The organism is Dehalobacter sp. (assembly GCF_030063005.1).
Lineage (GTDB): Bacteria > Bacillota > Desulfitobacteriia > Desulfitobacteriales > Syntrophobotulaceae > Dehalobacter > Dehalobacter restrictus.
In genome coordinates this window covers 1-56855 of sequence record NZ_JAPDHR010000013.1, presented here as the reverse complement: position 1 = coordinate 56855, position 56855 = coordinate 1, and the positions used below count along the sequence as shown (strand labels likewise).

General features: G+C 45.5%; 65 protein-coding genes and 1 pseudogene (1 of these 66 running past the window's edge). 5 read left to right on the top strand and 61 right to left on the bottom strand.

What is annotated here, in order from left to right:
• Positions 1-259 (bottom strand): annotated as a pseudogene (spoIVB, locus tag OKX56_RS03795) (SpoIVB peptidase) (its annotated part extends 842 nt beyond the left edge of the window); the annotation flags it as partial.
• Positions 260-490: 231 nt separating this feature from the next.
• Here spoIVB and OKX56_RS03790 point away from each other — a divergent pair.
• Positions 491-1510 carry a lysylphosphatidylglycerol synthase transmembrane domain-containing protein gene (locus OKX56_RS03790; protein WP_019225574.1) on the top strand — a complete coding sequence of 340 codons (1020 nt, stop codon included), beginning with the start codon at positions 491-493 and terminating at the stop codon, positions 1508-1510.
• A gap of 80 nt (positions 1511-1590) precedes the next feature.
• Here the strand turns inward: OKX56_RS03790 and recN are convergent, their stop codons facing one another.
• From recN to xseA, 11 genes are all read right to left on the bottom strand, one after another.
• Positions 1591-3261 carry a DNA repair protein RecN gene (gene recN / locus OKX56_RS03785; RefSeq protein WP_019225575.1) on the bottom strand — a complete coding sequence of 557 codons (1671 nt, stop codon included), beginning with the start codon at positions 3259-3261 and terminating at the stop codon, positions 1591-1593.
• Positions 3262-3313: 52 nt separating this feature from the next.
• Positions 3314-3763, bottom strand: a complete 450-nt coding sequence (argR, locus tag OKX56_RS03780; RefSeq protein WP_019225576.1) for an arginine repressor — start codon at positions 3761-3763, stop codon at positions 3314-3316.
• Positions 3760-4398: a tRNA 5-(aminomethyl)-2-thiouridylate-methyltransferase MnmM gene (gene mnmM / locus OKX56_RS03775; protein WP_242871495.1), complete on the bottom strand. Its 639-nt coding sequence runs from the start codon at positions 4396-4398 to the stop codon at positions 3760-3762. The genes argR and mnmM overlap by 4 nt, the downstream gene beginning before the upstream one ends.
• The gene (locus OKX56_RS03770) at positions 4358-5176 is read right to left on the bottom strand and encodes an NAD(+)/NADH kinase (RefSeq protein ID WP_019225578.1); all 819 of its coding nucleotides are present in this window, start codon (positions 5174-5176) and stop codon (positions 4358-4360) included. Before OKX56_RS03770 ends, mnmM begins: the two co-directional genes overlap by 41 nt.
• Before the next feature lie 4 nt (positions 5177-5180).
• Positions 5181-5999, bottom strand: coding sequence for a TlyA family RNA methyltransferase (locus tag OKX56_RS03765; protein WP_025205487.1), 819 nt, complete (start codon positions 5997-5999; stop codon positions 5181-5183).
• A 59-nt stretch (positions 6000-6058) separates the two neighbouring features.
• A complete protein-coding gene (gene dxs / locus OKX56_RS03760; RefSeq protein ID WP_019225580.1) occupies positions 6059-7933 on the bottom strand; it encodes a 1-deoxy-D-xylulose-5-phosphate synthase in 1875 nt (624 codons plus the stop codon).
• Position 7934: 1 nt separating this feature from the next.
• Entirely contained in the window at positions 7935-8513 is a 579-nt protein-coding gene (locus OKX56_RS03755) for a hypothetical protein (protein WP_019225581.1), read from the bottom strand.
• A gap of 76 nt (positions 8514-8589) precedes the next feature.
• Positions 8590-9048, bottom strand: coding sequence for a divergent PAP2 family protein (locus OKX56_RS03750; RefSeq protein WP_015042532.1), 459 nt, complete (start codon positions 9046-9048; stop codon positions 8590-8592).
• 87 nt (positions 9049-9135) lie between these two features.
• Entirely contained in the window at positions 9136-10002 is an 867-nt protein-coding gene (locus OKX56_RS03745; protein ID WP_019225582.1) for a polyprenyl synthetase family protein, read from the bottom strand.
• Positions 10003-10017: 15 nt separating this feature from the next.
• Entirely contained in the window at positions 10018-10254 is a 237-nt protein-coding gene (xseB, locus tag OKX56_RS03740; protein WP_019225583.1) for an exodeoxyribonuclease VII small subunit, read from the bottom strand.
• On the bottom strand, positions 10251-11498 hold the full coding sequence (xseA, locus tag OKX56_RS03735) for an exodeoxyribonuclease VII large subunit (RefSeq protein WP_019225584.1): 1248 nt from the start codon (positions 11496-11498) through the stop codon (positions 10251-10253). The genes xseB and xseA overlap by 4 nt, the downstream gene beginning before the upstream one ends.
• A 179-nt stretch (positions 11499-11677) precedes the next feature.
• Here xseA and OKX56_RS03730 point away from each other — a divergent pair, with 179 nt between their 5' ends.
• On the top strand, positions 11678-12196 hold the full coding sequence (locus OKX56_RS03730; protein WP_019225585.1) for a ferredoxin domain-containing protein: 519 nt from the start codon (positions 11678-11680) through the stop codon (positions 12194-12196).
• A gap of 155 nt (positions 12197-12351) precedes the next feature.
• On the opposite strand, the gene OKX56_RS03725 is transcribed toward OKX56_RS03730, so the two are convergent.
• The 15 genes from OKX56_RS03725 to spoIIIAA form a co-directional block, all read right to left on the bottom strand.
• Positions 12352-13305, bottom strand: a complete 954-nt coding sequence (locus OKX56_RS03725) for a magnesium transporter CorA family protein (protein WP_025205486.1) — start codon at positions 13303-13305, stop codon at positions 12352-12354.
• An 854-nt stretch (positions 13306-14159) separates the two neighbouring features.
• Entirely contained in the window at positions 14160-15548 is a 1389-nt protein-coding gene (gene gltA / locus OKX56_RS03720; RefSeq protein WP_015042524.1) for an NADPH-dependent glutamate synthase, read from the bottom strand.
• Between the two features lie 2 nt (positions 15549-15550).
• Complete coding sequence (locus tag OKX56_RS03715; RefSeq protein WP_015042523.1) at positions 15551-16393, bottom strand: sulfide/dihydroorotate dehydrogenase-like FAD/NAD-binding protein; 843 nt, start codon at positions 16391-16393, stop codon at positions 15551-15553.
• 268 nt (positions 16394-16661) lie between these two features.
• Positions 16662-17615 (bottom strand): Kae1-like domain-containing protein, encoded by a 954-nt coding sequence (locus OKX56_RS03710; protein ID WP_015042522.1) that lies wholly within the window; start codon positions 17613-17615, stop codon positions 16662-16664.
• Positions 17612-18034 carry a transcription antitermination factor NusB gene (nusB, locus tag OKX56_RS03705; RefSeq protein WP_015042521.1) on the bottom strand — a complete coding sequence of 141 codons (423 nt, stop codon included), beginning with the start codon at positions 18032-18034 and terminating at the stop codon, positions 17612-17614. The genes OKX56_RS03710 and nusB overlap by 4 nt, the downstream gene beginning before the upstream one ends.
• Positions 18035-18057: 23 nt before the next feature.
• A complete protein-coding gene (locus OKX56_RS03700) occupies positions 18058-18327 on the bottom strand; it encodes a DUF2273 domain-containing protein (RefSeq protein WP_015045111.1) in 270 nt (89 codons plus the stop codon).
• Positions 18328-18349: 22 nt separating this feature from the next.
• Positions 18350-18787, bottom strand: a complete 438-nt coding sequence (locus OKX56_RS03695; protein WP_034378932.1) for an Asp23/Gls24 family envelope stress response protein — start codon at positions 18785-18787, stop codon at positions 18350-18352.
• 131 nt (positions 18788-18918) lie between these two features.
• A complete protein-coding gene (locus tag OKX56_RS03690; protein WP_015042518.1) occupies positions 18919-19467 on the bottom strand; it encodes a SpoIIIAH-like family protein in 549 nt (182 codons plus the stop codon).
• 6 nt (positions 19468-19473) lie between these two features.
• Positions 19474-20031 (bottom strand): SpoIIIAG-related protein, encoded by a 558-nt coding sequence (locus tag OKX56_RS03685; protein ID WP_015042517.1) that lies wholly within the window; start codon positions 20029-20031, stop codon positions 19474-19476.
• A gap of 16 nt (positions 20032-20047) precedes the next feature.
• Positions 20048-20665, bottom strand: a complete 618-nt coding sequence (gene spoIIIAF / locus OKX56_RS03680; protein WP_015042516.1) for a stage III sporulation protein AF — start codon at positions 20663-20665, stop codon at positions 20048-20050.
• A gap of 17 nt (positions 20666-20682) precedes the next feature.
• A complete protein-coding gene (gene spoIIIAE / locus OKX56_RS03675) occupies positions 20683-21927 on the bottom strand; it encodes a stage III sporulation protein AE (protein ID WP_287895690.1) in 1245 nt (414 codons plus the stop codon).
• 12 nt (positions 21928-21939) lie between these two features.
• Positions 21940-22326, bottom strand: coding sequence for a stage III sporulation protein AD (spoIIIAD, locus tag OKX56_RS03670; protein ID WP_015042514.1), 387 nt, complete (start codon positions 22324-22326; stop codon positions 21940-21942).
• Between the two features lie 12 nt (positions 22327-22338).
• Positions 22339-22536, bottom strand: a complete 198-nt coding sequence (spoIIIAC, locus tag OKX56_RS03665; RefSeq protein ID WP_015042513.1) for a stage III sporulation protein AC — start codon at positions 22534-22536, stop codon at positions 22339-22341.
• A 16-nt stretch (positions 22537-22552) separates the two neighbouring features.
• Complete coding sequence (gene spoIIIAB / locus OKX56_RS03660; protein WP_015042512.1) at positions 22553-23062, bottom strand: stage III sporulation protein AB; 510 nt, start codon at positions 23060-23062, stop codon at positions 22553-22555.
• A gap of 177 nt (positions 23063-23239) precedes the next feature.
• Positions 23240-24298, bottom strand: a complete 1059-nt coding sequence (spoIIIAA, locus tag OKX56_RS03655; RefSeq protein WP_287895689.1) for a stage III sporulation protein AA — start codon at positions 24296-24298, stop codon at positions 23240-23242.
• Positions 24299-24492: 194 nt separating this feature from the next.
• Here spoIIIAA and OKX56_RS03650 point away from each other — a divergent pair, with 194 nt between their 5' ends.
• Positions 24493-25902, top strand: a complete 1410-nt coding sequence (locus OKX56_RS03650) for a glycoside hydrolase family 18 protein (protein ID WP_015042510.1) — start codon at positions 24493-24495, stop codon at positions 25900-25902.
• A gap of 124 nt (positions 25903-26026) precedes the next feature.
• Here OKX56_RS03650 and efp read toward each other — a convergent pair whose 3' ends face one another.
• The 4 genes from efp to OKX56_RS03630 form a co-directional block, all read right to left on the bottom strand.
• Positions 26027-26584, bottom strand: coding sequence for an elongation factor P (gene efp, locus OKX56_RS03645; protein WP_015042509.1), 558 nt, complete (start codon positions 26582-26584; stop codon positions 26027-26029).
• Positions 26585-26649: 65 nt separating this feature from the next.
• A complete protein-coding gene (locus OKX56_RS03640) occupies positions 26650-27708 on the bottom strand; it encodes a M24 family metallopeptidase (protein WP_015042508.1) in 1059 nt (352 codons plus the stop codon).
• Positions 27668-28165: a type II 3-dehydroquinate dehydratase gene (locus tag OKX56_RS03635; protein WP_015042507.1), complete on the bottom strand. Its 498-nt coding sequence runs from the start codon at positions 28163-28165 to the stop codon at positions 27668-27670. Before OKX56_RS03635 ends, OKX56_RS03640 begins: the two co-directional genes overlap by 41 nt.
• A 162-nt stretch (positions 28166-28327) precedes the next feature.
• Positions 28328-28834 (bottom strand): LysM peptidoglycan-binding domain-containing protein, encoded by a 507-nt coding sequence (locus OKX56_RS03630; RefSeq protein ID WP_015042506.1) that lies wholly within the window; start codon positions 28832-28834, stop codon positions 28328-28330.
• A 115-nt stretch (positions 28835-28949) separates the two neighbouring features.
• Here OKX56_RS03630 and OKX56_RS03625 point away from each other — a divergent pair, with 115 nt between their 5' ends.
• Complete coding sequence (locus OKX56_RS03625; RefSeq protein ID WP_081580497.1) at positions 28950-29111, top strand: PDZ domain-containing protein; 162 nt, start codon at positions 28950-28952, stop codon at positions 29109-29111.
• Positions 29112-29158: 47 nt separating this feature from the next.
• On the opposite strand, the gene OKX56_RS03620 is transcribed toward OKX56_RS03625, so the two are convergent.
• The 3 genes from OKX56_RS03620 to OKX56_RS03610 all read right to left on the bottom strand — a co-directional run bounded on the left by OKX56_RS03620 (position 29159) and on the right by OKX56_RS03610 (position 33166).
• A complete protein-coding gene (locus OKX56_RS03620; RefSeq protein ID WP_242824947.1) occupies positions 29159-30874 on the bottom strand; it encodes a bifunctional lysylphosphatidylglycerol flippase/synthetase MprF in 1716 nt (571 codons plus the stop codon).
• 627 nt (positions 30875-31501) lie between these two features.
• Positions 31502-32494, bottom strand: coding sequence for an amidohydrolase family protein (locus tag OKX56_RS03615; RefSeq protein WP_021315743.1), 993 nt, complete (start codon positions 32492-32494; stop codon positions 31502-31504).
• An 18-nt stretch (positions 32495-32512) separates the two neighbouring features.
• Positions 32513-33166 carry an amidohydrolase family protein gene (locus OKX56_RS03610; RefSeq protein ID WP_015042502.1) on the bottom strand — a complete coding sequence of 218 codons (654 nt, stop codon included), beginning with the start codon at positions 33164-33166 and terminating at the stop codon, positions 32513-32515.
• A gap of 205 nt (positions 33167-33371) precedes the next feature.
• On the opposite strand from OKX56_RS03610, the gene OKX56_RS03605 reads away from it, so the two are divergent.
• The gene (locus OKX56_RS03605) at positions 33372-33503 is read left to right on the top strand and encodes a hypothetical protein (RefSeq protein ID WP_015042501.1); all 132 of its coding nucleotides are present in this window, start codon (positions 33372-33374) and stop codon (positions 33501-33503) included.
• A 45-nt stretch (positions 33504-33548) separates the two neighbouring features.
• On the opposite strand, the gene OKX56_RS03600 is transcribed toward OKX56_RS03605, so the two are convergent.
• From OKX56_RS03600 to alaS, 27 genes are all read right to left on the bottom strand, one after another.
• The gene (locus OKX56_RS03600) at positions 33549-33989 is read right to left on the bottom strand and encodes a hypothetical protein (RefSeq protein WP_015042500.1); all 441 of its coding nucleotides are present in this window, start codon (positions 33987-33989) and stop codon (positions 33549-33551) included.
• A gap of 149 nt (positions 33990-34138) precedes the next feature.
• The gene (locus OKX56_RS03595; RefSeq protein WP_015042499.1) at positions 34139-35509 is read right to left on the bottom strand and encodes a type IV pilus biogenesis protein PilM; all 1371 of its coding nucleotides are present in this window, start codon (positions 35507-35509) and stop codon (positions 34139-34141) included.
• An 18-nt stretch (positions 35510-35527) separates the two neighbouring features.
• Entirely contained in the window at positions 35528-35983 is a 456-nt protein-coding gene (locus tag OKX56_RS03590) for a type II secretion system protein (protein WP_015042498.1), read from the bottom strand.
• A 95-nt stretch (positions 35984-36078) separates the two neighbouring features.
• Positions 36079-37242, bottom strand: a complete 1164-nt coding sequence (locus OKX56_RS03585; RefSeq protein WP_019225810.1) for a type II secretion system F family protein — start codon at positions 37240-37242, stop codon at positions 36079-36081.
• 25 nt (positions 37243-37267) lie between these two features.
• On the bottom strand, positions 37268-38959 hold the full coding sequence (locus OKX56_RS03580) for a GspE/PulE family protein (protein WP_502850742.1): 1692 nt from the start codon (positions 38957-38959) through the stop codon (positions 37268-37270).
• Positions 38952-39374 carry a hypothetical protein gene (locus OKX56_RS03575; RefSeq protein ID WP_287895681.1) on the bottom strand — a complete coding sequence of 141 codons (423 nt, stop codon included), beginning with the start codon at positions 39372-39374 and terminating at the stop codon, positions 38952-38954. The genes OKX56_RS03580 and OKX56_RS03575 overlap by 8 nt, the downstream gene beginning before the upstream one ends.
• Complete coding sequence (locus OKX56_RS03570) at positions 39335-39832, bottom strand: type II secretion system protein (RefSeq protein ID WP_019225807.1); 498 nt, start codon at positions 39830-39832, stop codon at positions 39335-39337. Before OKX56_RS03570 ends, OKX56_RS03575 begins: the two co-directional genes overlap by 40 nt.
• A 135-nt stretch (positions 39833-39967) precedes the next feature.
• The gene (locus OKX56_RS03565) at positions 39968-40345 is read right to left on the bottom strand and encodes a type IV pilus modification PilV family protein (protein WP_019225806.1); all 378 of its coding nucleotides are present in this window, start codon (positions 40343-40345) and stop codon (positions 39968-39970) included.
• Positions 40346-40430: 85 nt separating this feature from the next.
• A complete protein-coding gene (locus OKX56_RS03560) occupies positions 40431-40766 on the bottom strand; it encodes a type II secretion system protein GspG (protein ID WP_019225805.1) in 336 nt (111 codons plus the stop codon).
• A 180-nt stretch (positions 40767-40946) separates the two neighbouring features.
• Positions 40947-42026 carry a 3-dehydroquinate synthase gene (aroB, locus tag OKX56_RS03555; protein ID WP_015042491.1) on the bottom strand — a complete coding sequence of 360 codons (1080 nt, stop codon included), beginning with the start codon at positions 42024-42026 and terminating at the stop codon, positions 40947-40949.
• Positions 42023-42562 carry a shikimate kinase gene (locus OKX56_RS03550; RefSeq protein WP_015042490.1) on the bottom strand — a complete coding sequence of 180 codons (540 nt, stop codon included), beginning with the start codon at positions 42560-42562 and terminating at the stop codon, positions 42023-42025. The genes aroB and OKX56_RS03550 overlap by 4 nt, the downstream gene beginning before the upstream one ends.
• A 14-nt stretch (positions 42563-42576) precedes the next feature.
• The gene (locus OKX56_RS03545; protein ID WP_034378940.1) at positions 42577-43002 is read right to left on the bottom strand and encodes a prepilin-type N-terminal cleavage/methylation domain-containing protein; all 426 of its coding nucleotides are present in this window, start codon (positions 43000-43002) and stop codon (positions 42577-42579) included.
• A complete protein-coding gene (gene aroE / locus OKX56_RS03540; RefSeq protein ID WP_287895679.1) occupies positions 42999-43829 on the bottom strand; it encodes a shikimate dehydrogenase in 831 nt (276 codons plus the stop codon). Before aroE ends, OKX56_RS03545 begins: the two co-directional genes overlap by 4 nt.
• 86 nt (positions 43830-43915) lie before the next feature.
• Complete coding sequence (locus OKX56_RS03535) at positions 43916-44419, bottom strand: YqeG family HAD IIIA-type phosphatase (protein WP_034378942.1); 504 nt, start codon at positions 44417-44419, stop codon at positions 43916-43918.
• Positions 44420-44529: 110 nt separating this feature from the next.
• Positions 44530-45273: an RNA polymerase sporulation sigma factor SigK gene (gene sigK, locus OKX56_RS03530; RefSeq protein ID WP_015042486.1), complete on the bottom strand. Its 744-nt coding sequence runs from the start codon at positions 45271-45273 to the stop codon at positions 44530-44532.
• 406 nt (positions 45274-45679) lie between these two features.
• Entirely contained in the window at positions 45680-46204 is a 525-nt protein-coding gene (locus OKX56_RS03525) for a type 4a pilus biogenesis protein PilO (RefSeq protein WP_015042485.1), read from the bottom strand.
• A gap of 14 nt (positions 46205-46218) precedes the next feature.
• Complete coding sequence (locus tag OKX56_RS03520; protein WP_015042484.1) at positions 46219-46764, bottom strand: hypothetical protein; 546 nt, start codon at positions 46762-46764, stop codon at positions 46219-46221.
• Positions 46765-46776: 12 nt separating this feature from the next.
• Positions 46777-48213 (bottom strand): pilus assembly protein PilM, encoded by a 1437-nt coding sequence (pilM, locus tag OKX56_RS03515; RefSeq protein ID WP_015042483.1) that lies wholly within the window; start codon positions 48211-48213, stop codon positions 46777-46779.
• Positions 48214-48303: 90 nt separating this feature from the next.
• Positions 48304-48621, bottom strand: a complete 318-nt coding sequence (locus tag OKX56_RS03510; protein ID WP_015042482.1) for a DUF4911 domain-containing protein — start codon at positions 48619-48621, stop codon at positions 48304-48306.
• A gap of 97 nt (positions 48622-48718) precedes the next feature.
• Positions 48719-49972, bottom strand: coding sequence for a peptidase U32 family protein (locus OKX56_RS03505; RefSeq protein WP_015042481.1), 1254 nt, complete (start codon positions 49970-49972; stop codon positions 48719-48721).
• A 60-nt stretch (positions 49973-50032) separates the two neighbouring features.
• Entirely contained in the window at positions 50033-51067 is a 1035-nt protein-coding gene (gene mltG, locus OKX56_RS03500) for an endolytic transglycosylase MltG (RefSeq protein WP_015042480.1), read from the bottom strand.
• A gap of 163 nt (positions 51068-51230) precedes the next feature.
• A complete protein-coding gene (locus OKX56_RS03495; protein WP_015042479.1) occupies positions 51231-51545 on the bottom strand; it encodes a DUF1292 domain-containing protein in 315 nt (104 codons plus the stop codon).
• Between the two features lie 78 nt (positions 51546-51623).
• On the bottom strand, positions 51624-52031 hold the full coding sequence (gene ruvX, locus OKX56_RS03490) for a Holliday junction resolvase RuvX (protein ID WP_034378937.1): 408 nt from the start codon (positions 52029-52031) through the stop codon (positions 51624-51626).
• Positions 52032-52066: 35 nt separating this feature from the next.
• A complete protein-coding gene (locus OKX56_RS03485; RefSeq protein ID WP_015042477.1) occupies positions 52067-52231 on the bottom strand; it encodes a hypothetical protein in 165 nt (54 codons plus the stop codon).
• Positions 52232-52614: 383 nt separating this feature from the next.
• On the bottom strand, positions 52615-53574 hold the full coding sequence (locus tag OKX56_RS03480; RefSeq protein WP_015042476.1) for an aldo/keto reductase: 960 nt from the start codon (positions 53572-53574) through the stop codon (positions 52615-52617).
• Positions 53575-53732: 158 nt separating this feature from the next.
• On the bottom strand, positions 53733-53975 hold the full coding sequence (locus OKX56_RS03475; protein WP_020491685.1) for an IreB family regulatory phosphoprotein: 243 nt from the start codon (positions 53973-53975) through the stop codon (positions 53733-53735).
• A 115-nt stretch (positions 53976-54090) separates the two neighbouring features.
• On the bottom strand, positions 54091-56724 hold the full coding sequence (alaS, locus tag OKX56_RS03470) for an alanine--tRNA ligase (protein ID WP_015042473.1): 2634 nt from the start codon (positions 56722-56724) through the stop codon (positions 54091-54093).
• Positions 56725-56855 lie beyond the last annotated feature (131 nt).

Sequence of the window (56855 nt, the reverse complement as noted above, 5' to 3'; positions counted from 1 at the left end):
TGTTCGTGATCGGAGCATATCCTACGACCAAGACTCCTTTGGTCTGCAAGGTCACTCCAATGGATTGTCCGCCTGGAACAACGGATGGCCGTGCTTTATTGACTTCCTTGCCTGCTGAAAAAAAATCGAGATAATTAATTACCGGGTAAAAACGACTGGTTTCTGTTTTCTGATAGAATCCTGCAATTTGTTGAATACTAAGGGTAAAAACGAGGAGAATTCCTATTCGGAAAATAATACGGGTTAGTTTTTTATGCAAACCGTTTTTTCCCTTCAGTTTTTCACCCTCCTCACGTATTTTTTTCTCTGCAGAGATACAATAAAATTTTTTATTGCAGTATTAGATTTCCCTTATAAAAAGGTTTCATCCTGTGAAATGTTTTCTAGGATTTCTTAAATTTATGGCGAAATAAACAAATGACAAAAGCTAGCACTCTTGTCATTTGTTGGGTTATAATAGGCTTTACAATGCTTATAAAAGGAAACAAACATGAAAAAAATATTTGTAAATTATTTCTTTACAGCCCTGGTCATTGCAGTGACCGTCTGGATATTGATTTCCAGTTCAAAATTTAGTATTATACCTCACCTGATCGCCATAACTGATGGAGGACTGTTATTCCTGGCATTTGTCTGCATGGTCCTTTTTTGGTTTTTTGATGCGTTAATTATTAAAGTGATTGTTGAGATCTCTGATCAAGGTATCCGTTTTTGGCAGTATATGAAAATAGCGCTGATCGGACAGTATTATAGTTCCATTACTCCTTTTTCTGGAGGAGGACAGCCTGTCGCGCAGGTCTATACGATGAAAAATGACTATAAAATCCCGCTGGGGCTGGCTTCATCCGTCACGATCAATAAATTTACGATCTATCATATTATTGTGACTGCCTTCGCCTTGGTTATGGCTATTTTTAAGTATGATTTTATCTTTGAGCAGGGTGCTGTCAGCAAAACCTTCATTGCTATAGGTTTTATGATCAATATCATATCGACGCTGGCTCTGCTTTTGCTCTGTTACAACAGTTTGATTGTGAAAAAGGTCTTCCTTCTGATCTTAAGACTGCTTCATAAAATCAAACTGGCCAAGAATATGAACGATCAAATCTTTTCCAGACATATTGAGGAATACAGAAGTTCTCTGCGCTTGTTCCTGAGAGACCGCAAAGCTCTGCTTCTAACCTGTCTCTATACGTTGATTCAAGTCATCGTGTACTTTTGCGTAACCTATTTTGTCTATCTGTCATTTGGTTTAAGAGACGCGTCCCTGTTTGATATTCTTGCTGTGCAGTCTTTGCATTACATGGCGATTAATTACATTCCGACGCCTGGAAATGCCGGAGCATCCGAGGGAGGATTTTACCTGATATTCGGGCTGGTTTTCCCTTCCAGTGTTATGATCTATGCGATCATGCTCTGGAGATTCATCATCTATTATTTAAACTTGTTCGTAGGCGGGATTGTCGTACTGATCGATTACCTTTATAAACAAAACTTAAGGAAGTCGTAAAGGAAGCCCGTATTTAAAAAGTACCCTGTTATCGCTTTTGTATGCGAAATAACAGGGCACTTTTTTTATTACATTTTTAACTATTTTTTGGCCTGCTGCCATAATTCCTCCGCAAGGCTTAGCGCGACTCTTTCACCGCCAAGCATTCGGGCCATTTCCTGGACCCTTTCACTTTCGCCAAGCCGATTGACTTTGGTCTGTGTCCGGTCTTCCACAACGACTTTATCAATGCCAAAATGGCTGTCGGCAAATGCCGCGATAGGGGCCGAGTGGGTAATGCAGAGCACTTGTCTGTTCTCAGATATTTTTTCAAGCTTTTCAGCGACCTTCATGATCGTTCTGCCGCCGACTCCGCTGTCCACTTCATCGAAAACAAACGTATCCACAGTTTCCACTTTCGATAATAAGCTTTTGAAAGCCAGCATGATCCTGGCCATTTCTCCGCCTGAAGCCACTTTGGCCAAAGGCTTGGGAGGTTCTCCGACATTCGCGGAAAAATAAAATTCGATCTGTTCCGCACCTTCGGGCGACGGTTCGGTGACTGGTGAGAATATGATTTCAATCCTGGCCTCGTTTAGTCCCAAATCGAGCAATTCGTCTGCCAGGCCCTTTTCAATTCGTTCAGCCTGGATCCCGCGGTTCAGGCTAAGTTCCTCCGCCAGATTATTATACGTTGTCAGCGCTTCTTTCTTTTCGCGCCGGATATTTTCCTTTTCATCCTGAAGATGGGTAATTTCTTCAAGTTCTTCTTCCATTTCAACCCGTCTTTCCAAAACAGCTTCAATCGTATACGCGTATTTTCTGAGCTTCCCGAGATCAATCAGGCGGGTTTCAATTCCGTCAAGCCTTCCCGGTTCAAAATCCAGCTTGTCTTTATACGACCGCAGTTTGGTCACATAATCTTCGAGACTAAAATAGATTTCTTCAAGGTTCTTATGCAGCTCCTCAATCTCAGGATCAAGCGCCGAGAGTTCCCCCATTTTTTCCGTGGCTGACCCAATCATATCAAAAGCAGAATCAGAGGCTTCTTTGGTTCCGGCATATAGTTCATCATAGGCTTCATTGACAAGACTGACGATCTTCTCGGCATTCAGCAGAAACTTTTTCTCCTGTTCCAGAGATTCCTCTTCCCCGGAAACCGGTGCAATCCGGTCAATCTCCTCAATCTGGTAACGCAGTATTTCTTCCCTTTTCTCCCTGTCCCGCTCCGAACGCAGGAGTTCTCTTTCTCTGGACATGGTGTTCCGGTAATTGACAGCCGCGTCCCTGACTTGTTTCAGCAGTTTTAAATGCTCCTCGCCGCCGAAACTGTCTAAGAGCTCCCTTTGGGTTTCGGCCTGCAGCAGTGACTGGTGCTCCATCTGATCGTGAATGTCTACGAGTCCTTCACAGAATGTCCGGTACAGGGATAACGGGACGGTTCTGCCCTGAACACGGCAGACATTCCGGCCGGAATCATTGATTTCCCGATACAGAAATAGCAGATCATCTTCGAGCGGATATCCTTCGTCCTGCAACATTTCAGTCAATTTCAGCGGCAGATTGGAAAAAATCCCTTCCACACACGCTTTGTCCTTGCCATGCCGCAGAAATTCATTGCTGGCTCTTCCGCCCAGAAGCAAACCCAGCGCATCGACCAGCATGGATTTTCCGGCTCCTGTCTCCCCAGTAAAAACAGACAAGCCTTTATCAAAAACCAAATGGACATCTTCCATCAGTGCAAAATCTTTGATGCGAAGTTCTACGAGCATAGGTCTCCTCCTCTTTGCCATACGCAGTCAATCCATGATTTTAAGGCATGGTTCAGCTCAGTTCGGTTAGTCTTTCCAGAATGATTTCTATTTGTTCTTTAGGTTTGATCAGAAGAAAGATGGTATCATCACCGGCTACAGTGCCGATCACTTCTTTCCAGCCAATATTGTCAAGCAGCAACGCCATCGCCTGCGCATTTCCCGGTATGGTCTTGATCACAATGATGTTTTCGCTGCTGTCGAACGAGATCACGACTTCCTTGAACATTCGTTTCAATCTTTCCTGATACCCGGGAGGATGCGCTTCAGCCTGAATGGCATAGCGGTATTCATCGTCCGAGCCGGATATCTTGATCAGACCCATCTCCTTGATATCCCGCGAAACAGTGGCCTGTGTGACATGAAAGCCCTCTTCGAGCAGCCTTTGCGCTAATTCTTCCTGCGTTTTAACCGGTTCATTGGTAATCAGTTCCTGGATTTTTTTCTGACGGCGGCTTTTCATGAATGATCACCTCTGTTCTTCTGAATTGTTAGCCAATATGGAGATGTCTCACCTTGATTTAGATACATTCCCTGCAGGACATGAAAATCCTTCTTGGACAGTTCTGCTGCATAGGCATTCAGTGTATTTGCTTCTTCCAAGCTGCGGCTGTGTCCGCGATAGACGGTCAACATGATGGCCCCTTTGGCAACCAGCAGCTTCAATGTATCATTTACCGCCCGAAGCGTTGTCTCCGGCCCGGTAATGATTGTCTGACTGCTCCCGGGCAAATATCCGAGATTAAAAACGGCAGCTCTGATTCCTTGCGGAACAAGGCGCCCAATCTCTGTGTGACTCTCCTGGAATAAGGCTACCCTGTCGAGCATCTTATGCGCTGCGAGCAGTTCCCGGGTTGATTGGATAGCTTCTTCCTGAATATCAAACGCAAACACCCGGCCTTCAGGACCCACGCATTCCGCCAGAAAAAGGGTGTCCTTGCCGCGTCCTGCCGTAGCATCAATCACCTGATCTCCCGGCTGGATAAGGTGCTGCAGATACATTTTTAACATTGTCTGCGTATTTTCGATTCCCTTCGGATTAAAGACACCGTTCATCTCATGATTCATGCCAGCGGTCCCGGAGTTTCTCCCGGACAACCTTCGGGAAGCTCCTTCCTCCAAGCCGGATAAATCTTGCTTTGATCGGAGCCGTCTCAATCCGGACCGCATCTCCGGAATTCATGGTCGTCAGATACTTCCCGTCGACGGTCACCCGGCATTTATTGCCTCTGGTCAGACTGATATCTATTTTTTCCTTGTTTGATATGACCATTGGCCGGGACGAAAGCGCATGAGCAGCCAGCGGCGTGATCAGCATGGCCTGAACATCCGGACTCACAACAGGTCCGCCGGCTGAAAGTGAATAGGCGGTCGAACCTGTCGGGGTTGCAATAATCAAGCCGTCCGAAGGCGGACTCGCAATCGGTTCACCGGAAAGCTTGACCTGAAGCGTTATCAGCGTCTCTTCACTGTCCCGGATAAAAACGACATCATTCAGAACCATATCCTGCTGTTTCTGACCGTCTTTGAAATATGAAGTAATCATCATGAGTCTCTCATCGACCGTATATTCATTGCGCAGCACCTTTTTTAAGGCAGAATAGATTTCGCCGCGCTCAACCTCGCATAAAAAACCAAGCCGGCCGTAATTCACGCCGAGAACCGGGATGTTGAACCGGGCGGCTTCTCTGGCAGCTTTCAAGACTGTGCCGTCTCCGCCAAGGGAAAGTACAAAATCAACATCTTCCGTAATCTCCTGGTCCCATTCCGGTACAGTTTCCCATCCCTGACTGTTGAACCAATTAATCAGCTGAGGGGTGATGCTCTCTTTCGTAATTTTAGAATGGTTAATCCATATCCCTACCTTATTTCGCATCCGTTCACTCCGTTCCTGCCTGAGCCTTCAGAACAAGCTCATTCAGACAAGGATTCCAGTCGAATACCGCTGCCTCTTGCTCATTTCCCTTGCGGAGCCAGGCTAAAAATTCTATATTTCCTTCGGGACCGCGAATTGGCGAAAAATCTAGTCCCTTGACCAGAAATCCTTGTTTTTGAGCTTCAGACAGGACGTTTTGCAGAACCCCCCGGTGGACTTGCGGGTCTCTGACAACACCGTTTTTGCCGACATTCTCTGGACCGGCCTCAAATTGCGGTTTGATGAGGACCAGCCCCTGTCCGCTTTCTTTCAGAATCGCTGTCATCGAGGGAAAAATCTTGGTCAGGGAAATAAATGAAACATCACATACGATCCAGTCTACTTTTTCCGGGAGACTGTCAGCAGTCAGGTAACGTGCATTGGTTCTTTCCAGGCAGACCACTCTTTCGTCACTGCGCAGCCTCCATGCCAGCTGACCGTAGCCGACATCGACCGCATAGACCCTGGAAGCCCCATTCTGCAGTGCACAATCTGTAAATCCACCGGTAGACGCCCCAATATCGGCAATGACCTTATCCTTCAGATCCAGCTGAAATACGTCCATCGCCTTGGCCAGTTTCAGACCTCCGCGCGAAACGTAAGGATGGATCTCTCCCTTGACAATCAGGCCCGTATCTTCTTCCAGCATGATGCCTGGTTTGTCAAGACGAAGATTGTCCTTATAGACTTTTCCGGCCATAATTAAAGCTTTAGCTTTTTCTCTGCTTTCAACCAATCCTTTTTGGACCAGAAGAAGATCGAGTCTGGATTTATTTTTGGCCACGATATGCCCATCCTTGCTCTATATCTATTTAAAATCATTAATAAATCGTTAATAAATCATTAACATCTATTCTTCATCAGTTCTCTGGAAACACTGACAATATGCTCAATTGTAAGGCCGCAGTCTTGATGGAGAAGCGGAATTGCCCCGTGTTCAACATAATCATCATATCCTATCCGTTCGACTGCTGTACCTTGAATTCCTTCTTCTTCGAGAACTTCCAGTACCGCGCTGCCCATCCCTCCGGCGAGGATATGGTCCTCAACCGTAACCAGCCTCCCTGTTTTTTGGACCTCAGCAGTCACCATTTCCCGATCGATCGGATTGATAAAACGCAAATTAATCACACCGGCCTGAATACCTTCAGACTCCAGCTGCTTAGCAGCCTCCATACAAAAATTGACAACCGGCCCAAAACCGATCAGGGTAATATCCTGGCCCTCTCGCAGCAGTTCCGCTTTGCCTTTCGGCAATGTTTCGAATTCCTTATCAATCTTCACACCGACACCGGCCGACCTCGGGTACCGGACAGCTACCGGGTTGTCCAAGGTGAGCGCTGTATGAATCATATGTTTAAGTTCATTTTCATCTTTCGGTGCCATCAAGGTGAGGTTCGGGATCGTTCTGAAAAAAGAGATATCGAATATACCATGATGCGTCTTCCCGTCCTCGCCGACGACGCCGGCCCTGTCGACCGCAAACACGACCTTGGCGTTTTGCAGGCAGACATCATGCAGGACCTGGTCATACGCTCTCTGATAGAACGTGGAATACATGGAAACAACCGGTTTCAGTCCCTCCAGCGCGAGTGCCGCAGCAAAAGTTACCGCGTGCGGTTCGGCAATTCCGACATCAAAAAATCTTTCGGGGTAATTTTGGCCGAAATTGTTCAGACCTGTCCCCGATCCCATGGCTGCCGTAACTGCAACGATCCTGTTATCCTCTTCCGCCAATTCACAAATGGTCCGTCCAAAGACTTCCGTATAAGTCGGCGGCGCATTCTTTTTAACCATTTCACCCGTTTCTTTGGAAAATGGCCCTACCCCATGGAAGATATCCGGGCTTTGCTTGGCCGGCTCATACCCATTGCCCTTACAGGTCTTAATGTGAACCAGAACCGGACCTTTTTTTTGTTTGGCCTGATGGAGAACCTTTTCCAGTGCCGCAATATCATGTCCATTAATTGGCCCGAGATAGGTCAGACCCAGCTCCTCGAACAACAGACCGGGTACCAAGAAATATTTAATGCCGTCTTTAGCCCTTCCGGCTGCTTTGGCCATGGAGGAACCAATACACGGGATATTTCTTATGAACTTTTGGACATCTTTCTTCCTTCTGTCGTAAGATGGATCTGTCCTGATCTTGTTCAGATACGAGGACATTGCGCCGACATTCTGGGAGATAAACATTTCGTTGTCATTTAAAACAATAATTAAATTGCTGTCGCTGTTACCGGCATGATTCATCGCTTCATAGGCCATCCCGCCGCTCATTGCCCCATCACCAATCACAGCAACAACATGATAATTTTCCTTCTTAATGTCCCTGGCTTTGGCGAAGCCCAGTGCAGCTGAGATGGAAGTGCTGGCATGTCCGGTATCAAAACAGTCGTATTCGCTTTCCTCTCTCTTCGGAAAACCTGCCAAACCGTGAAATTGCCGGATCGTCTTAAAAGCGTCCTTCCTTCCGGTTAGAATCTTATGAACATAGGCCTGATGACCAACATCCCAGATAATCTTGTCGGTTGGGGTGTCAAATACTCTATGCAGCGCCAGGGTCAGTTCCACAACGCCGAGGTTTGATGCCAGATGACCGCCATTCACAGAAATAATATCTATCATCTCCTGACGGAGTTCTTCGGCCAGAACTGTCAGGTCACTTTCGTTTAAGCTTTTCAGGTCGGTCGGAGAATCAATTTTGTCCAGAAGCCGCAAATTATTTTCCTCCTCGTTTATTTTTTGTCATGCTCAGTCCAGTTACCTTTTCCACACTGGCAATCACTCTGCCGGTCATATCAACAATCCGATTTGCTTCGTTAATCGCAATGGTTTTGCCCCAGGCCTTTCCCGTCACAGTAAGCGAAGCAATCAAGGCCAAAATCAACACATTTAAAAGTACCTTCCAGGTACTTAAAACAGAAAATTTAGCGATTAAGCTTAAGATAATGGTCGCGCCCATCGCCCCGCTTAATGTTCCCGTGATATCACCGACAATATCATTGGCAAAATTGGCGACTTTATCGGCGTGTTTGATTAAATAGACAGACTGCTTGGCACCAAAAACTTTTTTGGCTGCCCTGGCATGGTGAGGCGCTTCATCAGCAGCTGTCACCGCAATACCGATGATATCAAACAGGATTCCGACCGTAATCACAACCATGAGCAATATCCAGGTCAGGCTTACCGAAAAAAACCTTAAAAAAGCCTCTGTTCCACTTCCCAGAAGTGAAGCAATAAAAAACGTGGCAATAAATACGGTAATAATATAGCGAACACTTTGTTTCTTGCGAACCAAAAGTCTATCCTGCCTTTCTAATCCTATACCCCGTGCTCAAAATAACGACATGAGAATGCGCTGCATTCTGGCGTCACTAAAAGATCAAACCGACTGCGCAGCCTAGAATTGCGCCGCCAAACACTTCAAAAGGCGTATGACCGATTAGTTCCTTAAACTTTTCCTCTTGAATATTATAACCTAAAAAATCTGTCGGGTGCTGCCGCATCCATTCCACAAGATAGTTGATAATTCTGGCATGATTTCCGGCTGCGCGCCGGACACCGGCAGCATCATACATGACAATAACAGCCAGCGTAACAGCAATCGCAAACAGAGAAGATTCCCAGCCATCGGTTTTGCCAATGCTGATGGCCAAGGCACAGACAATCGCTGTATGAGAACTTGGAAATCCACCGGAACTTGTCAGAAGATCAAAATCCCATTCCTTCTCAATCACAAAATTGATCAGGATCTTTAAAAATTGGGCAAGTATCCAGGCAAAAAGCGAAACCCACATGATATTGTTGTTCAATATCGAAGAGACTGGGTTCATGGAGATGAATCATCCTCTCTCATCCTGATTAATTTTTTCTATCATGATGATGTTTCTGTCATTGTTCCCGTCATTCGTCATTTTTATCTAGTTTGTTCTTTCAGCGGTGTAGTCAGCCAGCGATAATAAAAACGCTGCTTTCGGGCCAAAACAAGATAGGGATTCTTTCGCCAGAAAGATCGTTTTTTCCAGTTGTTCCCTGGCCCCCTCAAGCCCCAGCAGCGACGGATAGGTTGGTTTGCCGGATCTCTGGTCCTTACCGGCGGATTTACCGATAACCGCACTTTCTCCTACAACATCAAGAATATCATCTTTGATTTGAAAGGCTAATCCCAAGTATAAAGCATAGCTTGTCAGGATTTCAATCTCCGGTTCCGATCCTCCGCCTAGAATTGCGCCAAGACGAGCTGAAGCCTTCAGAAGAGCGCCGGTCTTTAAATGATGGACCTGCTCGATATCAGCCAGCGTACTGTTTTCTAGGTTTCCAAGCGTATCCAGGCTCTGCCCGCCGACCATGCCCTGCCAGCCCGCGGCTTGAGCGGTCTCTCTGATGACCCTTAATTTATTCTGAGCCTCTATTGCCGAAGGTCCGGCCAGCAGCTCAAAAGCAAGCGTAAGCAAGGCATCACCCGCCAAAATGGCTCCCGCTTCTCCGAACACTTTATGGTTAGACAGTTTACCTCGGCGATAATCATCATCATCCATGGCCGGAAGATCGTCATGAATCAGGGAATAGGTGTGGATAAGCTCGATCGCAGCTGCTTCTGACACAAGCTCTTCCGGACGGCCGCCGACAAGCTCCGCACAGGCCAGAGCCAATACGGGCCGAATCCTTTTACCTCCGCCGACCAGGGAATAGTTCATACTCCTGGCCAGGATATTCCGATCCAGCGGCAAATGATTGAGATATTGTTCAACCATCTCCAAATAGTCATGATAGCGTTCTTTAAACATTTTCTGTCTGTACTCCTAATCTTGATCGGTTACAACCAGTTCGCCTTTACTATTTTCCAACAACACTTTGACCTTTGCTTCGGCCGAATCCAGAAGGCCGTTACATTGTTTGATCAGCTTAACTCCTTCCCCAAACAAGTCCAGGGACTGCTCGAGCTGCACATTGTTCTGATCCAGATCATTAATGATTTGCTCCAGCCTTTCAATCCCTTTATCGAAGGTGAAGGCTTCTTTATCGCTATTCTTTTTCATGGTAACCCTCTCTTGACGTTTGAATCGTTTGAAGCTTGAAGTTCTTCTATATCTGTAACTTCGCAGATTAATGTCCCGTCACTGAGCCGCACGGATAAAGCGTCCCCTGCTGCGGCCTGTCTTACCGTTTTGATTAATTTCCCCTCGATATCATAGGCTAACGAATATCCTCTTCCCAGTATATTTAAGGGACTTAATAAGTCAATTTTCGCGCTTAACAACCTAAGTATACCATTTTTTTCTGTCAGAAATCCAGTCATTCCCTCGACAAGACGCGTGGAGAGATAATCCAGATTCTGTCTGGACTGTTCGACACGCCAGCCCGGGCGGGCCAAAGCAGAGTTGGACATCAGTTCTTCCACTTTATGCCTTTTGGTTCGCAGAACGCTTTGGATCCTTTGTGTGAGTTTTTCTTCATAATAACGGATACCGTCTTTCAATTCGTTAAGGACCGGAATGACCAATTCTGCAGCAGCTGACGGCGTCGGTGCTCTTAAATCGGCAACAAAATCCGCAATCGTATAATCGACTTCATGACCGACAGCAGAAACCACCGGTATGCTGGAAGCGGCAATGGCTCTTGCCACCTCCTCAGTGTTGAAAGCCCATAGTTCTTCCAGGGAACCGCCTCCCCTGCCGACAATCAGCAGGTCAATCTCTCCGTAATGATTGGCCCGCTGAATAGCTCGGGCGATTTCTCCCGGTGCTGCCTCACCCTGAACCGCAGAAGGAATAATGATTAAAGAAACCAATGGATTGCGTCTTCGGGCAATGTGCAAGATGTCCTTCAGCGCTGCTCCGGTAGAACTGGTCACAATGGCCACCCTCGAAGGAAATCTTGGAATCGGTTTCTTTTTCTCTGCGGCGAACAGTCCTTCGGCAGCCAAGCGGCTCTTTAGCTGTTCAAATGCCAGGTATAAAGCACCGAGGCCGCTCGGGTAGATTTCTTCCGCATACAGCTGGACGCTGCCGTCTTTTTCATAAAGACGGATACTTCCCCGGATCGACACCTTCATTCCGTTTTGAGGCTGAAAACCGGCCGTCAGATTCCTGGTTTTAAACATTACGGTTTTAATGCCGGCTTCTTTATCTTTCAATGTAAAATACCAGTGACCTGATGGAATATGATCTTTAAAATTAGATATCTCGCCTGTCACCCAGCAATTCCATAAACCGTTATGTTTTTTCAGCGCGTCATTGATTTCCCGGTTGACTTCCGATACTGTCAGTATTCTTTCAGTCAAATCAGTTCCACCTCATTTAAATACCCTTTAAATATCCTTGTCAATCTTAAAAATATGGATATAATGGCGTGCAGATTTTTACAAAGTTCTGGTAATTCGTTATAATAATAGTACTATTATACTTACAAAATACCAAAAACACTAGAACAGCGCACAATTTTGAAGGGAGAAGCAGAAATATGGAAATTATGAAAACAGTAGCAGAGCTTATGGCTTTGTCCGCAGTCACTGCTCCGAAAGCAAAAGGACAGGATTACATAAACGTAAAGGTCATTACAGAATCATCTGTACTGACTTATCTGGCCGATGAAATGTCGAAGTGCAGCGAGGAAAACGGGAAGAAATTTTTCAACCGTGATGCTGCCAATATACGTAATTCTCAGGCGCTGGTTTTACTGTCTCTGAAGAATGCCAAACATGCCGGCTTAAACTGCGGCGCCTGCGGCCATCCAAACTGCGCGATGCTCGAAGCTGTCGCGCAAGGGCCGGAATTTAACGGTCCGCTTTGTCCCTGGCGCCTGATTGACCTGGGTATTGCGCTCGGATCAGCCGTAAAGACAGCCGGAACACTCAACGCGGATAACCGCATCATGTATTCCGCAGGCGCCGTTGCGAAAAAAATAGGGTTAATTGAGGGGGATATCGCTGTCGCAATCCCGCTGAATGCGAGCAGCAAAAACATCTATTTTGACCGGTAATGTTCTGTTCTTACTTAGTCATTTTTGTAAAGAATCTTTTGTATTCGTATACTGCTGATAGCTCACAGACTATTGGTGGTATTTTTTTATCATTTTTCCCGAGCAATAGGAAAAGCGCCTCAAATGAAGCGCCATCTTAGACTGAATATCTTTTCTTATAATATCTTCCTCCGAATCAGGATATATACCGCAGTTCCCGTAACCAGCGCAGCAATCGCCACGACGAAGCCAAACCCATATGGATTTGAATCGCGGAAAGGGACATTGACATTCATTCCCCAGAAACTTGCGATCATCGTCGGAATCGCTAAAATAATCGTCATCGACGTTAAGAATTTCATGACCATATTCAAGTTGTTCGAAATAATGGATGCAAACGTATCTGTCAGATTCGTAAAGATCCTGCTGTACATCTCAACCATCTGAACAGCCTGATTATTTTCAATGATGACATCTTCCAGCAAATCCTCATCTTCTTCATGAATCTGAATGAGATGCCGGCACTGATTATTTGAGCGAATACGCAGCAGCCGGTCCATAACAATGCCATTGGAACGAAGCGAGGAAGTAAAGTAGGTTAAACCCTGCTGGAGATCCATCAGTTCGAATAGTTCTTTGTTTTTCATGGTTCTGCGCAGATCCACTTCAATTTGTTCACTTAACCTGCTGATTTGGCGCAGATATCTTAAATAATACGTTGCCGACTTGTAGAGGATCTGAAACAAAAACCTTGTTCGCTTGGCCGTATTGAAAGACCGCCGGTTATACTCATTAAATTCGAGAACAACGGGGTTATTTTCGAGACAGACCGTGATAATGTTTTCAGTCGTTATAACGATACCCAAAGGCAACGTGTCATAACTCGTCTCACTTAACATGACCGGTATATTAATAAGAATAAGCGCAGAATCATCTTCGATTTCAATACGCGGACGTTCTTCTTCATCAAGCGCCGCTTTAAGAAAATCAAGCGGGCAGTTGGTTTTTTCCGCAATCAGAACAAGTTCATCTGACGCGGGATTAACAAGGTTGACCCAGGCATTTCGCGTCAGGCTGTTCAGGTCATATTCCTGGTAATTAATTCCATCATTTTTATAGATTCTGAGCACAGCTTCCCCCCCGTTTTCCGCAGGAAGAAAGTCTCAGAATCCAAATGAAAAAAGCTATCTGCTTGATGACAGAACTATTTTCAATCTTCAAAAAATCGTAAGAAAACTAAGACTTTTTCCTGCTTTATACTATTGTAGATTTCTATTCCTCCGTAGGAACCGTCACCGTCCAGTTTTCTCACCTGCTTTCATTTTTAGAAAACTTGGCTGATGCCAAGCCTTTTGGCAGTCGCCTTCGTTTCACTGAAAAAAGACTCTAATGTTTCAAAAGTCTTTCGAGGCCTATAAAAAATATACTCTCTAATCAGGCATAAGTCAAACATTAATGAAAAATGACCGGCTGAACACGTACCGGCCATTTTTTATAATAATTTTTTGGACACCGAATTGAATAAAATTCCCGTTCATCCTATTGTAACTTGTCAGGTGGTCATACCACCGTCCGACATGTACAATATATCACAAATCACATGGGTATACAAGTACTTTACGTGATAGTTTTTAAATTTTTTACAATTTTTTGGATGGTGCTAAGCAATATATTCATCGTTTTCATGGTCATAGGTGAAATTCTGGGTTTTCGTTATATCCTCTTTTCATTTCTTACTGGCTTCTTTATGGAAGATGTAAGCCCAGAGGTTTTGGAATGTTAGCGTGGCTTCCCGTTTATAGCTGCGATAACGAGTGAACGGTGTATTTTGTGCGAGGCTGCAACTGCCCAAGAAAAATGCACCTCCAAATGTTCGTTTTTTTGTCCAACATTTGGGGTGCACATTAACATTGACGTCTTTTATTTAGGGCTAAGTTGTGTTACAGCCCCATAACCAATACAAGGAACAACTTTAACGGGTCAACTAGTTTGTCATTAAATACGCGTCGATCGAAGCTGCAGCCGTTTTTCCAGCGCCCATTGCGAGAATGACAGTGGCTGCGCCGGTCACGATGTCTCCGCCGGCATACACACCCGGAATCGAGGTCGCCATGGTCGTCTCATCGGCAACGATGTTCCCCCACTTGTTCAGTTCCAAACCTGCTGTCGTGGTGGTCACGAGCGGATTCGGTCCCTGGCCGATCGAGACTACGACGGTCTGCACCGGCAGGTCAAACTCGGAACCTTCAATCGCTACCGGACGGCGGCGTCCGGATGCATCCGGCTCACCCAGCTCATATTTCAGACAGGTCATGCTCTTGACATTACCGTTTTCGTCACCATTGATCGCAATCGGATTGGTCAAGATCTTAAATTGAATTCCTTCTTCTTCAGCATGATGCACTTCCTCAACACGCGCCGGCAGTTCGGTCATGGAACGGCGATAAACGATGTATACGTCTTTGGCGCCGAGACGAAGTGCTGTTCTGGCTGCGTCCATGGCCACGTTGCCGCCGCCAAGTACCGCGACCTGCTCCCCTACTTTGATCGGGGTCGCATGATTCGGGAAATCATAGGCTTTCATCAGGTTCGACCGGGTCAGAAACTCATTGGCGGAATATACGCCGTTGTAATTTTCACCTGGAATCTTCATAAAGTATGGCAGCCCAGCGCCGGTGCCGATAAATACGGCATCATAGCCGTTTGCCAGCAACTCCTGAACAGAAGTGACTTTGCCGACAACCTCGTTAACCAGGATTTCGACGCCCATATCTTTTAAGCTGTTGATTTCTTTCTGAACAATGGCTTTCGGCAGACGGAATTCAGGAATTCCGTACATCAGTACGCCGCCGGCCACATGCAAGGCTTCCAGAACGGTTACGGCATGGCCTTTGCGGGCAAGCTCAGCTGCACAGGTCAGTCCGGCAGGACCAGCACCAATGACGGCTACTTTTTTGCCTGACGGCGTTGCTTTTTCTAATTTGCTTGTGCCGTTGGCCATTTCATAATCCGCTGCAAAGCGCTCCAAACGGCCGATTGCAACCGGTTCGCCCTTTACGCCAAGGATACACTGGGCTTCACACTGGGATTCCTGCGGGCAGACACGTCCGCAAATTGCCGGCAGAGTATTTTTACCTTTTAAGATGGACGCGGCTTCGAGGTGTTCACCCTCGGCTATTTTATTGATAAACTGCGGAATATCTACCCCTACCGGGCAGCCTTCCACACATTTTGGCTTTTTGCACTGAATACAGCGTTCGGCCTCTTCTGCAGCAGTCTCTACCGTGTATCCCAGCGCAACTTCGCTAAAATTTTTCCCTCGGACAATTGGGTCCTGACAGGGCATATCATGTCGTGGTGCTTTTGATGCCATGATTATTTGCCCTCCTTTGCACACTGGCACTTGACTTTACCGTAAGCGACAGCTTCTTCGTTTTTAAAGAAGGCCGAACGTTTCATGGCCAGGTCAAAATCTACCTTGTGGCCGTCAAATTCCGGCCCGTCAACACAGGCAAATTTGGTTTCGCCGCCGACATCGAGTCTGCAGGCACCGCACATTCCTGTTCCGTCGACCATGACAGGATTCATACTGACGATGGTCTTGATGCCAAGAGGTCTGGTGAAATTCGCTACGGATTTCATCATAACGACCGGACCAATCGCCCAGATCGCATCAACTTTGATGCCCTGGTCCAAAACGGACTGAATGCCGTGCGTGACAAAACCTTTCATACCATAAGTCCCGTCATCGGTTGTAATGATGACTTCATCACTTACAGCCCGCATTTCGTCTTCGAGGATCAGCAGGTCTTTGGTTCTTGCTCCGAGAATGGAGATGACCTTGTTGCCTGCTTCTTTCAGGCCGCGCGCAATCGGATGAACCGGCGCGACGCCCACGCCGCCGCCAATGCACAGAACCGTACCGTAATTCTCGATTTCGGTGGCTTGTCCGAGCGGACCTACAAATGTAACAAAAGAATCCCCTTCCTGCATCCGGGTAATCAGATTGGATGAATAGCCTACTTCCTGGATGACGATGGTGATTGTCCCTTTATCCCGATTAAAGTCCATGATGGTCAAAGGGATCCTTTCAGATTCCTCATTTTGTCGAACAATGACAAATTCGCCGGGTTGGGCTTTCTTGGCGACTTCCGGAGCTTCTACTTCCAGCAGTGTAATAATGTCCGCCAACTGCCTTCTTTTGACTACCTTATACACGTTGTCTCCCCCTCAGGATTATTCGTTGTACCGACCAAACGGATGAATGGTCCCCTTTTCTAAACTATACAAGTATATACATCTATGTTTGGCACAGTGACACGTATTTGATACTTTACCTTGTTTATTATAAATGAACTTTTGCCTCGAAATCAAGTCTTTTAATTGTAAAATGTCCTTAGGGCTCGAAAAAACTCATTATATATCATATTTTTAGATTTTTTCTAAATCTCTTTTTTCCTAAATCTCTTTGTAGAAGATAAAACAATTAATGATTGTCCGACAGCACCGCTTCCCGCGTCAGAAGTGCGACCCCAATCGAATTATCCGAACTCCATCCCGGCTTTGCCCAAAATAATCTGGCCTGAGATTCCAGCTTCTTTTCAAGCTGATTCCTTAGATATTGATTTGAGGCTACTCCGCCGACAATCAGAATATCTCTGAGTCCGGTATCATCAACAGCTTTGGTCAAGACCTTATAAATCGTCCGGACAATACAGCCTTCCACCGCCCGGGCCAGATCGGCCGGACGTTTTTCTTCTTCGATCAGACGCTGAACTGCCGACTCGACGCCCGAAAAACTCATCTCATATCCTTTGACCGAGGAAGGCAGCAGGGAAGCAGATCCAGGCGCTGATTTTAAAGCCAGTTTTTCGAGCTCCTTTCCCGCCGGGAAAGATAGTCCCAGACGCACGCCGACCCTGTCTACAAATTGACCGGCATGCAGATCTCTGCTTCCGCCAAGAATCTGCAAACTTAGTTTTCCCGGAGAATCCTTCCGGACTTTCAATACTTCCGTTGTTCCTCCCGAAAGGTGGACAGCCAAAAAATCCGTCAAAGCAAAACCTTCGGCGGATTCCAATCCTGCAGCCAGATGTCCTTCCTGATGACTCGTCGTTACAAGCTTTACATTTAAAGCGCTGGCCAGAGATGAAGCAACCGACCTTCCTGCCAGAAAGACCGGCATATAGGATTGCTCTGCCGGACGAGGCGCCGTACTGACGCCAATGCCGGCAATTTCCGGCCATATCGTTGGCGGAACCAGAGCCAGTAGTTCCGGAAGATTTTTAATATGATTAAAAAGAGCTTCCGACTGGGCCAAGCCTTTCTCTCCCTGAGGAACTTCGAGTAGGCGTCTTTTTTCCCAGACCAGATGCTTTTCTTGATCCACCACGGCAACGGATGTCGTGTATGCGCTTGTATCAAGACCTAAGAACATCATTTTTCACTCTCGTCCATCAGCTTGTCTAAAATACCGTTAATGAATTTTGCTGAATCATCCCCGCCGAACCTTTTGGCAATCTCAATCGCTTCATTTAAAGTGACCCGCTGGGGCGTGCCGGGGCTGTACAGCATTTCATAGGCAGCAAGCCGCATCAGATTACGGTCCACATTGCCCATCCTGTCCAGAGCCCATTCGTGGGAAGTCGAAGCAAGCTTGGCATCAATATCCGTTTTGTTCTGCAGGGTTCCTTCAACCAGTTCCCTAATAAAATCTGCCGTCTTATCAGAGACGGCAAATTCCTGGATCCAATGCTGCAGGACTTGTTCCCGCTTGTCCGTTTCTCCCGTTATATCAATTTGATAAAGTATTTGCAGTGCCGTTTCGCGGGCCTTTCTTCGGCCCATTATTTTACTCATGAATATGCCTCCGGAATTTCATTCTACGTTTTATGTTTGCCCCAAAAAGGTATTCTATGTATTACTTTGCTCAGTCCGGTAGGCCAAACCCCATCATCCCAGCATTTTCCCAAGTAATATCCCCCGCAGGATAAGGCAGCTAAAAGCAGTGTCTGCCAAAATCCCAGCAAAATAAACATCAAAGCCACAAAAAAGCCAATCAAAAAACCAAAAAATTTACCAGGATGATTATCAAGACACCATAGAAAAAAAATATTGAGTTTATCCCCGATACTTCTCCAGAAATTGCTCATCTCTCCACCCTGCTGCACTGTTCTATTTTTCTTTCAAATCTTTTTCTTTATTCGTTTTATCTTTGCTGTCTTTGACGTCCTTGATCTCAGCCGTGTTTTTGAACGCAATGCCTTGAATATGAACGTTGATGACCATGACGGTTAATCCAGTCATCCCTTCAATCGCTTCTTTCACAACGATCTGTACCTTCTGGGCTACATCAGGAATTGACACCCCGTACTGGACGGCAATAAACAAATCGACAGAAGCTTCTTTTTCGTCAATTTCAACTTTGATTCCCCTGGACCCCTTGGATGTATTTTTGCCTCGACCTAAAATATTGGCAATATCCTGGGCAAAGCCTCCGCTTAACTCAGCAACTCCTTCGACTTCCGAAGCAGCCATCCCTGCAATCACTTCGACGACCTCATCAGCAATTTTAACTGAACCGATTGAATGATCTATTTTGTTATTATCCATCATTACACCTCATTTTCCATCTTCAACCTGTTATTAGCCTTATTATAACAGAATCCCCCGTTGCCGCAAATCCCCCTGCCTGCTTAACGTAGATTTACTTCCTGAATAATGAAAATATATTATATTTCCCATCAGACCCGATCATCAAATTTTTCCGGCGTTTCTTTGACGACTACTACTTCGATTTGATCAACTGAAAAACCGGTAATTTCCGATGCCGTGTTTTGAATGATAAACATATCCTGAACCTTCAATTCATTTGTCAGGACTGTAACCGTAGCCTTTTGCGTGTTGACTTCCGAAACAATATCTTTAAAACCTTTCATCTTCAGTGCATTCTCGATCTCGTCTTCCCTGCTGATCTTGTCACTTAAGGCCAGCCATCGCTGCTGGGCCTGACTGCGTGTCTCCGTGATATCGGACGCCAGCAGAGGCTCCAGCATGTTAAGTATTTCCTGTCTGGTCTGTTCCCGTTTGATCCTGTAATTAACAAAGTAGTTTTCTCCCTCATTTTCCGTCAGTTCAATAATTTCCGCTGAAAAACAGACTGAATCCGAGATATTGACCGGTATGCCTTCTTCATCTTGCTTCCCAAAACATGCTTGGCTTAACCAAACAATGCAGCATACCGCGATGGCCGGAACCCCAATGATCCAGATCAAAGATGTATTTATTTTCATGTTAATTCAGATGCCCCCCATTGGAACAACACTGATTTTGGCCGGCTGAATATTCAGCAGCGTCCTGACCGCTTCAAATACTTGTTCCTTTATTTTGGGATCACTTGCTCCCTGCGCGATAACCAGCACTCCCGCGACCTCCGGACGTTCTTCCGTAATGATTAAAGCATTTTCGCCGACGACCACGATCTTGTTATTCTGAGTTACCTCTTCCGTCTCTCTGGTTCCGCCGTCTTTATCCGTTTCCTTTGAAGTTTTTTTCGTAACGCTTTCATCTCTGGCATACTGTTTTTTTACATCGGAGGTCAGGGTAACCAGGACCTTCGTTTTGCCAACGCCCTGGATTTTTTCCAGATTAGCTGCAAGTTTTTCTTCAAGTTGTTTTTCCAGTGCAGTAAAACCCGATTCATTTTCTGGAACGGCTGTTACCGTTTCAGCCGGGGGTTGGACTGATGCAGCGGACTGATCCTCCTGTGAGGTAAAAATAAGAATGGCTGCAACGATTACCAGCAAGATCACGGCCAACGTAATCTTTTCTGTGATCACCTGCTTGAAAAATCCCATACTGACTTCCTTCCTCCTATTTTTCTTCCTGCACAAACACGATTTCTTCCGGCAGCTGCATGAGTGCTGCAACCTGTTTTTTTATTTCCATTGCTTTCGCTGACTCAGCCGTTCCCTGACTCTCGGCCTGGTCGGTGTTGACGCCTCCGATAATGACCGGCTTAACAGGCTCAATGCTGACACTTTGCTGACTGAAATGGATCTCGACTTTTTGGATTTGCGGATAGTCGGCAAATCCTTCTCCACCGTCCTCCAGTTCAACATTCGTATCCGAGCTTTTGACCCCTTCCACCCCGGATACAAGGGCCTGGATCTGGCTAACCAGAATCCTGCGGTATTGTTCGATCACCAGAGCATTTGCTTCCGTGGAAGAATTGTCTTCTCCGTCAGAACTATTTTCCTGTGCCAGAACAGGCAAGTCTCCGGAAGAACTGCCGGCCCAGGCCGGCACGCTATTTTCAAAGTCCCAGTTCAGTAGATCTGCCAACGGATTCAGGATTGCCGCAATCACAAACAGCCCCATGACCATCTGCACAAATCCCCGCATGGATTTATTCGGCAGAAGCATCTCGAGAAAGGAGGCCAGCAATAGAATGAAAGCCAGGTTGCGAATCAGCGTCTTTAATCCTTCCATTTTCCCACACCTCAAAATCAGCGAAGCATTACCGCCAAATTTCCAGTCCCGACAATGATCACAATCGTCATAAAAAACATGATACCGACGGATGTAACGGTTACAAAAATATATAATAAACCTTTGGACATGTCCTGAAGACTATCCGCAAGTTCTTTTTCTCCCAAAGGTTCGACCAGCGCCGCAGCCAGTTTAAAAGTAAACATCATCGCGATAATCTTAATCGCCGGCAGAAAGGTAATGATGATAATTGCAATCATTGCCACGATCCCCAGCGCGTTCTTAAGCAAGAGACCTGAGCTTGCCACGATCTCAACAGCGTCTTTGAAAAATTTGCCGGCAACCGGGATCAAATCTGCTGCATATTTTACCGTCCTCAGCGTGACCCCGTCGGCTACCCCCCCTGTTACGCCTTGTACCGACATAATGCCGATAAAAACCGTCATGACGATACCAATACTGAGTTTACCTCCGAACTCCAGCAGAGAGGCTAATTTACTGAGCTTGAACTGTTCGGAAATGTTATTGAACAGCCTCAGGATAATGCTCAGGAAAAAAAGCGGCAACACAATGTTTTTGATTACCGTAGCCAAAAAGATCAGACTTCCGATGACCATTGGTTTAAACAAGGCTGCACTGGTCAGACTGCCCATGGTCAGCAGGACAGTATACATGGCCGGGAGGATGATCTGCATAAAAGAAACCATATTGTCAATGGACGCATTGCCAACATCCAGTGCAATACGAAAAGATGTCATCGCAAGCGCCAGCAGAACAAGATATACGAGCATTCGGGCTATCCTGCTTACTTCGCCAGTAAAAGCAGACTGCAGTTGATTGATGATTGCGCAGATCACAGCGAGCACCAGCAGCTTTGCAATCAAAGGCGCGTTGGTGACTACCTGTTTTAGCAGAGCCTTGACAATACTGCTGCCGATGCCCTGCAGACTAAAATTAACCTCGCCGTTTTTAATGCTTTCAAAGATCTCTGTTAAAGAAAAATCAGGCAGAGCGTCCTGAACATCGCGGTCCAGTTGATTCAAAAATTCTCTGACTTTAGATAAATCGATCTCCTCTGACAAATCTACTTTTCCGGACACACCCATCTCCCCGGAAGTCTCTGCTTCCGCAAATCGTTTATCCGCCTCCGTCCCTGTGTAACTCGTCTCCTGACTTTCTGCCGCCAGGGTCACCACTGGAAAAGCAAATACCAGGGTCATCCATATGGCAAGCCCCAGCGCAGCCAAGACTTTTTTTGTCATCCGTATCGCTCCTCACGCCAGCAGCTTCATCACGGATTCCATGATCGCTGCAATGATCGGGATAGCCAAAATGACCACGAATACTTTGGCTGCAATTTCAACTTTTGTGGCCAGTGCATTCTCTCCGGCATCCCGGCAGATTTGGCCTCCCAATTCCGCCAAATAGGCTACTCCCACGATTTTAAGAACAATGAACAAGTAGTAGGAACTGATATCTGCCTGATCAGCCAGTTTCTGCAGCAGATCAACCACCAGTCTGATTTTGTCCATGATCAGTAGAAATATGGTTACCCCTGCCAGAATGCTTAGCTGAATTGCAATCTCAGGTTTAATTTGTTTCAGAACAGCTCCGAGAACCGTGACAATGATGGCGAGTCCAATCACTTGTGCTATTTCCATTGCCAGAGCCCCCTAGTATAGATTAAATACGCTTTTCACCAGAACAAACAGATCGGAGATTCCCTGGATAACCAGATACAACACGACCACAACCCCGGCAATGGTAACCATCTGGGCCTGCTCTTTCTTACCGGCCTCATTCAGGATAATTGCACAAATGCCCACCAATAGACCAATACCTGCTACCTTCAAAATGAGGTCAATACTCATCGCGAACCCTACCCCCTCACATGATCATAATGACAACCGCAATTCCGCCCAGGAAACCGAGGTAAGACCACATCTTTGCCCTGCTTTCTGCCTGCTGCCTGGCCTTTTCGTCTACGCCTGCCAAATGCCGCTGAACAAGTTCGAGTTGTTTATGCTGTTCATTCCGGTCCGACCTGCCCAATCCCTGACTGATTCCGCTGATCACCAGCCAATCGTCATCTGTCAGGCAGGTTTTCCGGCGGTGCGTTTCAATACTTTTTTTCCAGGCCTGAGAAGCATTTTCTCCGGCTCTGATCCATTCCTCAAGACTGGCAAAAAACAGCTGCCAGGGAGGACCAGTTCTTTCCTTTAGTACCTGGAAAGCATCCGGCAACGGTGTTGCTCCCCAGTATATCTCCGTATCCAGCAGCGCCAAGGCATTGATCATTTCCCTGATTTCCTGCGGACGTTTCTTAATTTGATTTGCTCTGATAATCCCCAAACAGCCAAATCCAATAATCAGCCCAAGATACCCTGCAACCAACATACTTTTCGCCTCCAACGGCCTAATAAAGCGGACCGATCAACTAGCAAAACATTCTTCATATAAAGACCCTCTTGGTTTAAGACCAACATAAGCAAACTTATCATCAGTCTGTGGGGTACAATACCGCTGTGAGCGGAGCATGATGCGGAGCGCGGCTTTTTGACGGCCACGGATGGCCTAATGTCGCGATGCCATGGAAGGCTTATTGAACAAATTAACGCCGCTCGCCATGTCATAAACGGTCTCCACCGTGCCCGGACCGTTTGCCCTGCTTAACACAACAATCCTTTCAAACGTCTCTCTATTCAGCAATTCCCTGAGATGGGCCCTTTTTTGCAGTTCGTCCAGAGAACCGGCATGGACCGTAGCCAGAATTTTTACGCCGCAGCGAACGGCCTCCCCAAGCGCCGCGGCATCTTCCCGCCCCCCCAGTTCATCAACAGCAACCACCTCAGGCGCCATAGACCTGATCAACATGATCAGCCCCTGGGCCTTGGGACATCTGTCCAGCACATCTGTGCGGCAGCCAAGATCAAAAGAAGGAATGCCTTGCCACATTCCGGCAATCTCACTTCTTTCATCAACCACGCCGACAGTATGACCTTTCAGGTTGAGTTGAGGTACACCGTTGCTGAGATTTTTAACTAAGAATCTCAGCATTGTGGTCTTCCCTGCTCTCGGAGGTGAAACAAGTAACGTATGGCAGACTGTATTTTCCTGATTGATCAGTAAGCCCAGCAATTCCGGAATGATCATTTCCGGCTGTCTCGCTAAACGAATATTCAAAGCGGAAATATGGCGCATAATCCTGATCTTGCCATGTTCAACGACTGTTTCTCCGCTTAATCCCACGCGGTGCCCACCGGGCAAAGTCAGAAAACCCTGCCGTAATTCCTCCTCAGCGGCATATACAGAACTGAAGGTCATTTTTTCCAGCGTTTCCAACAGGTCTTCACGCTTGACAATATATGCTAGATTCTTTGTTCCGGTTTGCCCCGCCGAAGTACAGAAATATTCCCTGGTTCCTGTTCTGAAGAGGACAGGCTGGTTGATTCTGAGACGAATTTCTTCAATATTTTCCGTGTCGGGTAAAGCCCCTGCCGCCTTGCGGATCATTCCGCCCAACCGTTCCCCAAACCAACGGATAATCCCTTCACCCTCTGATTCCGGATTAAAGAGTACATCATTTTTATTCCTAGGAACTTCCGTTAAAGGTGAAGCAAAGCTTACCTTCATGTTTTAACCTCCTCTGTATTAGAAGGTATGTCCTAAAAAACGTTTTTAGAATTACCAGTTTGTTCGGAGAAAATAAAAAACAACCTCAATGGCCGTTTTAAGGAAAATTAAATATGAAAGGCTCCTTGCCAAAGATAAATCACCTTGAGTCTCCTTTCTACATATCCTACATGAAAAGGAGTGGGAGGTGCTCTATGCTTATCCATGTCGTCAAAGCGAATCAAACTTTGGATCAGATTGCAATTACATATCGGATCTCGCCGGCATCAATCATAAGCGTGAATGGACTTGTTGAACCTGTACAACTGCTGACCGGACTAGCATTAGTTATACCGACTGAAGATGTCCTCCATACTGTGAAATCGGGAGAAACATTATGGAGAATTGCCCAGACTTATGGAACGACCGTACAAGTCATTCTCGGAAACAATCAAATTACGAACCCTGCCAATATTTATCCTGGTCAGTTGATCACCATTCCTGCCAGACGGCATCGCGTCCTTGCTGGGGAGACTTTATGGTTTATTGCTCAAAAATATCAAGTCTCTTTACAAAACCTCATTAAAGTCAATAACATCACGAACGCCAATTTGATCTATCCGGGCACTGTACTCATTATCCCGCGTAAACCTCGACCAACCATCGATGTCAATGGCTATATCTATCGCTTCAGTCAGGACGCGGTTGCTACTGTCAATCGGGAAGCTGAACATCTTACATATTTAAGTCCTTTTGCCTACTTGATTAGAGAGGATGGAAGCCTGCAGACAATTGATGATCTTCCGCTCATTCAAGCTGCCATATCAAAAAAGGTGACCCCTATGATGTCTATTACCAACTTTACGTCGACTACGCGTGGAGAAAATCTTGCTCATCTCGTTTTAACCAATACTGAAGCCATTAATCGGTTATTGACAAATGCCATCAATATCATGAAAGAAAAGGGTTATCGGGGACTTAACATTGATTTTGAAAACGTGCTTCCCGAAGACAGGGAAGCTTATAACGCTTTGCTTCAAACAGCCGTAACCCGTCTTCATGCAGAGGGTTTCTTCGTCTCAACGGCTTTAGCGCCAAAATTAAGTGCTGAACAACGGGGACTGCTATATGAGGCGCACGATTATCCAGCCCATGGCCGAATTGTAGATTTCGTTGTTCTCATGACCTATGAATGGGGGTGGCGTGGTGCTTCACCGCAGGCAATTTCTCCCTTGAATCAGATTAAACGGGTTTTGGACTATGCTGCTTCAGTCATTCCAAGAGAAAAAATCTTTTTTGGCTTTCAAATTTATGCCAGAGACTGGCTTTTGCCGCATGTCTCCGGCCAAATTGCCGAAACCTTTGGGATGGATGAAGCAATGTCCAGGGCCCTTCGATACCATGCTGAGATCCAGTACGACACGGTTCCCCAGTCCCCTTTCTACCGGTATACGGATACGCAGGGAAACGGTCACGAAGTGTGGTTTGAGGATGCCCGCAGTGCCCAGGCCAAATTTGATACCGTCAAAGCTTATGGCTTAAGAGGTATTAGTTATTGGGCTTTAGCCTATCCCTTCCCTCAAAACTGGGCTTTGCTGGAAGATAATTTTACGATCCGGAAATGAGGAAATGAGAGATTCCTCAAATAGATTCTTACGTTTCACAAATAATAAAGGGTTGTTGCTCAAGAAATTACTTGCCCAACAACCCTTTTTATTCTAATTATTCTTTTTATGACAGACAAGCTTATTAAGCCCGGGAAACATACGCTCCGCTTCTGGTGTCGATAATCAGGACATCGCCTTCATTCACAAAGAATGGAACCTGAACCGTAGCGCCAGTCTCGACAGTCGCCGCTTTGGTACCGCCTGTGGCCGTATCACCCTTGACTCCGGGCTCACATTCCGTTACTTTAAGCACAACTGTATTGGGAAGGTCTACCCCAATGACTTCACTATTATAGAGCAAGACGCCAAGGTTCATATTTTCTTTGAGCCACTTGACTTCCTGGCCAATTTGAGCCTCGGTCAGCATAATCTGCTCATAGCTTTCATTGTCCATCACAACGAATTGATCACCGTCTTTATACAAATACTGCATCTCACGGCGATCCAGACGGGCTCTGGGAACTTTCTCCCCAGCATTGAATTTCTTTTCGACAACGCCGCCCGTTCTGACATTTTTGACTTTGGCACGCACAAAAGCAGCGCCTTTTCCAGGTTTCACGTGTTGGAATTCGACTATCTGAAATATATCGCCATCCAGTTCAATAGTCACTCCGGTTTTAAAATCGTTTGAAGAAATCATTTTGCTGATCCTCCTATAATATTGTAGATTCTTTTATGTATCAATAACGGATACAAGTCATACCACTAATCAATAATAATGCACTGCTTTGGCGTCTGTGTCAATACTTCCGAACCAGAATTTGTGACTAACGCGACATCTTCAATTCTGACGCCGCCCCAGTCAGGGATATAAATTCCGGGTTCAATCGTAAGCACCATCCCCGGTTCAAGTATCGTTTCATCACGGGTATTTAAATACGGCGTCTCATGGATCTCGATCCCGAGGGAGTGCCCCAGACTGTGACCGAAATATTCACCGTAACCGGCACGTGTAATCACTTCTCTGGCTGCCGCGTCGACATCTTTGGCCTTAACGCCGGGCTTCAGAGCTTTAAGCCCGGCCAGCTGCGCCTCGAGCACGATATCGTAAACTTCCAGGTGCTTGCTCTCAGGCTTTCCCAAAAACAGCGTCCGTGTGAAATCGGAACAATACCTTTGGTAGACCGCTCCAATATCGAGCGTTAAAAATTCCCCTTTTTGCATCTTTTTACTGGAAGCTGTACCGTGCGGTAACGAGGAGCGTATCCCTGAGGCCACAATATAGTCAAACGAACGGCCGCTGGCCCCCATTTTTCTTTGCGAGAATTCTAGTTCCAGAGAAAGCTCTTCTTCCGTCATTCCCGGATAAATCTTGCTAAGCGTCTGGGCAAAGGCATGGTCCGTGATTCCAATCGCTTGGCGAATCAGCGCAATTTCTGTTTCATCCTTAATTTGTCGAAGCTTCTTGAAGAGTGCTGAGGCATTCTCGAATCTGCGCCCGTCAAGAGTTTTCTGCAGTTTCTGGAAATCGCCCAGGGACAAAGCCTCTTCCTCAATCCCTATCACGATCAACCCTTTAAGCATTTCCCCGATGACTGTATAGGGATCTCCGGTCACTTTGACAATTTCAAAACCCGGAGCTTCCGCTGCGGCCTGTTCCATGTACCGGAAGTCTGTGAACAGAATGGAACGTTCTGGTTCGATCAGCAAGGTTGCACTGGTTCCCGTGAAACCGCTCAAATAAAAAATATTGGGCGGTGAGGTCACGATCAGCGCATCAAGTTTATTCTCGGCCAGTCTCCGGCGAATCTTTTCCAGCCTCATGGTTGCTATTCCTTTCTTTCTGACGGTACTTTTGAAATTCCAGCGCATAGGCTAAGGCCAGAAAATAACTGTCTGTCCCGAGTCCGCTGATTTGCCCGACGCAAGCTCCGGCGATCACCGAATGGGAACGGAAACTTTCCCGGGCGTAAATATTCGACAGATGCACTTCGAGAGCGGGTACGCTGACCCCTTTGATCGCATCGTAAAGCGCATAGCTCGTATGGGTCCAGGCCCCGGGGTTAAGGATTAAAAAATCAACCGGCGTTAACTTTGTAATCCAGTCCACAAGCTCTCCTTCATAGTTCGTCTGACGGCACTCGACAGTGAAGCCATGTGTTTGGCCCGTCTCGATCAGTCTGCCGTTCACTTCATCAAGGGTTATTCTGCCGTATATATCCGGTTCTCTCTGCCCGAGAAGATGAAGATTGACACCATGGAAAACATGAATACGGTTCATAGGTCTCTCCTTCTTTATCTATTATTTTCTATAGAAAACAAAATAATGACATAGCCTTTTTCTATCTAAAATAAGGCATATCTCATTATAACGAAAAAATGAAGATTATTAAAATCATTTTAGTGATTTCTTTCAAATCGTTATGAACCGCGTCAGGGACATCTATTTTGGCGCTTCGCTGTTCGTCTTCTCACTGTTCTGGGTCTGAGGATAAATAACCCCAAGTGCGGATTTTTCGCCTTCGATCCGCGGAGAATTGACAATGTTAATATTGCTCAGCATGATGCTGGTTTCAATAACTCCATTTCCGGGACATTCCACTTTCCGGATTTCAGTCCTTGGCAGGATAAAATGCACCTCATGCGGAACTGTCGGTTCGCCGATTCTGGCAACCCGGATTTTTACACCTTCTACTTCAAGGATTACATCATCATACCGTTTTTGGGCACCGGTAAAAGAATTGCCTGGATTGTTGGCGTAAGCTGAACCGGCAGATCCGGAAGCACCATAACCGGAAGCCTGACGATCCGGAATATTGATGAGCTGTCCGATGACCAAAGCGCAGGGATCAATGCCGGGGTTTGCTTTGCTGATATCCTGCCAGCAGCACCCGTTTTGGCTGGCTAAAAGGAAAAATGTATCTCCTGACTTTATTGCATACTTTTTCAACGGCCCTACCCCTTTCTACATTTCCATATTATGGGGATCAAGGTTGTCAGGTTCTTTTTTATCAAGTAGGTCTTTGACAGCTTTAACGATCAACCAGACACAATAGAAAGGAGATATCATCACCAAAATTGACAATATCCCGGTTCAAAGGTCTTCCGACTTGATTCATGAAATTTATAAACATCAAGTCGGCGATAAGATTTCGGTCACTTACCTGAGGAATGGTAAAACATCCACGATATCAGCGATTCTTGGCCAAAGAGGCTCCAACATGTAGAAAGTGCTGTCAATGCGCCTCATGCAAAGGGTTTCTGTCAGCTTTATTTACTTCTTATTCTTGTCCTTCTTCTCCATTGTAATTTGGGAAAGTACGAGTTTGGGTATGTTTTGCGGACATTGAGACTTTACAATGGCATAAGCATATTGCAATGAGAAGGGCTTTGGAAAATAAGCAAGATATCGGTTTTCCCAATGTGTGGGCGCATATTTAGCCTTGGCATGATGCAAAGCCTTAAAATCGTACGCATAATTCAAATTATCATAGATGTAGGCAAAAAACTTTTCATTCAGTGTGGTTTTGTCCCCTGACGCCACATTATAAAGAGGAGAAAGTCCCATATTGCCCCACTGTACACCCTCACCTTTCATGACCATAAATGCTTCATAAATGATTTTCTCTATAACTCCCTGAGGGGCATTTTTTCTTCTTCTTGTTACATCGGCCAGATAGCCTAAACCACTTAAATAAGGCAGGAAAACCACAAATCCAAGCATTTGTTCCTGGGCATTGATTGCATAAAAATATCTCCGGTCAAGCGGATTATCTAGCCCTACCCCGCCAAGCATAAAGGACATTTCCGGAGTACGTTTATTCCGTAACCATTCTTCTGAAATTTGATGGATCTCCTTTTCTATTTCCAGATCCCGTGCTACTTCAGGTTTATACTCTTTGACAGTGATCCCCGCTTTATTCGCATAGTTGACCGCTGCCCTCACTTTGGCCACTTTTCCGCCTGTAAGGGTATATTCTGAAAGATTAAAGCAGGCATCTTCCCCGTATTTCAGCACGCCAAACTGAGCGGCTTTATATAAATCAAGAAAATAATCGGTAACATTAAGCAGTAAAAGGTCAAGGCCATTCTGTTTGCAAAAAAATAATAATTCATTAAGAAAAATAAAACTATCCTTTTCGTCACAGATGATATCGCCACAGCAGACCAAAACGCCCCCGATAGTTGTATAGGAGCACATGCCGTCAACGCTGCTGCTGAAGAAGTAGCGTTTGTCTTTTTCCAGGGACAGATAGGACATCGGGTTTTGTCCATATTTTAACACTAATCTGCGAACCTTTTCCATATCCTGTTTATCATGAATATAATTGTAGACAAGGGGTTTCATCAGAAGCAGCGCCGAAGCAAAAATACAGATCCAGTTAATCATGATTAAAGTATCCGCATAAATACGGCCGTAATTGCTTTTGATTTCTAGCACGGAAGCATCCATAAAGATTAATAATTTGATGGAGCCTGCCAAAGCGCTAAAAACTGAGTGCACGTCGTTGATATGACCCCTCATCATGTATAAACCAATTGAGGCATTGGCAAAGAGTAAAACAAAAGAAATGCCAATAAACACAAAAGCCCACTTTAACGTTACTTTATTAGGCAATCGGCAAAAGTCCTTATATGAAAGAACGAGTACTAACAGAACGAACAATTCAATGATCACGATGGGAATACTAAATTTATGAAAACGTACAATTTGTAAAGCTAATGTTGCTGATAAAAAGATGACTTCGATAATCCAGGCATTACGAATCCTTTGGAATAAGCTGTAAGCAAGAAGAAGCATCAATAAGCCGAGCATAAAGGATAATACGCCATGAACCATGACATAACTCGGATTAATAATATTGCCATAAATATGCTCTACTTGCCTTGTAAACTTAAAAGGCAACGCCGACAATAAGTTTGCAAATCCTGTCAATACCAAAAGAAATATAGAAAAGTTTTGTATTTGCCTTTTTATATATGTACTCATTTTTTAGTTCCTTCTGATATCCTTCTATACTCGTCTATATATTACCTGACGTGACAGGCAAAATCAAATGATTGAAGGTCTCGAAAATGATTGAAGGTCTCAAATAGGCTTCGTAATTGTAACTTGTCCTTTTGAACTAATTCTTGATATTTCCATGACAGAACCACCTTTCTATTCTTTACATCTTTACTTTCTTTACGTCTACCATGCTACTGTTACAGGATATGTGCAAATCATTAACAGTCATCCATTGTTGTTCCCTTTCCCCGCATGACTTGTTGTCAAGTCTTTCGATGTGAATCTTCGATACGGCAAAATTTTTTAATTTAAAGAATTTGTACGCGCCTACAAATTCTTCGGTTAATAAAATAATTCGCTTGCCGCTCTATACGAATTGATTTTCCTCTTTACTTAGTATACCGATTGAACTGTTTCCTTTATGCCATGATGAAAAATAAGACTGAATACCAAGCTCCTAATTTGTGATAAAATGGTAATTACTTGATGAATTTGATATATCGAAAGATGAACCGATTAAATTAAATCATGTTGTTAGGGTGGTAAAAACAAATTAAAGCAGCTGCCGGGGAAATGTTCTCGGCAACTGCTTTAATATGAAGTTGAAATTTACAGCTTGAGCAGACGTTCAACATTGCCATGGGCAATCTTTTCCTTATCGGATGCGCTGATTGGCGCATTTTCAAGAAACGCCCGCGCGCGCTCGTTGCCGATATAAGGATAATCTACAGAGAATATGATCCTGTCTGCGCCCAATACCTGCAAGATAAATTGGAAGTGCGGCAGCGTAAACATACCGCTTGGCGTAACATAAACATGGTTTATAAAGGTTTCAGATATTGTTTTCGGGAGATGGGTTGCCTCTTTGGAAAGCGCTTCATCAAGGCGAGCAAGGAAGAACGGCACCATCTCGCCCCAATGACCTGCAATCAGCTGTAAATTGGGATATTTCACGAAAACACCCGCTAATATCATCCGTAGAATGTGGATGCCTACTTCTGCGTGCCACCCCCAGCCAAACGCTGACAACCTGGCACTGACAACCGGATCCAATCCGGCATAATACGCCTCCTGCACGGTTCTGGCAGGAAATCCCGGGTGCATATAAATGGGCACCTTTAAAAAGTTCGCCATCTCAAGAACAGGCTCAAATTTAGGGTTATCAAGAAATGTTCCGTCTGCTGCCGGCCGTCCGCTAAGTAAAACCCCTTTGAAATTAAGCTCTTTTACAGTACGCTCCAGTTCATCTGCTGCTGCCTTCGGGTCTGCCCACGGTAAAGTTGCAAAAGCTGCAAAGCGGTCAGGATATTTTCTAACCCTCTCTGCCATTTCATTGTTGGCTGCCTTCGCTATCGAAATAGCTTCCGGCGCAGGGATTAACTGCGTCATTGCCGTATAAGAAAGCACCTGCATATCAATTTTTCCCGCATCCATGCTTGCCAGCCACTTTTCTTCTACATTCCCATCTGTGTCTGTGGTGTAATAGGCCAATCCAGGTGAGTGGGAGTCTGGGACATAAGGGGCCATTTGCAACAAATTGCCAAATGACGCTGCGGTTATTTCTCTATTATTTACATGTTCTTCTATTGTGATAATCTTCATTTTTTATTTATATTTCCTTTATGCGTTTATAAATGACTCAATCCCATTGACCCAAACGCGTTTAACATTACGTATCGCTTGAATATCGGCAGTGGGGTCACCATCAACCAAAAGCAGATCCGCCCTGTGACCGGGTTTAATCATGCCTCTGTCTTTAAAGCCAAATAATTTGGCAGGAAGGCTGGTTGCGCTTTGAAGCGCCTGCACGGGAGTCATGCCCGCAGCCACAAACGCTTCGATTTCATCAAGCAAACCAATACCGTGGTCGATACTGGCAGGGGCAAAGGGCGCATGATTTGCATCCGTACCTGCAATGACTGGTATCCCCGCATTCATTAAGGTTTTTAGTGTAATATCAATATTTTGTGAATCCAAGTTGACATTAGGTATACGATTTAGAAAAGTGACCGTTTTTTTCATCATGCCCGAAGTAGGAACCGTAATGATCCCTTTTTCCAACATTTCTTCGATCAGGGATTGCGTAATCGGGGCTTCAACCGGAATGTGGGTAATAATATCAACACCTGCGTCAATGGCTGTTTTGAAAGTGGCCATCGATACAGCATGGGCAAATACCAGAAGCTTATGTTCGTGTGCAGCCTCTGTCAAGGCGGTAATTGTTTCCGGGGATAAGATGATATTTCCTTCTATTTCATATACTTGGCGGACCACCTCTCGAAGTAATGTTTACTTTACGGTAAAAAATAATTTACAGTTGACATGAATAACAGGTGGTTTGTTAGGGATCGTCAGGAATTGGACTTGCGAGAACAAATATGAAGTAAGCGCTTGTCCCAAAATGAGAATTTAGGAGGGGAAGTTATGTCAATAGAAATAACCAATGTACAGATTTTTGATGGCATAAAATTAACGAATCATGATCTATACGCATGTAGAAACCGGACTTTCATCAAAGCTGGATCTACTGTCCGCTGAAGAGCTTGACGAGTTAATGTCTGCAGCGGTTTCAATTAAGAAATCGCTCGAGAAAATAGATGAAAATGAATAGGATAAGTATAAATATTTAGGTAGGAAATGATCAAAGTCGCCCTCTCTATTCGGAGCGAATAAGAATACTCAGACGAACTTCCGCTTCTCCGTTTACATAATCCAGTTCCTGAATCAAAAAAGGGACCTCCTTCTGAAGCTGAATTATATTCACCGCCCGGAGTATTTTTTTCAGTTCCCCTTCTCCGTTTACTTTGATCGTGGCTTGAAAGAAATCCCCTCTTTTCATTGACGGCTGGGTGATATCCATTGCCTTAACCGAAACATTTTCGGATTTGAGGCAATGATTGATCTGTTCCAGCATATGCGGAAGATCGGCGCGATCCGGTATCAGCAGATTGTTCTTGGCCCCTTCTGCTAGAATGTCCTGGCATTCCTGCCGGAGTAAGTTTTCTTTTGCACTGACGGTATCTAGTTGCCGAGTCAGCGGTCGCACTGCCAGGACCTGGACTGCGATGACGGCCAATAGAATGATACTCGCGCCCATGATCACAATTCTGCTTAAACTTAACTTATCTAAAAACCGCCACCTTGTAGCAGGCTCAGATAAGAAGTCTCTCTGAGATGAGATGTTTCTATCAGATAAAAAGTGCTTTAAAAATTGAAGGTATTTAAAAGACACATCTTTACCTCACTTCAAATTTTTCTTTCTACACGCAAGCAGAACGAAATTGTTTTATCCCGATAATCATAATCGGTCAGGACTGGTTCCCTCCAGCCTTCTTCCGTCAAAACCCCGATTAAACTTGTGATACTAAGATTATCGGAACAGTCCGCATATAGGTACAGCGTATTCTGCCGATAGCTCAGACGATTCAAACGTATACTGCTGTTAAGGCTGGCTAAGGACTTCTGAACCATTGTTAAATCCCCAAATGTATCGCTGCGGTTCCGTTCCCATTCCGACCAGATCTGATTTTTCCGTTCCGCGTTTAGTTCATCGACCTGTTCCTGCAGTGCCGTAATTTCTATCTGGTGCTCAGAAATATGATTGATTAGCGGATAGCAATAACAACCTATCCCGAAGACCATTCCAATAAAAATCATCAGGACCAGCAGGCATGTTTTTATTTTGGCCGGCCGCAAAAAAATGCAGCCAAAATTGCAGTTTTTCTTTTCTTTCACTCTTTGCCTGCCAGCCAGCAGTGCCAGGTCATGAAAATTCATAGAATGGCTATCTGCCGAAAAATCACTGGAATCAAATTCCTGATAAACGGATTCCAGCGTCCGAACACCCTCAGCCTCTCCTGAATCAATCAGGATATCTGCGATCCGGGCGGCTTTAGCGCTTCCATCCGTGACAACGATATTGAAAGGAATTGTGCAGTCTTTCAGCGCAGTATAAATCTGATATTTTGGAGTCTCCGGTTCACTGCCCGGGATCACCCTTATCACTTCCGGCAAGCCATTGCGATATTGGACAGCCTGGATATTTTGATTATCAAGTTTAAACAGGCAAAGAATTCTTTTTTCTTTTAAAGGTGCCAGGATCCCGCCAAATGCCTGAACAGTATATTCGGCACCGCAAAGTTCATATCCCGTCTGCTGAAGACACCGGGCATAAAGCTCAAGCGTAGTTTTCCTTACGCCAATGGCGCTGATCCGAAGATATTCATCCTTCTTCTCGTCCAATACCACGTATTCATAACAAAGTTCGCTGATTGGAACCGGAACTTCCTGTTCAAGCCAGAAATGAACTGTTTTATCCCGATACGTCGGAACAACCCAAGGAATACAAAATTCCCTGATCAGCCCGTTCTTAAAAGGAAGCAACAGATAAACAGGGACTTTTCTCGAACATTTTCGTTGCCCGAATCGTCCCTGACAGTCTTTTTGACGATATTCATCCAGAACCATTTTAAGATTTTCTTCGGCGTCACTGCCTTCGGACCCTGAAAAAGTCTCCAGGGGAAAGCTGGAGACGACAATCTCGGAACCCATGTTTCCAAGACGCTTCGAGCGATAAAAAAATCTTATTTCTTGGGCATCAATCTCTAAAAAAAGCATTTTTTCTCGGCCTGCCTTCTAAATAGACGACCATAAAGTACTGGCAAGACTTTCGTCAAAAACTTTAACTTCAGCCTGAGATCCATCCGAACTTAGATATACCATAATCAAATTTCCGGGGTCAGGAAAGGTATTTCCGGTAATTTCTGCAATACCAAAGCCCGTTTTCCCTGTCTCGGCCTTTTGCTGCGTCACCGTTGAATCAAGTCTGGCAATATAATCAGGGATAAGTCCTGAACCCGTGATCGTTCCGTTTGCAGCAGAAAGTTCATCAATCCTGAGATATATTCCATTGTCGACCTGATACCTGTCCAGCGCTGCTTTGACTTCACGTCCTGTTGTGATGTCGGCTTTCTCCCGAGCTGTTTCTGCATTCCCAACGAAACGCGGGATGACAATTGCGGCTAGGATGGCCAGAATAACGACCACCAGCATAACTTCCAGAAGGGTAAATCCTTTCTCGTTTTTAACCACTTAAGACATTCCTCCCTGTATTTTTTGACGGTTATTTTAATTTTTTCCTGTGATTTAATGGCATGTTGAATTTTTTTATTGTACAAAATATCAGCTTAATGAATCTGTGAGCTTATATCAAAGATCGGCAGGAGAACTCCGATAGCCACGAAACCGACCAGGCCCGCCATAAGAAACACTAGAGCAGGCTCTAAGAGCTTCGTATACTGCTCAATTCGCTCCTCCAGCTCTTTTTTGAACATCCGAGTCATATACGCAAGCATTTCACTTAGTTTGCCGGATTCCTCCGCAACCTCCAGCATTTTTGCAACTTCCGGAGGAAACAGCTTACTCGTCATGATGACCGAGAACATTCTTCTTCCTTCGTTGACAGCAAAAATTAATTGGGTTGTCAATTCCTGCATCAGATGATCCTTGAAAAGGTTTTTCACCAGGAGCAGTGATTCCTGCAGAGACAGCCCCGCGTCCAGCAATCTTCCCAGGACCGAACAAAATTGAATGAGCTGCCTGGTTCTGTTGATCTTACCGGTTCCAGGTATGATGAAGGAATATCCTTTTTTATTCAGCAGCCACACCGTTATGGCCAAAACAGGGATAACGGCTGTCAAATACGGGATACAACAACCCACATTAAACATTATTTTGGTTGCCAGCGGCAATTCCGTCTCAAACCCGCGGAAAAGGGTTTCATACATCGGCAGAATCATAATACTGAGGGTATAGATAATAAACAAAGATGCGACAAGAAGCAGAACCGGATAAAATAAAGCATTTTTGAATTTCTTCTCAAAAAAATATGCGTCCTCCAGATAATCTGCGATATCGATCAACGCAGTCGGCAGGGTCCCGCTTCTTTCGCCGGCTTTGACCATCGTGGCAAACAAGTGCCCCGGAGAGGGAATGATGCCCTGCAAACTGACATGCAGTTCGACGCCAGCTTGAAGAGAGCGGCTAACCTGCTTCCATTGATTTTTATCTAAACCGGTTCTTTCTCTTTCCGCAATGACATCTAATACCGCAAGCAGAGGAATGCCTGCCTCCAGCATTGTTCCCAGCTTACGAGCTGTCCTCCCCCAAAACAGTTTTCTATTTCCCGTCTTGTATCTGATCCACACCGAAGTGAATAATGCCCTGGTGATCTCCACGGGATATAAATGCTGTTCCCTAAGCCCGGAAACAACTCTGCTTTGATCTTCCTCCGCCCAGTAGCCCTTCCGTATATTGCTATTTTGATCAACGGCTTTCCATTTCCAGAGCAATCGCAAACCCTCTTATTGTCCTAATCTATATTTCCGCCCACAGTCTCATGATTTCTTCCAGAGAAGTTATTCCGGCAGCGACTTTCCTAAGCGCATCTTCTTTCAACGTAAGCATTCCAGATTTTTCAGAGACCTTTTCAAGGCTGGCGGCACTGCCTTTTTGCAGAATTAGTTCCTTAATTTCCTGATTGTAGGGAAGATATTCATGAATCCCTATCCTGCCGTTGTATCCGGTCCCATGGCACTTGGAACAGCCTGCCGGTTCATAAATAGCTGATACGGCTTCCCCGTGAAAAATTTGTTTTTCTTCAGCTAAAACCGGTTTTAATTTCCGGCAATTCAGACATAGTCTCCGGACAAGTCTCTGAGCCAGTACCCCGCAGACCGCCGAAGCTACCATATAGGCATCGATATCCATATCCAATAAACGGGAAAGCGCTTCTGCTGCAGTATTGGTATGAACGGTAGATAAAACAAGGTGCCCGGTCATTGCAGCCGCTGTTGCAATTTTGGCGGTTTCTCTGTCTCTTATTTCCCCTACCATAATAACATCCGGATCCTGACGAAGAATGGATCTCAGGCCACTTGCAAAGTCCAGGCCAATACCAGCATTGACCTGGGCCTGACTGACTCCCGGTAGCCGGTATTCGACAGGGTCTTCGATGGATACCATATTTATTGTTTCGGACTGCAGCTCCCGGATCAGGGCATATAATGTGGTGGTTTTGCCGCTCCCGGTCGGGCCGGAAATGAGGATCAGCCCATGCGGCTGGCGGATAAGCTTTCGAATTTGATATTCGACATCCTCCCGCATACCCAGTTCTTCCAGGGAGAGACGTGCGGTCTTTTCATCCAGAATCCTGGTCACGACTTTTTCTCCATAGACAGTCGGAAAAGTAGAAACTCTGACATCAATTTTCTTATCAGAAATGTCCAGCATGATTCTGCCATCCTGAGGGAGACGTCTTTGGGTTATATCCAGACCCGACATGACTTTCAAGCGGGCGGTAACACTTCTGGACAGATCCTTTGGCAAGTTTTCCTTAACCATCAGCAGCCCGTCTATCCGAAATTTCACGCTGAATCCGGTTTCGATCGGTTCCCAGTGTATATCACTTGCTTTTTCGATAACAGCCTGTCGGAACAGCGAATCAACAAGGCTGACGACCGGCGTCTCCTGGGCATTGACATTTTCTTCAATCTTCCAGCTCACTGATTCGTTTGGATTTAGAACAGCATGTTCCCCAGTTGATCTTTCTAATGTAAAACATTCTCGGATCGCAATTTTGATTTCTTCAGCGGAAGCTAGGAGCGGATCAACCTGATATCCGGTAAAAAGCATCACATCATCCAACGCGGTTCTATCTGTAGGATCCGCCATAGCGATGATGATTCTTTGATTCTGAGCCGCAATCGGAATCAGCGTATATTTCCGGGCCAGTTCTTCCGAAACCAATTTTGCTGCTGAAACATTGACAGGTCTCTCAGCAAGACTGATCATGTTAATTCCTGATATCCGGCTTTTAAATTCCAGGATTTCCTCTTCTGCCAAATACGCTGCAAGAAGTTCTTCAAGTTTTGCTCCCTGGTCAAGCAGGGCAAGCTGAGTAGCTATCTCATCGGCATTTGAAATAAGCGCCTTGTTCTCACGGGCATACACGTAAAGTTCTTTAAGCACAAAATCTTTCCAAAATCCTGGTTTGGACTGATCAATCATAAACGTACCTGTACCCGGTAAGGTCGTACTTCCCGTCTTCTCCCAACACAAGCTCCCCAACCCTGCACTGTTTCATATTCCCCATTGTTGCCCTGGATGTGATTTGAGTTACATCGTTGGCCCGTATGACTTCAATTTCAACAACCATTCCTTCCGAATCGTATTGAATGCTCCCCTGCCAGGAAGGATCATGAGCAAGAACTGCTTTGGCGTATTCCAGCCCACTGTCAGCCATATAAGCGGTCTTAATTTTTTGGGCCTCACAGACAACGATACGTTCCTGTGAGCTGATCAGAATAAAGGTCTGAACTCCCATCCAGGATAAAGAAAACGTAACAAGAAGTATTAGTAAAGATACATTACCGCTTTCCCAATTTATTCCGAAGAACTTCTTAAGCGAACAGTTCTTTGCCAATAAACGGCTCTTTCCGCCTGCGCTGCTGTTAAAGATATTTGCCATAATCCCTCCCTAACCCCAGTACAATGAAATTCACAAATCCTGCTTGCTACCGGAATCGGAACGCCAAGATGTTCACGGTACAAGTCCAAAACTCCGTTAAAGTCCTTGTCCGCAAGATAGTAGCTGTCTGTAATGATCTTACCGTCCTCAAGACAGTTGATACGTAATACTTTGCCTGTCCATGCTACACCTTCTGCTGTAGAAACAGCGGCGGTCAATACCTGGCCTGCCCGGACAGCTGCAAAGGAAAGGTCGCCATCTGCCATTAACCCTTTAGCCATCCGGTACTGGCTGATATACAATTGAAGAACCATTGCCGCAATGATTCCGGTAATGACCAGTGAAACGAGGACTTCTAACAGCGTAAACCCCTTGTCATTTTGCTGTACCGTTTTCTTTGTCAACCCAGCCATATGTTACTCCAACCAGCATAGTCAAACTCTCATCTACTTATTTCCATTATTTAACTTAATTACTATATTTCTACATATTTCTTAAACTTCCTGCCTGTTTTATAAAATAATTTACTTATTTTCCCAAATTAATTATTATTCTGCAATATAATGCAGATAGGTCAGGTTGTACTCTTTTTGATCTTTCAACTCTGTCCAGATGATTTTTACAGAAATTTTCAGCAGATTTTGAGAGTCCCATTCACAACAAACAGTTCTGGAAAACCGGCCGGATTCATCGCGCTCAGTTCCGTTCAAATAACGATTAACGGCAGAAGGATCATCGAGCAGGACCACCGTAATTTCATCTACTGTCGAGCTGGCAAGATTGACTGCCTGCAGGATATTATCCGTATGGCTATTCTTGATGTAAGCCGTATTGATCAATGCCAGCATGACTGCAAATCCCAAACTAAAAATAAAGAGTCCCGTTAAAACGTCAAGCAAAACAAAACCTTTTTTCTTATCGTTCATTCCTGCGCCTCCCCCCTAAGTAGATTAATTCGTAAATCCTATAAAAATTAAAAAAACAAGCTTTGCTTGGATTAGTATCCTTAGCTTAACGAACCACTGCTTTTCCATCATCAAGCGTATAATGTTTGCTTGGATCAAACGGGCATGCCGGTATTTCCTCAAGATACGGTCCTTGCCAGTTTAGATCAGCAGAAGGGCAGGTAATCAGATCATTCAGACTTTCCGGATAGCTGCCCACGTCAAGACGGTATAGTCTTGCAGCACTTTCTATTTTGAGAATATTGACTTTGTGCACTTCCGATTCTGTACTGTTGATACTGCCGCTGTAACATGGCAGAATCATAGAGGCCAGGATACCCAACAAAGCGATGACCAATAATACTTCCCATAAAGTAAAACCGTTCTTGCAAGCTTTTGGCATAACGATTCCTTTCTTGTCTCTGATAAAACGAAAAAATATGTAAATTAATTACATATTTTCTACACAAATATTCTATTTCCTTTAAGATTGGTATTTTGGGGGAACAACAAAAAGGTACTGCTGTAAATCTCAACTTACATTTTTTTGTTCTGCAATTTATATTACTAGTACTTATTTGACCTAAATGATGACTTTTTCCCAGGCCCTGAGGATTTCTTCATCGTTACAGTCTGCAGCGATGACCGATCTCCCAATGCCGACCGGCAGAATTAGCACCTTATTGCCGGCTTTATTCTTCTTATCTGCAGACATGTGTCCAAGAAGTACTGCCCGGTCATGCGCTTTGGCCGTAGTGGGCAGATCCATTTTCATTAAGAGATTCAGGATTCTGTCAAGCTGTTTGTCGTTAACCAAACCTCTTTCTCTGGACAGATTGGCTGCGGCGGCAATCCCGATACTGACCCCTTCGCCGTGCATAACACCCTGATAGGCTTCCTCTGTCTCCAGAGCATGCCCGAAACTGTGTCCGAGGTTCAGAAGCATCCTGTTTCCCTTTTCTTTCTCATCCTCAGTGACAATCTTAACTTTGACAGCCAGAGACCGCAGGGACATTTCCTTGATGATCTTGTAGTCCAATCCTTTGATGGCTTCAGCATGTTCTTCGATGAATTCAAACAAATCCGGATCAGCGACAAGCGCGTGTTTAATGGTTTCGGCAAGCCCGTTCCGCATCTCTTTCCACGGAAGTGTCTGCAAGGTGTCAAAATCCGTCCAGACGGCCTGGGGGGCATAAAAAGACCCCAGGAGGTTTTTACCGGAAGGATGGTTCACCGCCACCTTGCCGCCAATACTCGAATCAATCTGGGACAGCAAGGTGGTCGGAATATGGATGTAACGCATTCCACGCATAAAAATACTTGCAAAAAATCCAGACAAATCCCCGATCACCCCTCCGCCGAGGGCCAGCACCACAGTGTCCCTGTCCGCTTTGAATTGCAGCGCCTGTTCCGTCAATTTACTGATCCTGTCCAGTGATTTCTCCTGTTCACCGTCAGGAACGGTAATCAAATCGGTCTTTAAGTCCTTCATTCCGTCCAAAAGTTTATCTGCATAGTATCCGGCCACAACATCATTCGTGATGAGAAGATAATGCCCGCTCGTGCCGTATGCTGTTTTCAAATGACCGCCAAGCTCGTCCAAAGTGGCTCCCAGTAACAGTGGGTAACCGTGTCCTCCACTGACATCTATTCTCTGTATCATGCTGTAATGTGTTCTCCTTTCAGCAATTCGAGGATCTCCGCCGCAACGGTTTGAACATCTTTATCCGATGTGTCAACCGTTATAGGCGCCTTTCTGTAAATCACTTCCCGGTCTCTCCAGAGCTTTTCTATTTGTTCCGGCTCGCTGCTGGAAAGAAGCGGCCGATCGTGATGTTCTTTTGCTCTCTGTAAAGCAATCTCCAATGGAACATATAGGTAAACCAACTTCCCAAGTCCGTGGAGAATATTCCAGTTTTCCGGATCTAAAACCGTTCCTCCGCCAGTGGCAATAACTGTATCGGTAAATCCGGAAATCTTATGTACCAGCAGATTTTCTTCCGACCGGAACCTTGCTTCACCGTATTTTTGAAAAATTTCCGGGATTTTCAACCCTGTCATTCTTTCGATCTCACTGTCCGTATCCATAAATCCCCAGCGGAGTTCCCTGGCCAGAAGCTTGCCGACACTGCTTTTTCCAGCAGCCATAAAGCCGATAAGTACAATATTTTGGGGTATCGAATTCAGGCTATCGGACACGAAATTTCACCTCTCTATTCCATCCTGATCCTGCCCATCACAGGCGCAACAATCACATTTCTTTCTAAATCCCCTGACGCCAGCATGACCGTCAGACCGGTGTCAGGCGTCCCTGTCGGGCGAAAAGTAAGATCAGAAGGACTATTGGCAAAGTGCACCCCATTCTGCAGGCTGACTTTGCGGATAAATTCTCCCTGCCTGAAGATCTTATATTCACCGGTATAAACAGAAAATTTGATTTTATACCAAACATTCTCAGCCAATGCTGTCTGCTGAACTTCCCGTAAGTCCTGAAGCAGAACTGCCGCTGAGAGTTCCAGTCTCCGTTCCTCCATTTGCTGCGGAATGTGCACAAGGAAAGTAAAGGCTGCACTTGATAATAGTGCAAGCACAAGCAGGATCTCAATCAATGAGTACCCGTTCCTTTTCTTCGCTATCATTCCGCTCCCCTGTTATCTCCCAGTTTCTCCTGTAAAGCTTTGCGCATAATGTCCAGCGGAGCCTTCTGCTCCAGCCAGAACTCCCAGGCAAGGATCCCCTGAAACAGCAGCATATCCAGACCATTCATGGACCGGCAGCCGCAGGCACCGGTCTGTGCCATGAAATCTGTAACGGCTGGATAGTAAATCAGATCAACGGCCCAAGCCGAAGGATTAAGGCCTTGAAGATCGATCGTATACACTTCGCCTTTCATGCCAATCGAGGTTGTTTGAATCAGCAAATCCACAACTCCCAGCCAGCGCCCGGGAGCCAAAATACCCGAGGCCGCATTTCCGCCGAGCATGTTGACTTTTCGGGCGAGAATCACAGCTTTTTCCTCACTTCTGTTCAGAATAAGCATCTTTACCTGTAAGGATGCCAGGGCTGCCGCAATGGCTTTGGCAGCCCCTCCGGCCCCTAATATGACAACTTCTTTGCCCTCAAAAACGAAACCCTTACTCAGCAAAGCCTGAATGAAGCCGCCCCCGTCCGTGTTATGCCCAACCAATCTTCCGTTTTGGACTTTCACTGTGTTGACTGCGCCAATACGCTGCGCTTCAGAAGTCAGGACATCCATATAAGGAATGATTTTTTCCTTCAGCGGATACGTGACGTTCCAGCCGTCATAGCCGTTATTTTTGAGATATCCGATACTTTCAGCCAGTTGAGTCGGCTGAACTGTTATCCTGTCGTAGGTTGCAGGCAAACCGGCAGCCTTAAATCCTGCCTCGTGCATTTTCGGAGACAGGGAATGTTCCACAGGATAACCGATGATTGCATACTTCATGCGTCTCTCAGTCCCCTTCATAGACATCTGAAAATGGACAAACAAAGAACGAAGTCTTACGTATTCTTAAGATTTTAACGGCGTTTTTAACGGCGGGTATACTTGGCTTTTCTGCCTGCCAACCGTTCCAGAAAACGCAGGACTTTCGTACCATGAAATTCTCTTTGAGCGATCGGTGAAACTAATATGGTCTTAAGCCCGAGCTTGTTGCCGCCAAAAACATCTGTAAACAGCTGGTCCCCAATCACTGCGACCTCGGACTCCGGAATATCCAGGACCCGAATTCCTCTCAGGAAAGCTTTTTTCTGCGGTTTCTTGGCCCTGTAAACATAAAGTATTTCCAGCATATCAGCAACCGCAGAAACCCTTTCGGGTCCTCTGTTATTGGAAACGATGCAGGCTTTAATTCCTGCGTCATTCATTTTTTTAAACCACGCAATCACGTCTTCGGTTAAGGTTCTGTCATTCCAAGGTGTTATGGTGTTGTCCAGATCCAGGATCAAACCTTTGATGCCATTTGCCTGCAGATCCTCTGCCTGGATATCCTGCAGCATCTCATATTGAAAATCCGGTCGTAAGATTCCGCGCATACCGGTTCCTCTGCTTTCCATTTAATATTACCAAATAATTATATATCAGCTCAATATCCAAGAGCAACCTGTTTCTGGCAAGTTTAAGGCAAGTTGTACCTGATAGGTTGTTATCTCTCCCGGTGATCCTTCATTTCCTCCATCAGTTTCTGCACCGCTTTTTTCTCTATCCGTGAGACGTAGGACCTGGAGATTCCCAGCAGTTTGGCTATCTCTCTCTGAGTCTTTTTGGGCGTGTTCATCAGGCCGAAGCGAAGTTTTATCACCGTTTGTTCCCTTCCTGTCAAATATTTGAGTTTTTCCAGGACCACTCTTTGTTCAAATTGACTTTCCACCTGATCCGAAATTGCATCCGGATCTGTACCCAGGACATCAATCAGATTAATCGCGTTTCCTTCTTTATCCGTACCAATCGGGTCATAAATGGACACTTCCCCGCGAGATTTTTTCAGGGAGCGCAAATACATCAGAATCTCATTTTCGATGCAGCGTGCCGCATAGGTGGCGAGTCTGGTTCCCTTTTCTGTGTTGAACGTATTGATGCCCTTGATTAAGCCGATGGTCCCAATCGAAATTAGATCGTCACTGTCCGCTCCGGTTCCGTCATATTTTTTTACAAGATGCGCGACCAGCCTCAGATTATGCTCAATCAGTTTATTTCGCGCGTTTTCCGCGACAAGTTCATTGGAAAAATTTCTGGCATTTTTGTAGTCCGCCAGGATACTCAGATATTCGGCTTCCTCCCTTTCTCCTAACGGTTGGGGGAACGCATTATTATTAATATATGATACCAGCAGGGTAACGCCCTTTATCACCGATAAGGCAAGCCCGACAAGAAAAGCTTCAGCAATCATTAACCCTTCAACTCCTTACGCATGCTCTTTTAATAACTATGCGTAAAGCAGAAGAATACTGCTTATCCTGAGCTGGAAATTTTTTGGTCAAACAAAAATGGCTGTACAAAACTCAGCCATAAAGTGTTACATTTGCAGTTTTTCTTTTCCCTTGGGCAGTGCAGCCTTGCACAGATACGAAGTGAACGCAAGTGCCAGCTGCGTTTAGCAAACATAAACCAGCAGCTTTTAAATATGCCAACGGTTCACTTGCAGAAAGCCCAGAGGTTTTGGCATATTAGCAAGGGGTTATGTTTGTAGCAGCGAGAACGTGTGAGCGCAGTATCTGTGCAAGGCTACACCATCTTGAGCAAGTAAAACAATACCCCAAAATGGATGCATTTTTGTTTAAAATCACCTTAGTTGTTTATTCCTTATAACCATAAGCAATGATCCTGATCTTGGCTGAAGCAGCATCTTCGTCACCTTCATTTACCTGGATGCTGTCCAGCGCCAGATTATACTGACTTACCTTGCGAAGCCGTTCCACAAAAGCATAGATTTTGGCGGTTGGCCCCGTACAGGAGAAATTCATAGCCAGAGAAGAATAACTGCCTTCATCTTTCATCTCTTCAAAAGTCAGATTCTGAGAATTGATCCCGCCGTCTTTGGCCAGATTGAAAATAAAGACCATCATATCCGGTTTGATCAGGTTTTTCGGAACGGTCAGATCCAGTTCAGCAGCTTGAGCTGTTAAATCCGTCTGTTCCTGTTTCAGCCCGGACAAATTGATGTAATTGTTCTGCAACGTCACCAGATAAGCCTCGCGTTCATAGCGTTGAGCTGAATTCTTCTGCAGCACCCCAAACTGACCGGCCAGCAGATAGACATAACCTATCCCGAGCAGAATGATCAGGCCTGTTATTAAAATGCCTTTTTTCTTCATACGCATCGTTTCTATTTCTCCTACGGTTTCAGTTTCAGAGCGAGATTTAACGTCTGTCCCCTGTCATTCAATGAAATCGTTTGGATATCAAAACTTTCAAACCTACCGGAATTAATAAAAATATTTTCTAAACTGCGGATATTTACCGATTCAGGCAGGATCAGCTGCAATTGGACCATATTATCCGCCTGAAGCAGAAAAGAAGTGACCTGCGCGTCTCCCGGCAGAAGTCCGCCTATTTGACTCCTTACAACTGCCGGATTGCTGATTGATCCCTTTGTCCCAAGCTCCAGAAAGCTGCGCTGATCAGTGATCAGGGAACGGAGCCTGTCGTTTTCTGCCATGACAGCAGCAACTTCATTGTAGGACTGAATACTGGCTTCAATCCTTTCTAAATCTAAGGCTAGTTTTTGCTGCCAAACCCACGGGGAGGCTAGAATGATGACAGCAAAAAAAGCAGCGATTATCCTAACAACGACGCTAAGCTTTCTTCGAACAGGCTGTTTTCCGCTGCCGGCTTCAATTTCCCAGCGCAGCGCAAAGTTAAACTGTGTTCTTTCGTTCATCTGCCCCTCCAGCTAGTGTATATCTTCACGTAAGGCGAGCCCGTACAGACTGCCATACTTCTGCCAGTTTTCCGCTAAACCTGTATCCCCATCCGCCTTAAACAGCGGCTCCCAGTTATTCGGGAAGCCCGTTTCGGTGTTGATCCGTAAACTTTTTCGAAAATATTCTTCCAGCCCTGGCCAGAGGCAGTACTCTCCGGTCAGATAGATTGTCCCTACCGAATTTCCGGCATGACGGTCGGAATAGAAGTTCAATAGCTTGGATAATGCGGATATGATCGGGCTTAAATCTAATTTACCGGAAATATCGGAAAGTTCTTTCGGCGAACTGTACATACTCAGGTCAGCTTTTTTATCAGCTTTAACCGCCATTTCTTTTTCTAAATCCTGATATGTAGAAGAGATAGGTAATTCCTCGTCCAATAGTTCGTAAGGTACAAATAAATCTTCCAGGACAAACTCATCTTTTTCTTTGACCGATTTGACGGATTCCAGCTTGGAGTAATAGAATTCCGCAGCTTCTAATTCCTCCAGAGATAATGTTTCTTGATTCTTCCGCAGGTTCTGAACCTTATAAAAATCGAGCTGCGGGTATTCGTCGTCTTTAGTCTCCAGCCCAATTAATTCATCTAACAGATCAGAAGGTTCCTGGCCTGTTGATTGGGGCAAGTCTTCGGAAAAAGCATGTTTTTCGGTATTGCCTGTTCTACTCGCATTTTGATTTCTTTCATCCGCATTGAGAGTTTCTTCTGCATGGACGGTTTTCTCGTCCGTATTAACTTTTAAATCGGTATACAAAAAGAAGCTGCCATTTTCCAGCAGTACAAACTCAATCAGCCCCGGATTTAAGGAGACAATCGCGAAATCGTTGCTGTTTTGTCCTTGTTCCGTATTTTCCTGGGGAGCATGAGCAGGCATTTTTTCTGCCAAAAAAGAATAAATTCTGGCCAGGCAATCCGCAGTAAGATCCACCGTCTTGGGTTCAATCCCAAGATCTCGGCAGAACGACTGAACCTGCTTCATTTTTTCGGCCGGGAAAGCTGCCAGGAGGACTTTTAACATGGGTACCCCGTTTTCCTGATATTTTTTCAGGATGCGATAGTCCACAATATAATGATCGGTATACCGTTCAAGATATTCATCCATATCTCCGGCAATAAATTTTTCGAGTTCCTGATCCGCCATATTCGGCAGTGTAATAATGGTCGTAATTAATCCTTGACCCGAAACGGCAATTTTAAGTTTATTGAGCGGTATCCGCTGGTATTGAAGCCAGTTCTTCAGACCCGAAACATCATAACCGGCCGGCACGGTATAGCCAATATTTTTACCGCCCGGTTCCTTGTATGATGCATGCATGTATATCTCAATTTCTTTAGATTTTCCGACAGCAATTGTGGCTATTGACAATTCATTTTCACCGATGACAGCCAGCCAGTGTTTTTTCATGCGGAAAGTCTCTCCTACTCTTCTCGTATCGCCCATAACACTATAATAGTATAGGATTTTTCTCAGAACAACAAGATTCTGATAGAATATCTAATTTGAGTTCAAGGAAATCTCAAATCCCAATTGCGATAAAATCTCAATTTGTAAAGGAAGTGTTGAGAGTACTTTTTCCAGTTCCGGCCAGCAATGCCTAGTCGTTTGGATCATAACTTCACCGTTGACTTTATCGGTCGTTGTGATCACACCCAGGTGACCAAGTCCTTCGACATATTTGGCCAAAAGCTGAATATCCGAGCGAAGAATCCTTGCTTTGACCAGCAGATCAGAATCTTCCCAGCTGATATGGGAGTCTTCAGCAATTGATTTCGCTTTAAGATTTTCGTCTTCCATATTCTCGTCTTTTTTCATTTGGTCTTTCTCCTATGTGTTTATCCGGCGTCTTATCCCTCGTTATTATGTAGGTTGGTCTCCCTCAATGATCCTTATCATCACAAATTCTTTTGGATTAGCGGGCAGGCACAACTTTTCGCAGGATACTGAAAGGTTTCAACGGCGCGGGAGCCGCAATCTTCAGTTTTTGCTGCGGATGCCTCGCCACATCGGTCTTCTCCCCGTCTAAATTCCAGAGACCGTTCACTTTAAATGTCCACGGTTCTCCTTCCGGGGCAAGCACTTCAAGCTCGTCACCTTCCCGGAAATGATTACGCTGCTCTATCCAACAGCCGCATTCACTTCCCTTCCCGATTGCCGCGCATTCCTCTTGTTCCAGCACTCTTCCAACAAAACTGTATTCGCGGATATAATTGGAAGTCTCAATGTTATGCGCTTCAGCCCCCGGTTTTCCAAAAAGGAATCCGGTCGAATAGTCACGGTGACTCACCTTGTCCATTTCAGCAAGCCAGGAGGGAATTTTTTCTCTAAATTTTGTTTCTCCTTGTTCCCACAGGACGTCCAAAGCTTCACGATATACTTTGACCGTACTCGCTACATAATAGGCGCTTTTCATTCTACCTTCTATTTTATAGCTTGCCAGATTTAAATCTTTTAATAAAGGCAAATGGGGCAGAAGGCAAAGATCATGGGAGTTAAATATATAGCTTCCCCTGACATCTTCCTCCAACGGAAAATACTGTCCGGGTCTCTTCTCTTCGACCAGCGCGTAGCCCCAGCGGCAGGGATGGGTACATTCTCCATGGTTGGCATCACGACCGGTGAGGTAATTGCTCAGAAGGCAGCGTCCCGAGTACGACATACACATGGCTCCATGGACAAAGATTTCCAATTCGCCTTGGGCTTGGGGACAGAGGGTTTTTAGTTCTTCCAGTGTAAGTTCCCTTGCAAGTACGGCTCTGCGCACGCCCTGGGAAAACCAGAAGTTGGCACTAGCTGCATTCGTACAATTGGCCTGCGTGCTCAAATGGACGGGCAGATCTGGTGTTTCCTTCCGGGCCAGAGACAGTATTCCGGGATCAGAGACGATAATCCCGTCAATTTCAAGCTCCGTTAATCTGGTCAGATAACCCTTAAGTCCGGCAAAATCCTGTTCATGCGCAAAAATGTTAACGGCAATATAGATCTTCCGGCCAAGCCTATGCGCATATTCGGCTCCCCACTTAAGTTCGTTATCATTCAGGTTCCCGGCATAAGCCCGCAAGCCAAACGAAGCCCCCCCTGCATATACCGCATCAGCACCATACGCAAACGCAAATTTTAACTTTTCAAAATCCCCGGCAGGTGCCAGGAGTTCCGGTTTATTCATCAGTTACTCCCTGCATTATTTTAAACTTAAACAATTAATCATCACGTTTTATCAAATATTCTATTGATAGATGCTTACATTTTTTAAATGTTCCTCATAGGTAACAGCAAAAGCATGTGATCCGTCATTTTTGGCGACAAAGAAGAAATAGTCGGTATCTTTCGGGTAAAGGGCGGCCTGTAAAGAAGCATGACCGGGGTTCGCAATCGGTCCGGGAGGCAGCCCGGTATTCCGGTACGTATTATACGGAGAATCGATCTGGGTATCCGCAATGGTCAGCACCGGTTTGACTTCACCCAAGATATACTGAATCGTTGCGCAGGATTCCAGCGGCATGTCAATTTTCAGACGGTTTTCAAAAACACCTGCAATCATTGGTCTTTCTTCAGCTTTCTTCGCTTCTTTCTCGACGAGAGAAGCTTTGATGAGCCACTCAGAAACAGACATATTCCGTTCAGCCAGCCGTTTCGTGATTTCAGGTGTCAGTTCCTGTTTAAAACGCTGTAAAAATCGATCAATGTTTTCTGAGGGCGTAGCTTTTTTATCAAAGAAATACGTGTCGGGAAACAGAAAGCCTTCCAGCCGGTTTTCACCCGAAGGGATATCTGCCAAAAAATTGTAATCATCCTGATCAAATCGTTTCATAGCGTCATAAAACTCATTCTTCGTTCCCAAGCTATTCTCGACGAGCTTATCGACAATCTGGGCAACCGTATATCCTTCCGGAATCGTAATCCGGACAACTTCCGGTTCCGGTCCTTTCATCAGCGTATCCAGGATCTCCTTGGCGCTCATGGAAGGTGAAAGATAATATAATCCCGCAACCAACTTGGAATCAGCTTTGTTAATCCGGCATAACTGGCGGAACACACTTGCCTGGCGAATTAAATGGTCAGTTTCAAGCTTGGCCGCAACTTCAGAGGCATTCATGCCAGGCTCCAGAACAAAGGCAACTTTATCGGAAGAATCGGAGACCGGCTTTAAATTCCCTGACCACCATGATCCACTGGCCAACAGCACAAGCAGCAAAACCAAAACAATGCCAATCCTATAGATTTTTTTTCTTACAGGAGCCTTTCGGCGTTTTCTCCTCACTTTACCTCTCTCTTTCCTTATCCCAGAATTTAGATGACTAAAATAATGATCAATTGACAAACCTGCTATGTGCTATTATACCTTTTTTTTCGTCAATAAGAAACTCACGCTTTTCAGCGTGAGTTTCTAAAATTATTTATGACTTTAAGAACAAATTTTCTGCTTATTCTTCGTCAAACTCGTCTTCCATTTCTTCCCAAGCATCGGCAACTTTTTCCCATTCCTCATCGTCTTCAATATCCATGAGCATGTCTTCACCGTTTTCATCTTTGCCAAGCTTCAGAATAATGGCTTCGGCTTCCTCTTCGTCTTCTTCTGTTTCTTCAACAGGAAGAAGCACGAAATACGTACTGCCTTCAACTTCGAGGGTGGCAAGATGCATGAATTCGTTTTCATTTCCTTCGTCATCATTTAAGACAATGACATCAAAAACCTCTTCATCATCAAGATCATCTTGCTTATTAATTTCATCGGACATATGTATCACCTCTTCAAATCAGATATTGTAATTCTACCTTGGCAGGAAAAGAAAGTCAAATGGTATCTCAATTTCCATTCACTTGCTATTGAGATATCCCTGGAGAATGAATACTGCCGCCATTTTATCAATGACTTTTTTTCTCTTTGCTCTGGATAGATCTGCCTCCAGCAAGGCCCTTTGGGCTCCGATGGTGCTCAGCCGTTCATCCCACAACTTCACCGGCAGTAGATAGCCTTCACGAAGTTCTTCGGCAAAAACCTCCGTCAGCTTCGCCCTTTCACCGAGTGTCCCATTCATATTCTTCGGATATCCCAGAACAATTTCATCCACTTCGTATTCCCGAATCAGGCGGGCTAATTCTTCCCGCTCTTTCTCTTTTCTGGTTCTTCTTATGACTTCCACTCCCTGGGCGGTAATACCCAGCGGATCGCTCATCGCGACGCCAATCGTCTTTTCACCAAGATCCAGCCCCATTATCCTCATTCATGCACCTCAGCAACTGCCTGACCACGCAAGGTCTACGCCCGGTCCTGCTCGTCATCGTTGTTTAATGGAATAGAGTCGTTCATTACACCCTGCGAATTGTGACTTCCGCAATTCTTACACAACCATTCTTCGCCATCATACAGGAATTCAGTAATCTCACCGCACTCAATGCAATACTCCTGAACTTTCTTTTTCATAACAGCGTCCCCCTGTCTGTATATTTTGGTATCACTATTCGGTTATTTTCAGATGTACGTCCCTTATCCTAATTATATACCTTAACATTTTCCTCCGCTATTATTATCCCGGTTTACGGAAAATATTATTTAAATTTTTTTCATGAAAGGCATCAAGTATGCTGACCCTCAGGCCGGCTCAATTTCATATGATCAGTCTGCGTGCCACAGTTCCGCGACAAGCGGAGCATGGATGCGGAGCGCGGCCTTTTGACGGCCACGGATGGCCTAATGTCGCGATGCCATGGATGGCAAGGAGCGACGCGTCAAGGAGGACGCAACGGCCGAAAGCGGTATTGTGGCATGCAGACCGTCCCCAAAAAAAGGGAAATAATACAAAGGTATCATATAATCTTCAAACAGAAATGCGGGCAATATCTGCCGCAGTATCCGCACAGAACACATCTTTCCGGCTGCAGACAAACCTGTCCATCGTTAAGATAAAGCGCATTTTGCGGGCAGCCGCCGACGCATTTTCCACAGCCCTGGCACCAGTCGGCGATGTACAGTTTTCTCTCCCGGTGTAGAACCGAATTACGCAATTCGTTGGATATGGGCTCTCCATCCAGTAGTGCAAGATTATAGTCTACTTCCGGAATCGATGACATGCCTAAAGCCATCGCCTGAATTCCTGGAATACTCCGGATAAAATTCACGGCCCTTTCCGGTTCAGCCGCCAAGTGCCCACCGCCAAAAACCTTCATCGCATAGATCCCGATACCTAATTCAGCTGCAAACGCAATAGCTTCCAGCATGTCCCCAAGACTTCCATTGATAATACCGAGTCCCTGGTAATTAATGAGTGGGTGAATCACGTCAAGACCCGGCTGAAGGGCCCCTGCTCTTACCCCTTGAACCGCGTGGGTCGAGATTCCGATCGCCCCGACCTGACCCCTGGCCTTTGCTTCAAGCAGTCCTTCCCAGGCCTCAGCATGTCCTTTGAGCGTTAGATGGCTTTCCTGCTCATGAAGTAGAAAGATATCAATAGAATCCCTGCCCAGTTCCTTTCTGGCTTTCTCCAGACTCGCATCCAGCTCCTGATGCGTCACCGCATAAGATTTGGATACAACTTTCATCTCGGGGTTCCTGCCCAGAACAGGTTTTAACTGACTGTAGTTTTCATAGAGTTCTGCCGTATCGACCCAGTCTATCCCCCTTGAAAACGCATATTGAAGGATCTCTCTTCCCTGCTCTTCGCTCACTCTGCCCTGAAGTGAAGAAATCGCGAGGCTGCCAAAACATATCTCCGACACCGTCGGACCCTTTAACCCTAATTTGACCTTCAGCAAATGACCGTCCTCCAAAACGAAACCCCCACGTACTGTGAGGGCAGCTAATCAAACGCAACGCAAAAATAAGAACCATTCGTGTTAATTAAAAAAATTCAAAAAATAAAGGTATTCAGATGCCAAAAGAAATTCTTAAAGAAAAAAGGTGAAAATAAAAAGCAAGAAAATCTTTTTTATAGATCGCGCAAATAAAATTTTACCAGTTCCTCCAGCAATTCATAACGTTCCAGCTTACGGATTTTGGTTCTAGCCTGATTATGACTGGTAATATAGACAGGATCTCCGGACATCAAATAACCCACCAATTGATTGATCGGATCATATCCTTTCTCCTGCAGTGCAGCATAAACCTGTTGCAATATTTCCCGCGGTGAATTGTCACCTGGATGGGATTTGAACATCATGGTTTCTTCCATCTTACTCAAGGTTTATACCTCCTTTCCTTCACCAGTTTGTTATACAGTATTCTGCATTGATCCAAAGATTACCTGTCAGTCTGTTAAAAATATTTTTAATACTTTTTTGGTAATCTTAACTATTATGCCCCAAAAAATGACTGATTATGGAAGGCACTTTATCCAGCGCCTCGCCAAGCTTGGAAGAGTCCTTGCCACCGGCCTGGGCCATGTCGGGACGCCCCCCGCCTCCGCCGCCTGTAATCGAAGCCACTTCCTTAATAATCTTGCCAGCATGAAGTCCATTTAACCCCGACGGATGAACCACAGTCACCAGATTTACTTTTTCGTCGGCAACAGCGCCAAGGACAATAACGCCTTCTTTCAGCTTGTCCCGGAGCATGTCCGCTGTTTGCCTGAGTGTCTCCATATCCGGAGCCTGAACCCTGGAAGCGAGTATTTTCACGCCGTGGATATCCTGAACCTTGCTCAAGATGCTGTCCGCTTCATATTTGGACAGCTTGGCATTCAGCTGCTGAACTTCTTTTTCAAGTTCTCTGATCTGAGCAGTCAGAAGGTGAACCTTTTTCACGCTTTCCTTTGGTTGAACTTTCAGCAGCGTACTGATCTCGTCGAACTGGCTCTCCATTTCTCTTAAATATGCCAAAGATTCCTTACCGGCCACAGCCTCTATTCTTCTTAAGCCTGCGCCGATACCGCCCTCGGAAATGATTTTAAACAAGCCAATTTCCCCTGTATTTTTGACATGCGTTCCGCCGCAGAGTTCTCTGCTGTAATCACCCATTTCGACCAAACGCACAATTTCTCCGTATTTTTCGCCAAATAACGCAATCGCGCCTTTTTCGCGGGCCTGGTTCATGCTCATTTCTTCCGCTTGCACCGTAAGACTCGCCATAATTTGCCTGTTCACGTTGTTTTCTACTTCGGTAATTTGTTCAGCCGTAAGCGGTGAAAAATGTGAAAAATCAAACCGCAGGCGTTCACTCGTAACAAGAGAACCTGCCTGTTGGACGTGATCTCCCAAGATCTTACGCAGCGCCGTCTGCAGAAGATGCGTTGAACTATGATGTCCGGCTATGGCCTTGCGTTTTTCCTTATTGACGACGGTGTGGACCTTTTCCCCTATTTTCAGCACGCCGTCCTTGATCAGCAGACGGTGCGTGATCGCGCCGCTCGGAAGTTTCCGCAATTCCAGTACTTCAGCATACGCCTTGCCGGTCCGGATGATTCCTTCGTCTGAAATCTGGCCGCCGCTCTCAGCATAAAAAGGTGTCTGATCCAAAAGACAAATGACTTCCTCTCCTTCACCGGCCCCATCCACTTCCCCTTCTTCATTGAACATCGCTTCAATGATGCTGTCACTTTCCAGTTGTTCATAACCGAGAAAACGGGTCGGCCCCAGTCTTTTCGCTTTTTCTGTGAGCAGGCTGTTTTCCCCGGCAGCCTTCATCTGACGGGATCGTTCTTTCGCCAGCAGACGGTGTTCTTCCGATGCTTTGTCGAACGACTCCATATCCACGGAGATCCCCTCCTCCAGCAACATTTCTTCCGTCAATTCTACCGGAAAACCATAGGTCTCATACAGGTGAAAAGCGTCTTCCCCACTGAGTATCTTCTGACCCGATTCTCTGAACGCTTTCACCTTATCCTGAAGGATCAGCATGCCCTGCTCGAGGGTAGCCTGGAAATTCTTTTCTTCCAGCCGCAAATGATTGAGGATAAAATTTTCATTCTCCTTGAGCTCCGTATACCAGTGTGCATAATGTTCCTGGATAACACGGAATATTTGTTCCAAAAACGGCTTTTCAATTCCTAAAAGCCGGGCAAAACGAATGCTCCGGCGTAAGATTCGCCGCAAAACATAGCCGCGTCCGTCGCTGCTCGGCCTAATTCCGTCCGCCAGCATAAAAGATACTGCTCTGGCATGGTCGGCAACGACCTTCAACGCAACATCCGTCTTCGGATCCTCTTTATATTGCAAACCGGCGATTTCTGCCGTTTTATTGATGAGTGGCATAAATAAATCCGTATCGAAGTTGGATTCAACTCCCTGAATCACCGATGCGATTCTTTCCAGCCCCATCCCGGTATCAATGTTTCGCTTCGGCAGAGGGGTTAGTGTACCTGCTTCATCTCTTATGTACTGCATAAAGACCAGGTTCCAGACCTCCAGGAAACGGTCACAGTCACAGCCGATTGCACAATCATCTTTGCCGCAGCCCCGGCTTTCTCCAAGATCTACGTAGATTTCCGAACAGGGCCCACAAGGTCCGACCGGTCCGGCAGCCCAGAAATTCTCGGGATCGGCGACAATTCGTTCCGGACTTACACCTGCCTTTGACCAGATATTTCTGGCCTCTTCGTCCTCTGGATAGATGGTTACCCAGAGCTTTTCGACGGGAACTTGCAGTATGCCGGTAATATATTCCCAGGCCCATGGAATGACTTCCTCTTTAAAATAGTCACCAAAAGAAAAATTACCGAGCATCTCAAAAAAAGTATGGTGTCTGGCCGTTTTGCCGACACTCTCCAGGTCGGGGGTCCGGACACATTTCTGAGCGGTGGTCGCTCTCGAAAACGGAGGTTCCACTTGCCTTAAAAAATATGGCTTAAACGGAACCATTCCGGCTACCGTTAAAAGCAAAGTAGGATCATCTTTCGGGATCAGGGAGGCACTGGGCTGAATAACATGTCCTTTTCCCTCAAAATATTTCAGAAACATTTCGCGCAGTTGATTTCCGGTATACATCTACTTCCTCCTCGTATAATTGATTTAGTTCCACCCCACGAGTCCAAAAAACTAATGGAACGTGGGGTATTTAAATGACCATAGAAAACTGGAAATTCAGTTAGTATGGTTAACATCAACAAGATGCGCGC

What these genes read in the sequence shown, in the direction of transcription:
- OKX56_RS03570 (WP_019225807.1), bottom strand. Translation starts at nt 39,832, where the DNA reads ATGGCTGGGTTGACAAAGAAAACGGTACAGCAAAATGACAAGGGGTTT.
- OKX56_RS03505 (WP_015042481.1), bottom strand. Translation starts at nt 49,972, where the DNA reads ATGAATAAACCGGAACTCCTGGCACCTGCCGGGGATTTTGAAAAGTTA.
- OKX56_RS03510 (WP_015042482.1), bottom strand. Translation starts at nt 48,621, where the DNA reads ATGAAAAAAGACGAGAATATGGAAGACGAAAATCTTAAAGCGAAATCA.
- OKX56_RS03700 (WP_015045111.1), bottom strand. Translation starts at nt 18,327, where the DNA reads ATGAGCAATTTCTGGAGAAGTATCGGGGATAAACTCAATATTTTTTTT.
- pilM (WP_015042483.1), bottom strand. Translation starts at nt 48,213, where the DNA reads ATGAAAAAACACTGGCTGGCTGTCATCGGTGAAAATGAATTGTCAATA.
- xseB (WP_019225583.1), bottom strand. Translation starts at nt 10,254, where the DNA reads ATGAAAAAGAATAGCGATAAAGAAGCCTTCACCTTCGATAAAGGGATT.
- alaS (WP_015042473.1), bottom strand. Translation starts at nt 56,724, where the DNA reads ATGTATACCGGAAATCAACTGCGCGAAATGTTTCTGAAATATTTTGAG.
- spoIIIAC (WP_015042513.1), bottom strand. Translation starts at nt 22,536, where the DNA reads ATGAGTATTGACCTCATTTTGAAGGTAGCAGGTATTGGTCTATTGGTG.
- OKX56_RS03730 (WP_019225585.1), top strand. Translation starts at nt 11,678, where the DNA reads ATGGAAATTATGAAAACAGTAGCAGAGCTTATGGCTTTGTCCGCAGTC.
- aroE (WP_287895679.1), bottom strand. Translation starts at nt 43,829, where the DNA reads ATGAAGTATGCAATCATCGGTTATCCTGTGGAACATTCCCTGTCTCCG.
- OKX56_RS03790 (WP_019225574.1), top strand. Translation starts at nt 491, where the DNA reads ATGAAAAAAATATTTGTAAATTATTTCTTTACAGCCCTGGTCATTGCA.
- gltA (WP_015042524.1), bottom strand. Translation starts at nt 15,548, where the DNA reads ATGGCATCAAAAGCACCACGACATGATATGCCCTGTCAGGACCCAATT.
- OKX56_RS03520 (WP_015042484.1), bottom strand. Translation starts at nt 46,764, where the DNA reads ATGAACGAAAGAACACAGTTTAACTTTGCGCTGCGCTGGGAAATTGAA.
- OKX56_RS03690 (WP_015042518.1), bottom strand. Translation starts at nt 19,467, where the DNA reads ATGAAAATAAATACATCTTTGATCTGGATCATTGGGGTTCCGGCCATC.
- OKX56_RS03600 (WP_015042500.1), bottom strand. Translation starts at nt 33,989, where the DNA reads ATGGGCGCGAGTATCATTCTATTGGCCGTCATCGCAGTCCAGGTCCTG.
- OKX56_RS03565 (WP_019225806.1), bottom strand. Translation starts at nt 40,345, where the DNA reads ATGAACGATAAGAAAAAAGGTTTTGTTTTGCTTGACGTTTTAACGGGA.
- spoIIIAD (WP_015042514.1), bottom strand. Translation starts at nt 22,326, where the DNA reads ATGGAAATAGCACAAGTGATTGGACTCGCCATCATTGTCACGGTTCTC.
- spoIIIAA (WP_287895689.1), bottom strand. Translation starts at nt 24,298, where the DNA reads ATGAAGGTAAGCTTTGCTTCACCTTTAACGGAAGTTCCTAGGAATAAA.
- OKX56_RS03750 (WP_015042532.1), bottom strand. Translation starts at nt 9,048, where the DNA reads ATGAACCCAGTCTCTTCGATATTGAACAACAATATCATGTGGGTTTCG.
- OKX56_RS03605 (WP_015042501.1), top strand. Translation starts at nt 33,372, where the DNA reads ATGATCTATACGCATGTAGAAACCGGACTTTCATCAAAGCTGGATCTA.
- OKX56_RS03650 (WP_015042510.1), top strand. Translation starts at nt 24,493, where the DNA reads ATGCTTATCCATGTCGTCAAAGCGAATCAAACTTTGGATCAGATTGCA.
- OKX56_RS03635 (WP_015042507.1), bottom strand. Translation starts at nt 28,165, where the DNA reads ATGAACCGTATTCATGTTTTCCATGGTGTCAATCTTCATCTTCTCGGG.
- OKX56_RS03485 (WP_015042477.1), bottom strand. Translation starts at nt 52,231, where the DNA reads ATGAAAAAGAAAGTTCAGGAGTATTGCATTGAGTGCGGTGAGATTACT.
- OKX56_RS03525 (WP_015042485.1), bottom strand. Translation starts at nt 46,204, where the DNA reads ATGCGTATGAAGAAAAAAGGCATTTTAATAACAGGCCTGATCATTCTG.
- aroB (WP_015042491.1), bottom strand. Translation starts at nt 42,026, where the DNA reads ATGATACAGAGAATAGATGTCAGTGGAGGACACGGTTACCCACTGTTA.
- argR (WP_019225576.1), bottom strand. Translation starts at nt 3,763, where the DNA reads ATGAAAAGCCGCCGTCAGAAAAAAATCCAGGAACTGATTACCAATGAA.
- OKX56_RS03595 (WP_015042499.1), bottom strand. Translation starts at nt 35,509, where the DNA reads ATGCTTTTTTTAGAGATTGATGCCCAAGAAATAAGATTTTTTTATCGC.
- OKX56_RS03695 (WP_034378932.1), bottom strand. Translation starts at nt 18,787, where the DNA reads ATGGATAATAACAAAATAGATCATTCAATCGGTTCAGTTAAAATTGCT.
- OKX56_RS03640 (WP_015042508.1), bottom strand. Translation starts at nt 27,708, where the DNA reads ATGAGGCTGGAAAAGATTCGCCGGAGACTGGCCGAGAATAAACTTGAT.
- OKX56_RS03580 (WP_502850742.1), bottom strand. Translation starts at nt 38,959, where the DNA reads ATGATTGATCAGTCCAAACCAGGATTTTGGAAAGATTTTGTGCTTAAA.
- spoIIIAB (WP_015042512.1), bottom strand. Translation starts at nt 23,062, where the DNA reads ATGTTGGTTGCAGGGTATCTTGGGCTGATTATTGGATTTGGCTGTTTG.
- spoIIIAF (WP_015042516.1), bottom strand. Translation starts at nt 20,665, where the DNA reads ATGGAAGGATTAAAGACGCTGATTCGCAACCTGGCTTTCATTCTATTG.
- OKX56_RS03770 (WP_019225578.1), bottom strand. Translation starts at nt 5,176, where the DNA reads ATGCGAAATAAGGTAGGGATATGGATTAACCATTCTAAAATTACGAAA.
- recN (WP_019225575.1), bottom strand. Translation starts at nt 3,261, where the DNA reads ATGCTCGTAGAACTTCGCATCAAAGATTTTGCACTGATGGAAGATGTC.
- ruvX (WP_034378937.1), bottom strand. Translation starts at nt 52,031, where the DNA reads ATGAGGATAATGGGGCTGGATCTTGGTGAAAAGACGATTGGCGTCGCG.
- OKX56_RS03545 (WP_034378940.1), bottom strand. Translation starts at nt 43,002, where the DNA reads ATGATAGCGAAGAAAAGGAACGGGTACTCATTGATTGAGATCCTGCTT.
- OKX56_RS03535 (WP_034378942.1), bottom strand. Translation starts at nt 44,419, where the DNA reads ATGCGCGGAATCTTACGACCGGATTTTCAATATGAGATGCTGCAGGAT.
- OKX56_RS03620 (WP_242824947.1), bottom strand. Translation starts at nt 30,874, where the DNA reads ATGAGTACATATATAAAAAGGCAAATACAAAACTTTTCTATATTTCTT.
- OKX56_RS03685 (WP_015042517.1), bottom strand. Translation starts at nt 20,031, where the DNA reads ATGGGATTTTTCAAGCAGGTGATCACAGAAAAGATTACGTTGGCCGTG.
- nusB (WP_015042521.1), bottom strand. Translation starts at nt 18,034, where the DNA reads ATGAGTAAAATAATGGGCCGAAGAAAGGCCCGCGAAACGGCACTGCAA.
- OKX56_RS03475 (WP_020491685.1), bottom strand. Translation starts at nt 53,975, where the DNA reads ATGGAAGAAACCATGATGTTCAAATCCCATCCAGGTGACAATTCACCG.
- OKX56_RS03710 (WP_015042522.1), bottom strand. Translation starts at nt 17,615, where the DNA reads ATGATGTTCTTAGGTCTTGATACAAGCGCATACACGACATCCGTTGCC.
- OKX56_RS03615 (WP_021315743.1), bottom strand. Translation starts at nt 32,494, where the DNA reads ATGAAGATTATCACAATAGAAGAACATGTAAATAATAGAGAAATAACC.
- OKX56_RS03495 (WP_015042479.1), bottom strand. Translation starts at nt 51,545, where the DNA reads ATGTCCGATGAAATTAATAAGCAAGATGATCTTGATGATGAAGAGGTT.
- efp (WP_015042509.1), bottom strand. Translation starts at nt 26,584, where the DNA reads ATGATTTCTTCAAACGATTTTAAAACCGGAGTGACTATTGAACTGGAT.
- OKX56_RS03745 (WP_019225582.1), bottom strand. Translation starts at nt 10,002, where the DNA reads ATGTTTAAAGAACGCTATCATGACTATTTGGAGATGGTTGAACAATAT.
- OKX56_RS03560 (WP_019225805.1), bottom strand. Translation starts at nt 40,766, where the DNA reads ATGCCAAAAGCTTGCAAGAACGGTTTTACTTTATGGGAAGTATTATTG.
- sigK (WP_015042486.1), bottom strand. Translation starts at nt 45,273, where the DNA reads ATGATTGCTGAAGCTTTTCTTGTCGGGCTTGCCTTATCGGTGATAAAG.
- spoIIIAE (WP_287895690.1), bottom strand. Translation starts at nt 21,927, where the DNA reads ATGACAAAAAAAGTCTTGGCTGCGCTGGGGCTTGCCATATGGATGACC.